Raw genomic sequence first — 57,671 nt, 5'->3', positions numbered from 1 at the left:
ATATCGGACTCTTCAATTCCACGGAAACCTGGAATGGACGAACCATCAAAGGCTACGCCATTAACAAACGTTTCCTCATCCACCTCTTTAGCCGGTAGAGAGATGTGGTGCGCGCGACCGGAAAGGTCTACAAATCGGAAGTCCACCCACTCTATTTGTTTCTCCTCAATAACTTTCAAAAACTGTTGTGCAGACATCGTACTTCCTCCCAATCACGAACATTAACGCATTCCATAGCACTTAACGTTCATACTTTTTATTTTTTCTGTCGTCATTATAATATTTACCTAAACCTTCCGTCAATACTTATGTAAGGTATTTTTATGTGTCATGTTAGGTATTATTACATTTTAAATTCTGATCATACTAGAACAAGCCCATCTGCTGTGCGCAGTGGGCTTGAATAAGCAGCTTTATGTTCAGTTTCTGTTATACCGTAGCAATGGGTGAAGGTGAAGCATTAAATTTCTTGCCAATAATAGGAGCTAACTTCTCCAAATCCTGCAACAAGGAAGCAAACTGATCCGGGAACAAAGACTGAACGCCATCCCCTGTCATAGAGTTATCGGGATCCGTGTGCATTTCAATTATCAAACCATCCGCCCCTGCAGCCACGGAAGCCATTGTCATCGGTACCACAAGCTCACGTCTTCCTGTGCCATGGCTTGGATCTGAAATGACCGGTAAATGACTAAGCTGTTGCAGGACTGGAATGGCCGAGAGGTCTAGCGTATTTCTAGTGTAGGTCTCAAACGTACGGATGCCTCGCTCGCACAGCATAACATCTGGGTTTCCACCAGCTAAAATATATTCCGCCGCGTTCAATAATTCATCATAGGTCGCACTAAAGCCACGCTTGAGCAATACCGGACGTCCGCAGCTACCTAACTTGCGTAACAAATCAAAGTTTTGCATGTTGCGCGTACCAATTTGTAAGATATCTGCATATTCAGCACACACATCTACATATTCCGGAGTCATCACTTCGGTAATTGTAAGCAGTCCATGCTTCTTACCCGCTTCGGCCATCATGACTAAGCCTTCTACTCCGACACCTTGGAAACTATACGGACCTGTGCGCGGCTTGAAAGCCCCTCCGCGTAATACTTGCCCTCCCGCCGCTTTGACCAGGCGAGCAATCTCATCAATTTGTTCTGGAGTTTCGACAGCGCAAGGTCCACCCATTACCACAAGTTCTCCTCCACCAATGGTCACATCACCTAATTTAATTACTGTATTCTCAGGGTGAAAATCACGACTAGCCAGCTTATAGGATTTCGAAATCTTCACGACTTGCTCAACATCCTTCAATTGACGTAGATGTTCAGCTAATAAAGGCTCGATATGACCAATCAAACCAATCACCGTTCGATCATTACCTCGAGATACATGGGTTTGAAGACCTTCTTTTTCAATTACAGCTATAATTTCTTGAACCCGCTCTTCAGGGGTGTGATTTGAAGTTATAACGATCATATATTATCATCCTCTCTTAATAAAAAGCTGCTTCGTACTTAAAAAAATATTTATACAGAATGCTGAAATGTTTGCACAATAACACAACTTATTTACCCACTTGCTTAAACGCTTGTTCGCTTTTAAGCTTTTATTCGCTAAAGTAAATATACAGTACATTTTTGCGTTCGTCAAGCACAGGGAACACCTTCCCAAGAAATTACACTTCTCTCCTAAATAGATGTATAATTATGGAATATTATTCAAATAGATGCGTGAAAGGAGAACCAATGACTATTAAATATTTTGCAGCTCTACTCATAATTATTATGCTCACTGCTTGCGCAAGTCCTGCATCTCCTACTTCACTTCTCGAAGCGCTACATGCAGAAGGACTACAACCCATCCCACTCCATACACAGGCTCAGAATTCACGGGAATCTGATCTTCTAAAGGGCATTTCACCAATCAATTATCAACTGGATAAAGATGAGATTCTTAAGGTATATCACTTCACTTCTGCACAACAACTTGAAAAAGGGCAAGCTGACTTTCAGACTAAGCAGGGACTTCTAAGCTCTCACGCTCCACTTATCTACACTAGTGAAAATGATCTTCTTCTCTATTACAGTGGGAGTAGTAAGTACTCTTACATTCAAACCCCGGCTATAAATGAAACTCAATTCGGTGAATCCTTACAACGTGCTGTACAGGCTTTATCTAATCGATAATGGCACTTAATTTCGACTCCTGTATTTTCATATCATAAATATCATAATAAAAATATAAAAAAACCCTGATTGATGTACCTTGAAGGGTACAGAATCAGGTTTTTTTTATAGTCAACGAGTTCTCATTTAATTCATACTCGTTAAAGCTTCACTTCATTGTCCACTTTTGGACTTTTCACTTTAACAGGCGGAAGGAGCTTCTGCATATTCACAGTACGAACCCTCTCCCATGTCTCTGGACGCTGTGGATCGTATTGTTCTAGGTAGTTAATCACTTCTTTGGTAATGGGTGTAGGTGTTGAAGCACCCGAGGTAACCCCTACCTTCTGTACTCCTTCAAGCCATTCCAATTGGAGCTCAGTGATGTCCGAGATTCGATAAGAAGTTACCCCTGCAATCTCTTCACTTACTTGTGCCAGTCGATTGGAATTATTACTGCGTGGATCTCCTACTACAATTAGCAGATCCGTCTGCCCGGCCTGCTCCGCCACGGCTTCTTGTCGCACTTGAGTAGCCAGACAAATCTCGTTATGAACCTCCGCACCAGGATACTTAGCAATCAGCTTACTAATAATATGCTTGATATCCCACTGACTCATCGTGGTCTGATTGGTAATGATGATTTTATCTGATGATAAATTCAGCTGGTCAATCTCTTCTTCTCTCTCAATGAGATGAACATGATCTGGCGCTATACCGATAGCCCCTTCTGGTTCAGGATGACCTTTTTTGCCAATATAGATGATCTGGTAGCCTTCAGCCGCTTTCTCCTGAATTAGCACATGCGTCTTCGTCACATCTGGACAGGTCGCATCCACGGTAGTAAGACCTTTATCCCGAGCAATTTTGCGAACTTCAGGGGACACGCCATGCGCTGTGAAAATGACGGTTCCCTTCTCCACTTGGCTTAAAATCTCCAGACGATTGGGTCCATCTAATGTAATAATGCCTTCATCTTCAAAAGAGTTCGTGACATGACTGTTATGGACAATCATCCCCAGTATATAAATAGGCCGAGGCAAATCCAGATTTTTGGCTGCTTGACGAGCCAAAACCATGGCATCTACCACCCCGTAACAATATCCACGCGGTGAAATTTTTACGACTTCCATGAGCTAACCCCGCTTTCTTCATTCCCCTTACAAACATCTACATTATACCTTATTGAAGTGGTGTGGGAAAGATGGGGAGCCAGATCACGAACGAAGTCCCTTCATCTTTGCGTGTCATCACTTCAACGGAACCCCCATGTTCATCTATAATCCACTTGGCAATGGAGAGTCCCAGGCCCGTTCCCTGCGTGACGCCTCTAGAAGGATCTGCCCGATAGAAACGTTCGAAGATGTACGGAATGTCCTCTTTATCCATCCCAATTCCCGTATCATGAATTCGAATCCCTACTTGATTTCCGAGCTTCAATGCACTGATCATCACTTTGCCATCCGGCGTATATTTAAATGCATTCTCAATAAAGATAAACAGCATTTGCTGCAGATAATCCTGATTCCCGTCTACATACACTCCATCCAGATCAGACAGGTCCCCTTGCAGCCAAGCTGCATTACGGGGCAAGAACTGCGAACGCCGAATAACATCTTGAACCAAAGGAGGTAAAAAAATCGGCTCTCTGGTAAACGTCTGTCCCGTATCTGCCCGAGCAAGCGATAGCATATCGTTCACAAGTCGGGTCATCCGTTTGGATTCATCCGAAATATCGCTAACTGCTTCGATAGACAGCGTGCGCAGAGTCTCTTCGTCAATTTTAAGTTGACCCTCTGCCTGTTGATTCCAAGCTTTCTTAAGTAAATCTACATTTCCGCGAATGGTCGTAAGTGGCGTTCGCAATTCATGTGAAGCATCGGATACGAACCTGCGCTGCGCTGCATAAGCTTCATCTAGCTCTTTGTAGAAGCTATCCATCCGGGTAAGCATATTATTTACTGTGCCAATCAGCTGACCAATCTCATCATTTGGCCCTTCATAATCTATTCGCACACTCAGATCATTTCCTGTCTGGATTTGATTAGCTGCCTCAATCACTTTACCAATGGGACGCATCGATTTCCGAGCAAGAAATAACCCGAGTGTGGATGCCATGAGAATGGTAATGAAGAATCCCAGCACAAGCATGGTCTTCATTTGATCCAGCAAATGATTCTGCGGGGCCGTATTAACAGCAAGTGTAATCGCACCCACTACCTGATTGTTGGCATCTGGAATCGGCAATTCATATAGTACATAAGAATAACCCTTGGTATCAAGGGACTTAAAGGTCCCTTGCAGATCAAGCTTATTTTGTGCAGGGACCGGTAAAATAATCTGACGTTCAAATAAACTATCGGATCGCTGAATATTGCCCGACAAATAATTGTACAGTTGCCATGAGATCTGTGCATCCCCTAGGCTAATGGTTCGTGTACGATCAAGCCGGAGGGATTGCCCTTGGTTATCAATATATACATCTCGAATGAGTTTGGCTTGCTCTACGATCTTCTTCTTCACTTCCGAATAGATATTATATCTAACCAGACCATAAATGGAAGCACCGAACAAAACCAAGGTCACCGCTAAAATGCAGGTATACCAAACGGTCAGCCGCCACCTTATGGACATATTTAGGAATCCCCTCTCAATATATAACCTGCACCGCGGATGGTCTGAATAATGCGCTTGCCTCCATGCTCTTCTGTCTTTTGCCTAAGCATAGCAATATAGACTTCCAATACATTCGATTCACCACTATAATCATAACCCCAGATCTTGTCCATAATGACATCACGGGTTAAAAGGCGTTTGGGATTCTGCAAAAAGAGATAAAGGAGTTCAAATTCTTTGGCCGTGAGCTCAAGTCTAATTCCACTTCGCAACACTTCTCTAGAATCGTAGTCAAGAACAATATCCTCGAACATTAGACGCTGCGAATCGCCTTCAGATGCCGATTCTTTTCTTCGTAATAAGGCTCTGACTCTTGCCAATAGTTCCTCAAGTGCAAATGGTTTTACCAGATAATCGTCTGCGCCCATATCTAGACCTCTCACCCGGTTCTCCACTTCATCTTTTGCAGTCAGCATCAGTATGGGAACGGTACTTCCCCCTTCACGTAGACGGCGACAAACTTCGAATCCGTCCACCTGAGGCATCATAATATCCAGCACAACTAGATCCGGGTCAGCAGATAACATCATTTGAAGCCCCTCGGCCCCATTATGAGCGGAATATACATCATAACCTTCAAAAGCTAGTCCTCTACGTAACATCGATATTATTTTTTCATCGTCATCTATGATGAGAATTCCTGATCTCATGAACACCGCTCCCTCTTCTTCATAACAAGAAGCGGAAGGGGAGACCCCTGCCGCTTCTGCCACCGCACCCTTATATCGTTCAAATCTACTGCTTACTGAACACTTTTGAAGTCATTTTTGTTGCCTATGGTTACACTTACTTCAATTTTACTGTCATTACGAACCACATTCAATTTGACGGCATCCCCAACTTTATGCGTCTGGATGTATGCAATCAAATCTTCTTTGGTTGCATAGTCCTTCCCATCGGCACCTGTAATAATATCATACGGGCGAAGATCTGCTTTGTAGGCTGGTGATTTGAAGACGATCTCGGAAACGACGGAACCTTCTTTTACATTGGTACCCATTTGTTTGGCTACTTCGTCCGTCAACGTCATGAGAGATGCACCGATAAACGGAACGGCCTTTTGAGGAATCGCTTCATTTTTCTTCAACTTCTCTAGTACTTCTTTGATCGTACTCGTAGGAATCGCAAAGCCAATCCCTTGAGAATTCTCACTAACAGCTACATTGATCCCAATTACTTCACCATTTAGATTAAGTAGAGGTCCCCCTGAGTTACCTGGGTTAATGGAAGCGTCGGTCTGTAACAAATTCTCATACTTTCGATCTTTCTCTCCGTTCTCACCGGCAATCGTAATTTCACGGCCTTTGGAGCTAAGTACCCCTGCCGTAACAGAGTGATCAAAACCTTGTGGGTTACCGATCGCTACAAGCCATTGGCCTACTTTAGTATTATCTGAACTTCCGAGCGAAATCGATGGGAAATTGCTACCTTCTATTTTTAGAACGGCCAAATCCAGATCGTAGCTCGTACCCAGCACCTTGGCTTCATAAGGCTTGTTCGTTCCTTGCACAGTAACCTGAACGACATCTGCATTATGCACTACATGTTCATTCGTAAGAATATAGCCTGTTTTATCAAACACAAATCCTGAACCTAGGCCTGTTGGAACCAACTGATCGGATGATCCTGAACTTCCCGAACCCGAGTTACCTTGGTTATTCTGTCCACCACTACCGTTCCCATAGGTACTACTATCATCTCCACCGAAGAAAAATTGATTAAACGGATCGGTACTATTATTAGTGCTTTGACTTTGTTTGCTTGATTTCACTAACGTCTCAATTTTAACCACAGCTTTTCCTGCGAGATCAACAACGTTACTTACATCATTAGCATTCGTAATCGGAAGAACGGCTTGAGATGTCTTCGAAGATTGATTGGTCTTCTCTGAATCGTTAATCTGCGTGCTAGCTGGAACAGAGCTTACCGCTGCCTGATCAGGTGTGAATAGATTCTCTCGATCTGAGAAAACCATAGCCCCAGTTAGAATGAGCATACCTGCGAGTGCGCCTGCAATCACGGATTTGACCGATGATTTCGGCTTTTTATTATATTGCCAGTTGCCATTACCTTTGTTATTGCCCTGTCCAGAGGAGCCGTTACCATTTCCTTGATCCGCATTAGCGTGCAGCGCGTAAGGAGAGGATAAAGGACGTACAGAGGGCGGAGGTGTAATCTCTACATCCTCGGTGCTTCTATCCGATGAGGGAATTCGGTTCCCTTCTTCATTGTCTTTACCATAAGATTGAAATGGTCCATATGAATAATAATATGATGATCCCGACTCATTGGGTTGCTGCGAATTATTGTCTCGATTGCTATCATCCCCAAAGTTTTGTCCTGGTCTATTCTTTTGATCGTCCATCGTTCATCCTCCTAAATCCCACATCTGTAAGGGATGTATGTTTACTTGTTCTTATTGTGTACTATAAACCTTAAATGTACCTTAAAAACAATTAAAAAGGAGATAAACCTTTGGACAAGCTAGAGTCTATGACATCCAACCTTGGCGATGCGCAAAAATAGCAAGCTGTGTACGGTCCTCCAGCTCACATTTCATTAACAAATTACTTACATGAGTCTTAACGGTCTTGATGCTAATATGTAGTTCTTCACCAATATCTTTATTACTCTTGCCTTCGGCTATGAGCAACAGAACCTCTCTCTCTCGCTCAGTGAGTCCTGAATGGTCTTGTTGTAGTGTTCGTTGACGTAACCCCCGGGTCAGGGCTTGCGAGACATCCGCTGTCATCACCGGCATTCCTCGATAAGCACCTTGTAGAGCATAGATTAACTCTTCTGCGGATACTGTCTTAAGTACATAACTTACGGCACCTGCTTCAATCGCTCTAACCACCAAATCATCTTCTAAAAAACTCGTTAAGATCACAATCTTCATCTGAGGATACTTCAAAAGAACAGCCTCGGAAGCTTCTGCACCATTCATAATAGGCATCATGAGATCCATTAAAATGATGTCCGGCCTGTCACCTTGATCCAAAAGTTCTAACACATGTCTACCATTATGAGCTTCAGCTATGACTTCAAATCTAGAATCAAGCATTAAATAAGTTTTGAGCCCCATCCTCACCATGTCATGATCGTCAGCTATTAATACTTTAATAGTCTCACTGTTCACCTTCGATCTCCCTCTTCTCTTCTTCAAATTTGGGGATATGGACACGAATGGTCGTTCCAGCTCCAAGCTTGCTAATAATTTCGACTTGTCCCCCTAATTTCTCCGCTCTCTCTCGCATTGTGGTTAGTCCATAAGAACCTTGTCGCTGATCCTTAGAAGGATTAAATCCTTGTCCATCATCGCTCACGCTCAATACCACTTGATGCGGATTCTCCCTTAAAGAAAGACTTACCACATTAGCATTCGCATGCTTCACTATATTGGCCATAGCCTCTTGAATCATAAGGAACAATTGGTATTCTTTAGCTTCCGTAAGTTCCCCGTGCAAATCCATCTCCTTGATACCCTTGAGATTATTTTGGCGGCAATAGTCTGGAAACCATGCATCTAAACCCTCAGATAATGTCTTGCCTTCAAGCTCCATCGGCCTTAGCTGAGCAATAAGGGCTCTCATTTGCTTCTGTGCAGCGGTGGACATCTGAATTAGCTGCTGCATAACCTCGTCTGCTCGACTAGGGTTGACTTGAAGCACTTTGGGTAAAGAAGATGCTGCCATGTGAATTGCAAAAAGCTGCTGGCTTACTGTATCATGCAAATCTCTAGCCATGCGGCGCCTTTCTTCAAGCACAACTCGCTCTTCCAACTGGACTTTCTCCGTCACTTCCTGCTCACCTAGCTGCTGAAGAAGTCTCATTTTCTGCTCTACTTCTTCAATCATGTTGTTAAATTCCGAATACACGCCTGCAAATGTCTGATCCGGGGTAGATGGGATACGAACATGGAGGTTGCCTTTGGCTACTTGAAGCATATTAAGATGAAGTAAATCAATCCTTCCCTGGATGCGCTGACCAGTTATATAACCGATAATTACAGTGAACAACACAATGCCTAGTACATAATAGACCCACATGCGTGAGTCCTTCACTTCAATATAACCAGATTCCGATCCAACATAGAGAGCCACTGCAGTCATACTGCCGGTTAGCAAAAAATAAAGAAGCAGCTCCCACTTTGTGTTTTTAAGCAAACGTAATACGACCATTATCAGCCCACCATATTGACACGCACATCACCAATGAAGATACTAACCACCAATTTGACTTTACGGCCAGCTTCATTGTAATTGGGTGTACTCGATTGAACTTTACTTAGGAATCCTCCTTGTTTATCGTTGAGAATTTTCATATCCCCTACAAAAGAATTAGAAGAGACCGTAATCCCGATATCCATGTCTTCCGGCATGAACACTTTCACATCTCCAATGAAAGCAGAGACATGAATCACAGTCTCACCATATGGAATTTGAGCTTTCGTTAGATCAATAATAGTGTCCCCTATAAAATGAGATATGTTAGAGGGTTTAAGCTGAAAATAGTCTTTTCCTAAATGAACATCGCCTATAAAGCCTGCGGTATTCGCCATATCTTGATGATCGAATGTAGCATGCTGCCTGTTAGCAGATGAATACGTAGAAGTCTGGGGCTCTTGTTGTATTGGCTCTTGTTGTATTGGCTCCTGCTGTCTAGACTCTAAGTGACTGAATGCTTCATCAAGTGAAGATGTCATCTCCGGATGGAACATATGTTGTGGTGGATGAGGCGGCGTTGGAGGTTGTATATTTCTTTCTTTTCTTCTAGCCTGGTGCCGTCTACGCGTTCTTCGAGGCTTAAATAATACATAAAGTCCACCTACAATCAAGGCCGCGGGACCAAAAAATCTAAAGAACTCAGAGGGATTCACGTCAATGAAGTCTAAATTTCTTCCAAGGAAATAAAACCCGAGTACAATTAAAACGAGGCCGCCAAAAGAACTGGAACCATATTTCCCCCCAAGCTGTGAACCTCCCGCTAAAATTAGAAAAACAGGCCAATATGTACGAATTAATTCTCCAATACTAACGCTAGCATATCCTAATTGATTCAGAAGAAAGAGGACTCCAAGTCCTATAAGAACAAATCCACCCACATATCTCTTATTAAAATTATTGTTCATTTAAAACTCCTCCAAACGATGTATACTTCCTCTATATGTCCCAAGTGTACACGATTCACAAAAGTAACAACAGCGGCGGAGGATTGAACTCTTCTCGGTCTAGAGATGTACTCTAATTTTGGTAAACAAGGTTTGTACAAAAAACTGCCCCAACTTTAAAAGTTGGGACAGCTTTTAATTGAACTATTTACTTTGGTTATTCGTAGAAGCGTTTGATTTACGGCCACCTTGTGTAGGTTGGCTTTCTTCAGCAAACTCAGCGTTATACTTCTCGTTCGGTGTCTTGTAGTTATCTTGGACTTTTTGTCCTTCTTGATTGTTCTTCGGCATTAGTTCTCACCTCCTTGTGCTTTCTGCGGGGAGGTATCTCGTGCCCCGTGTATAGTATGGATTTCTGCACATTATTTATACATGCAAAAAGAGCTTGTATCCGAAAAGGGGATAGCAAGCTCTTTTATATAGATGATCAAATTGTTTTGTCCCAAACGTCTAGGGGTATTTCCTTATTCACTTGCATGACTTGTCCGAGTTCTTGTAACATCGATTCCGTCAATTTACCTTGACCTCGTTTGACGACTTGCACGGTAACCTTCTTTTTTCCCCACTCTTTATACACTTGCTTAATTGTAGAAAAATAGAGGTCTATTTTTTGTCCCTTGATTGCAGATCCTTTGTCCGCTACGACCCCGTAACCATAGCCTGGAATATACAAAATAGTCCCTAATGGAAACACCTTCAAGTCCGCAGCAATGGTGGATACCGTCTGCTTATCTCTTCGCACCTTCACACCTGAGTAAGTAATTCCGTAAGAAGGATGGTTCTTATTCTTCCCTGTGGATTCATAACCTGCGGTGTAGCCCGTTGCCATAACAGAGACCGCGCGAATAACTCGTGTACGGCTAGGTGCAGTAACATGAGTATTGGGTTTCTCTAATAAATTTTGGTTGAACGGTTTCTTCGGTTGATGCGCACCTGGCTCCCAATAAGCTAGAAGTGGAGACGGAAGTAAAGTCGTGAGTTTTGTTTTAGCTGGTATGGTAACGTGCTGAGGTTTTTTATTAGGGTCTTTAGGATGCTGTTTATTAAACTTATCTGTATATTCATAAGCTCTGTCTATGATCATAGTTAACAATGATGCAGGTCTCTCTTCTAATCCAGCTGCATCTATTGGTGCGGCGGTTAGTCCCAGACTAAGATAGATGAACACTGTAAGTGTAATCGTCCATCGCTGCCAATTATTAAAATAGCGCATATAGAAAACCTCCCCCTTATCCGAAGGTTCTCCACATGCGCCGCATTATATACTAAATGACGTGATTTTTAATTTCATCCTGCAGTAGAGCAATGGTTTCTTGTAGAGATTTGGCTCCCAAGTCGCCTTCAGCACGTTTACGAATAGATACGGAACCGCTACTCTTCTCGTTCTCTCCGATGATGAACATGTAAGGCGATTTCTCCAACTGCGCTTCACGAATTTTATAGCCCAATTTCTCATTGCGGAGATCTGCCTCAACTCGAATGCCCGCAGCTTGCAATTGCTCTACAACTTCTCGAGCATAGTCATCAAATGCCGTAGATACCGGAATTACTTTAGCCTGTACAGGGGACAACCACAGCGGAAGAGATCCTGCAAAATTCTCTAACAGGAATGCTGTCATCCGTTCCATGGTACTGATAATGCCGCGGTGAATGACCACCGGACGGTGTTTTAATCCGTCGTCGCCTACATACTCCAGTTCAAACCGCTCTGGCAAAAGGAAGTCCAGCTGTACGGTAGAAAGTGTCTCTTCTTTTCCAAGGGCAGTCTTGATTTGTACATCCAGCTTTGGTCCGTAGAATGCTGCTTCGCCGTCAGCTTCAAAGAACGGAATGTCCAGCGATTCCACAACTTCACGCAGCATCGTTTGAGACATTTCCCACATCTCATCGTTCTGGAAGTACTTCTCCGTATCTTCTGGGTCGCGATAAGACAGGCGGAAGCGATAGTCACGAATGCCGAAATCTTCATATACATGCTGAATAAGTCGAATAACGCGTGCGAACTCTTCCTTAATCTGATCGGGACGACAGAAAATATGGGCATCATTTAGTGTCATAGCTCGTACACGATGTAGCCCTGTTAAGGCGCCGGACATTTCATAACGATGCATCGTTCCAAGTTCTGCAATACGTATTGGAAGATCCCGGTACGAACGCATATCACTCTTATAGACCATCATATGGTGTGGACAGTTCATCGGACGAAGCACCAATTCTTCATTATCCAGCACCATTTTAGGGAACATATCCTCTTGGTAATGCTCCCAGTGACCGGAAGTCTTATACAATTCTACATTTCCCATAATAGGGGTGTAGACGTGCTGATATCCAAGACGTTCTTCCAGGTCAACAATATAACGCTCCAAAGTACGACGAAGCTTAGCCCCATTTGGAAGCCAAATCGGCAGACCTTGTCCTACAAGGTTAGAGAAGGTGAAGATTTTCAGCTCTTTACCCAGTTTACGGTGATCGCGTTTTTTCGCTTCTTCTAATAGGTGTAGATAATTATCCAGTTCGGCTTTCTTGACAAAAGCTGTACCGTAGATCCGCTGTAGCATTTTGTTCTTACTGTTCCCGCGCCAGTAGGCACCAGCCACACTAAGTAATTTGAATACTTTAATCTTGCCTGTGGAAGGGACATGAGGACCCCGGCAAAGGTCAAAGAATTCCCCTTGATCATATATAGTGATGATGCTATCTTCTGGCAAGTCACGAATTAGTTCCACTTTGTAAGGATCTTCTAACTTCTCAAAAATCTCCAACGCTTCTTGACGGCTCACTTCGCGGCGAGTAATGGGCAAATTCTCCCCAATAATTCGCTCCATCTCCTTTTCAATCTTCTGGAGATCTTCAGGATTCAGTGCATGTTCCAAATCCATATCATAATAGAAACCATCTTCAATGACTGGCCCAATTCCTAGCTTCACTTCTTGATTACCAAAAAGGCGCTTCACAGCTTGAGCAAGTAAATGTGCGGAACTATGGCGCATCATCTCAAGCCCGTCGGCTGAATCGAGGGTTATAATCTCAATTTTAGCCCCTTCTTCAAGCTTCGTACTTAAGTCAACGACCTGTCCGTTTAACTTACCACCCACAGCATTTTTACGAAGTCCACTGCTAATGGACGCTGCAACGTCTTCGAACGTGCTGCCCTCTGCATATTCGCGTACAGAACCATCTGGTAAAGAAATAGATACTGCCATGTAATGTCACACCCCTACTAATTAATTTTGGATACGAATCTAAAACGAACGCAACAAAAAAACACCCATCCCCGGAAAGGGACGAGTGTTATACCCGTGGTTCCACCCTAATTTGACTGTACTTTGCCGAATGTGCAACGTATAGTCCTTCATTAAGCATCTTCTAACGGAGATGTGTCCGGCGGTTCTTACTTACATTAACTAGCCGAATCGACCAGCAGGTTCAGAAACGCAGCTACAAAGGGGTAAATCTAGATTGAATCCGGAGGAAATCTCAGCCATGGTTCCTCTCTCTGAAGCGGTTCATTATCATAAATTGTTATCTTTGTCCGAGCTATTCATTTACATTTGATTTTACTTATTCATTGAACATTAAATCTCTTGCTATTATATCCCTGCCCTACTGCCAGCGTCAAGAAGTGTATAAGAAATTCCCTGATATGAAGTCATTTCTTGCTTCATTGGTGATGACCATGGTTGCGTTCCCCATTCAGATATAATCGACACTCCGGGCAGTAACCACACATTTCGATTTTGTCTCCAAAAATCTGCCTAATCGTTGAAATCATTTGTATATCTGGATCCCGGGTATGAATCACAATTTTTTTCGGAGACAAGGTGATTAAAGAACTGACGATCACATCTTCCAATTCTAAATCGTGGTCTGTCATCCGAGCAATGACCCCTTCTACTCGGGAGGCATCAATAGGTGTACCCATATCATCAATTATTGTGAATTCTCCGCCCCCTTTATGCATAAGGTGGACAATAGGGATCTGAGTCTCTTGAAAATGCACAAAATATTGCAGCAATGTGATAAATTCTTCATACTGCTTGTCGAGAATATATTCTTCAACAGCAAAATCAATAGTCTCACGAATTTTATCTAAATATTCCTTCATCCGAAAAGAGAGGAAGCCCTCGACATGAATTATTGCATATTCTTCAATAAAGTTGCGAAACTGTGAGGCCAATTGTTTCACGCGTCGTTGCCTGTTCTCGGAACCTTCTTCCTCAGAACTTAGCAACCTTATACAGGTGTTCTCAATTGAAGTTCGCTTAATGGTATCCGCTACATCATATTCTTTGGAAATAAGCCGTTTGATTATGTCTACTTCTTTCTCTTCGATGACATACTCCGCCAGAGCATGGGAAACCTTTTCTCGAGTAGCGATAGAACGCTTGGCAAAGCCATAAGAAGTCTCATCCCCCTCGAAGATAACCCGTGCAATCCCTTCCTCACTATTATAGCGAAGCCCAAAACCAGATTTATCTCTATATAAACCCTTCACTTTCCGGCGAATATGGCGATAAAACCGTTCTGCTTCCCCTTTACTGCCAGCGGTTGCCGTAACAATTAAAAAATCCATGCTCTCGCCCCTTTCCCTTTCCTCCTCAAAGTATATGGTGAGAAGGAAAAGGATATACGGGGCGGTTCATGGAAATGATGGGAGTACGCTAATCATACGAAAACTTTAATAGCTGAATATATTACGTCTTTATGTAAGCTACATTATCAGGTCAATCCATAGGATCTGATCTTCAGTTAAACTAGTGTTACTCCTCGGTCTTGTGTTATTCCGGATAATCCGCCAATCTTAGTAAATCTGGTCTTAGCCATTTATTACTTGGTTAGAAGCTCTTTTTTTACCACCTATTCTAGCGGGTACTTGCCAAGCTGTGATCATAGCTAACGCTACAAAAATGATTGTTTTGTTCCCAACAATTTCAGCGAAATTTTCTTTGAAGACGCTAAATGTACTGCTTCTCCATATGTCCGCCATTTCGCCACCAGCCATGAATACGAATGATATGTAAAGTCTCCTTTATTATCACATCGAAAAAACCCTTAAGCTATGAAGTAAGAATTCATAACGTAAGGGCTCCCAAATTTAGATTTTATTATCCGTTTAGTATTATAATTACAGGTCCTAGTTCTGCATCACAAAGTCATTCTCAATTGTATCGTTCGTTCCGTCGAACACGCGTAGTGTCTCATAACGGGTATTCCGCTGTGCAGGAATTTTACCAGCCTCACGAATCAGTTCAAGAATAGAATGGATATTGACTTTGTGGGTAGCGCCAGCAGAAGAGACCACATTTTCTTCAATCATCGTGCTACCAAAGTCATTACAGCCATACTCTAACGACAATTTTCCAACCTCAGGCCCCATCGTTACCCATGAAGATTGGAAATTCTTAATGTTATCAAAGAAGATCCGGCTAATTGCAACGGTCTTTAGATATTCCTCAGGCGTCTGACGATCTAACTTCAAATTTGTATTGTCGGGTTGGAAGGTCCACGGAATAAAGGCCAAAAATCCTTCGGAATCATAGCCGTTCTGAATGCACTCATCCTGTGCCTCTCGTACACGTAACAAGTGAAGGGCACGCTCTTCCATCGTCTCCCCTAAGCCGATAACCATCGTTGCAGTCGTATTCATTCCGATACGATGAGCTGTCTTCATTACATCCATCCAGTCTGTCCATGAACCTTTGAGACGACTGATCTTCCGGCGAGTACGGTCATCTAAAATTTCCGCCCCTCCACCTGGCAAAGAGTCCAGTCCAGCTTCATGAATCTGACGTACAACTTCTTCTAAACTTAGTCCATTGGACACTTCTTTCATCTTCTGAATCTCAGCCGGGGAGAAGGAGTGCATCGTAATCTCTGGGAAACGTTGCTTAATAGCCTTAAGCAGGTCCGTATAGTAGCTGAAAGGAAGGTTAGGATTCGTCCCCCCTTGCATCAAGATTTCCGTACCACTTACATCTATAGTCTCCTGAATTTTCTGGAAAATCGTCTCGTCTGGAAGTACATATCCTTCGTCAGAACCCGGTCTACGGTAAAATGCACAGAAACGGCAATATACGTCACACACATTCGTATAGTTGATGTTCCTTCCTACAACAAACGTCGTAATTGGGTCCGGGTGGAACCTCTTCATGATAATATTCGCCGTATGACCAATTTTCTCTACTTCATTAGATTCAAATAATTGAATGGCATCCTCCAGTGTGAGGCGCTCACCTTGTACTGCTTTATTAAGAATTGAGTCTATCATAGTTAGACCTCCTGCAATGAATAATATGAATCTGTACACTTCACTTCTAGCAAAAGGAAAAGTCGGCGATTAGCTGTATAAACTTTCACAAAGAGAGCTGTAGCGGCTTTTCTCATTTAATCATCGTATCACACTCCGCACATAAAAACAGCACCCGCGTTGAGAAACGGATGCTGTACATTATTTCAAAATAAATTTTAAGTTATCCTAAGATTTACTATGATTCAGTGCTTGCTCTAAATCTGCAATTAAGTCATCGATGTCTTCGAGTCCCACAGAGAATCGGAGTAATCCGTCGGTAATTCCCCGCTCCTGGCGAACTTCCGCAGGCATGGACGCATGCGACATCATCGGAGGGTAAGATAAGATACTTTCTACAGCACCAAGACTCACCGCTACAATCGGGAGTTTCACTTGATTCAGCAGTTTTTTCGCTCGATCTGCGCTTCCTACATCAAAGGATACTACGGCTCCAAAGCCTGTCGATTGTCTTTCTTGAACTTCACGACCCGGATGATTAGATAGCCCTGGATAGTATACGGATGGAACATCTTCACGAGAATCAAGCCATGCGGCTAATTTCCTTGCACTGATCTCGCTATGAGCCATGCGAGCACCGAGTGTCTTCATCCCGCGTATTAGAAGCCAAGAATCCTGTGCGCCTAACACTGTACCCAGTCCGTTTTGCAAATATTTAAGCTGTTGTCCGAGTTCTGTCGTTGCGGCTACCGCTAGGCCTGCTAATACATCACTGTGACCTCCCAAAAACTTCGTCGCACTGTGCAGAACAATATCTACACCCAGCTCAATTGGACGTTGATAGTAGGGCGTCATGAAGGTATTATCCACAATGCTAATAAGTCCATTGTCCTTAGCCCAAGTAGCGATAGCGTAAATGTCGGTGATTTTAAGCGTAGGGTTGGAAGGCGTCTCCATATATACCGCTTTGGTATTCGGCTGAATCGCAGCCTTTACCGCATCAAGCTGGGTCATATCTACAAAGGTTGTCTCAATTTGAAGACGATTTAAAATTGTAGTGAGCAGTCGATAAGTGCCTCCATACACATCTTCTGTCACAATGACATGATCTCCGGAAGACAACAACATGAATGTTGTAGAAATGGCGGCCATTCCCGTGGAAAATGCGAGACCTCTTGCTCCCCCTTCGAGAACAGCAATGTAATCCTCTAAGGCTTGCCGCGTAGGATTACCTGAACGGCTATAGTCATGAACTGGAGGATTGTAAATATCATGATGGTGGAACGTAGAGGCCTGATAGATAGGCACACTCGCTGCTCCCGTATGCGCATCCACTTCTGAGCCAAAATGTATGAGCTTCGTATCTAAAGCATGCTCTCTCTTATTACTCATTAATGCTCTCCTCCTTCGATTTCCACTCTTGCGTTCTCGAGTGCTTGATTCAGGTCGGAAATAAGATCGTCGACATGCTCAATGCCTACTGAGAAACGTAGTAACCGATCATCTACGCCTACAGCTTCCCTGATTTCTAATGGAATATCGGCATGAGTCTGAACGGTCGGATAGGTCATTAAGGATTCCACACCACCTAAGCTCTCTGCAAAAGCAATTAATTTTAAATGACGCAGAATAGGTTCTACAAGACGAGCATCTTTTACTTTGAATGAAAAGATACCGGTGTTCCCGCTAGATTGACGATTCTGAATTTCGTACCCCGGATGATCCGGCAGTCCTGGATGAAATACTTGCGCAATTTGGGCATGCTGCTGTAAGTGCTTAGCGATGGTGATTGAATTGCTTTCATGACGATCCATCCGCAGCGCAAGTGTCTTCATCCCTCTCATGAGCTGATAAGAGTCTGTTGGTCCTAATACAGCCCCGATAGAGTTATGAAGGAAAGCTATCTCTTCCGATAGCTCCTGCCCCTTTGTGATGATTAGTCCTGCTAGTACGTCGTTATGTCCACCCAAGTACTTGGATGCACTATGTACAACAATATCTGCACCTAGTTCCAAAGGTCGCTGGAAATAAGGAGTCAGTAGAGTATTATCTACCACCGTCAAAATGTTATGTGATTTGGCCCATGTACACACAGCCTGAATATCTGTGACCATCATCAACGGATTGGTAGGCGTCTCGATAAGCAGAGCTTTTGTATTAGACTGGCGTACCTGTTCCAAAGCCTCTAAATCGTTCGTATCTACATAGGATGCGGTTACACCATATTTAGAAAGAATCCGTTCAATCAGACGATACGTTCCTCCGTATAGATCAAGCGATACAATTAAATGATCCCCTTGCGAAAATAACGTGAAAACCGTCTGAAGCGCAGCCATACCTGAGCTACAGGCAAACCCCGCATCACCCGACTCCAATACGGCTGCCGCATCTTCTAGTACCTTACGAGTAGGACTCTTTGTACGTGAGTAATCAAACCCTGTACTCTGCCCAAGCCGTGGATGACGAAATGCGGTTGCTTGATAAATCGGGTACGTTACTGCTCCTGTCACTGGCTCCTCAACCGAACCCATCTGTGCAAGCTTGCTCTCTATACGTAGATCTTTGTCTGTCATGATTTGGCCTCCTGATTAAATGTGGTAGATATAATCGGCATGTTCTTCCATATCAAACGGTGTTTCTTGATACACATAGTAATTGAGCCAATTGGAAAATAATAAGTTAGCATGTGCACGCCAAGTGGAAGGTGGGGTTCGCGATGGATCATCTTTAGGGAAATAGTTCACAGGCAAGGCGATATCCATTCCTTTATGCACATCTCGCTCATATTCCCACTTTAAAGAAAGAGGATCATACTCCGAATGACCCGTTACAAATATCTGCTTCCCATCCTGAGTAGCAACAAGATAGACTCCAGAATCCTCAGATTCCGAGAGAATGTCTAATTCTTCATGCACTATAATATCTTCGCGATTCACTGACGTATGGCGGGAGTGCGGAACATAGAAAATTTCATCAAAACCGCGCAGAAGCTTAATATTGGGCACATTAATGGAATGAGGGAACACGCCAAAACATTTTTCAGGCAATGCCACTTTAGGTACACCAAAATGATAATATAGCCCCGCTTGAGATGCCCAACAGATATGTAGTGTCGAGGTTACATGGGTCTTGCTCCATTCGAAAATGTCTTTCAGTTCTTCCCAATAATTCACTTCTTCAAAATCCATTTGTTCCACAGGAGCACCCGTGATGATTAAGCCGTCAAAGCGGTGTCTCTTAATCTCATCAAATGTCTTATAGAACATATCCAGATGCTGCGCGGATGTATTTTTTGAAGTATGAGATCTCGGATGTAATAAGACAATTTCTACTTGCAGAGGCGTATTTCCGAGCAGGCGAAGAATTTGAGACTCGGTCGTCTCCTTCGTAGGCATCAAATTCAGAATGGCGATGCGCAGAGGACGAATATCCTGCTGATAAGCCCGACTCTCATCCATTACAAAAATATTTTCGTTCGCAAGCACTTCTTTGGCAGGTAATGTATCGGGTACTTTAATAGGCATTTGCATTCACTCCTTCAGAATTAGTCTGCAATATTCTAAACGGGATGCTGGAGGCATACAAAACAAAAATGACCCTTCTCCAAATGCATAGAGAAAGGTCATATCAAAGTATATATATGCGCCTCTCTCATCTCTCAGAGACCAAGGAGCTATGGAACACCCCTTCAGTTCTGCAAGAATTAGCACCGTACGGTTATCGCCGGTTGCCGGGTTTCATCGGGCTGGTCCCTCCACCTACTCTTGATAAGAATTTGCGTATGAAATTTATAAGTCGAATTACCAAAATTTTATCTTGAAATTACTGTATAGCAGAAGTAGGTATCTCGTCAAGAGATTTAACTTAAGTTTGTAAGCAAGTTCACTGCACCAACTGCCCTTTATTTCCATATGTTATCCAAGAAGCTTCAAGGAAGTTTTTCCTTGAACAATGTCATCTTACAGCGCTATACTAGACAAGTGTTACAAGCCCAAAAGCGAAGAGGTGAAGTTGAAATGGAAGGCGACCCGAGTCCGCAGAGCAAGTCCCCGGTATTACAACAGCATAGGATGAGTCAGCAGGATAATGACGGGAGTAGGGGACTCTTTCGTTTCAGCCGCTGATTTCTTTTCCTATGCTCTAAAAAGAGCATAGCCTTCAACCTTTGAAGGCGGAGGAGTGGAACAGATGAAAATTCGCCATGTGAACGCCGGCGTCTTTAATCCTATAGAAGAGATCGAGCTGACCTTAACACCACCAGCTGAAGGATTCTACTGGATTGACGCCGACGTGGAAGATCTTGCCGTGTTGCAACCGATCTTTTCATTGCATGATCTTGCAGTGGAAGATTGCTTAACTGAAGAAGAACAACGTCCGAAGATTGAAATATATGATCACCACTATTTTATTGTTGTTAATAGCATTCGTTTTGATGATGAAGAAATATTCCTAAGAGCCCTCAGTGTGTTTTTGGGTAGACATTATATTATAACCGTGACCAAGCAGAAGATTAGTGAACTACGGGCTGTGAAGCCCATTCTATGGGAGCAAGAAGTTAACGAACCGGATCGTTTCCTCTATCTGCTGATTGACCTTGTCGTAGATAATTATTTCCTCGTCGGAGACCGGATTGAAGACAAGATTGAGCGATTGGAAGAAGATATCCTTGTGCACACCAAACGTTCCCATTTGAACGAAATTATTGGTCTACGCAGTGAAATTCTGTGGCTTAAGAAAATGCTAGGACCTCAAAAAGAAGTTATCAATATCCTGAATAAAAAGGATCTGCGTCTAATTGATGACCAGCTCCAGAAATATTTTAGTGATATCTATGAGAATGCTGTTAAAATCTCTGAGAACTTTGATACCTTCCGAGAACTTATGGGCAACTTACGAGAAGCTTATCAATCCAGTATCGCGAACCGCGCCAACGAGATTATGCGCGTATTTACAGCCATCACAACCATTTTCATTCCGCTTACCCTAATTACAGGAATTTATGGAATGAACTTTGATAATATGCCAGAGTTGCATGGACGATATAGCTACTTCATTGTCATTGGCATTATGATTACTTTAGGTGCAGGGATGTTCTATATCTTCCGCAAGAAGGATTGGATTTGAACGTACCGTAATTCCTCAATATTATAGGTAAGGACGATATCCCTTAACATAGATATCGTCCTTTTTGCTATATCACCTTTCTATAAATAGAAAAGCCCTTTGGAGATCTGTCTGCTAAGATGCCATATTAGACTTTTATCCTGCACTAGTCATGATGACATGTCTCCGGCGATATCGAATGCGAATGAGACGTAATTGCTCATACATTTTCTCTACATCTGCACCTTCCTCTAGATCCATGCCGTATACACGTTGCAAAATAGGCTTAAGGTATGTATCTCCAAGTTCCTCGTAGGCTTTCCACACCTCAGATTGTTCTTCCTCAGACATATGCTGTAGTTCTCCATCTAAAATAAGATCAACTTCATAGCCTTCCTTATCAAGCTCTTCGATCATTTCTATAACTTCACGTCGACTAAGGCCCGTATGTACACATATCTCTTCTATACCTAATCCTTCGGACATGAGGGATTGGAGCTGTCTTCGGAGTCCGAATCTCTCCATCTCTACGCGGTACTTCATTTCCTTCTGCTTATATACCCAAGAACGAGATTCCTCAGGATCTAGGGCCTGCTCTACCCATACTAAAGGGAAGTCATGGGCGCGATCGTCAGTCTGGAGCAGTGCGATTAGCTCAGCACCATACTCAGCCGATTTAGATTCACCAACTCCTGGTAGCTGCATCAACTCCGCAATCGTCTGTGGTTGATAGGTACTAATTAGACGCAGTAACCGGTTACTAGCAATAAGATACGGAGCTTTGCGCTCTGTCTGTGCTCGTCTTCTCCGCCAAGCGCTTAGTTCTGCGAATAAGGCATCGTTCGTGTGGAGTTCACTGTAACAAATTAACTTCTGGGCTTGAGTTGGGCGGCTGCGAGTCTCCGGTTGGTCATGGAACACCCCTTCAATCGATGGGCGAAATCCCTCGCTAAGTTTGCTTGCTAGACGGTGACGGTAGACATGCAGCATCTCAGACCAAGATGTGTCTTCATACCATAACGTCTCTTTTCCTGTGGAAAGCTCCTTCCAACCCATACGCCAAATTCCTTCCTCTTCCCCAATCCACACTTGAGCCCCTTGTAGATGCAAGCCTTCTTCATCACGCTTCTCCATACTGTTCAAAAAAACAATACGCATCCTATCACCTCCTAAATTCAGTACACAACGCAAAAAGCACCCCTTTTGTCCATGGACAAAAGGGGTGCTTCCCCAAAAGTATACTGTTATTCCATATCATACCTTATTCTAAATTAAAGTCAATCTATACTTGCTCGAAAAAATTGTAGCATACCTGTTATAATCATATTACCCGAACATACTTAGGAGGCTATACCTTATGACATTTTCTGATCCGGAACTTGATTTCCTCTCCGATATGAATGAACAGTCTTCGTCTAGATTTGTAACTTTCATTGGACATTCTATGAAGCGCTTTGATCTCGTTATTACAACGACGAACCGCTTCTATGGTAAAAAACTTGTCACCGACTTGCAAGCCGGCCGTACGGCCATTCTCGGTTCCGACGATTTGGAAGAAGAAGGTTATCTAGAACGTATTTTCAGTCTTGAAGAGGAAGAAGGCGAGGAACTTCGTACCTTCTTGTACCAAGTGCTAGGAGAGCCTTATTTTACTGATTAATGCATTACACTCCATACTCGCATCACAAAAAGGCTAACCCTAAGGGCTAGCCTCTTTGTATTCTACTTTTAAATACTCAACGTTTCTCTATTCTACTTCAGCCCGAGATCGGGTACACCATAATAGTATAAACGAGATTAGCACCATAGATCCCGCCCAGATCCAAGCTTGCTTCATATCGTTAGCATCGACCGCCATATAAATGGCTGTAGGTAAAGTCTGCGTGCGACCTGGAATGTTGCCTGCTAACATAAGCGTCGCTCCAAACTCTCCCAAAGCACGTGCACAAGCCAACACGAACCCCGTTACAAGTGAACGATAGGCTAGCGGAATCATGACATACCTTAACAACTGGAATTCCGATGCCCCGAGTGATCTACCTGCTGCTATTAGGTCTTTGTCAATGGAGGAAAATCCATTTTTGATGGTCTGAAATGCCAATGGAAAGGCCACGACCGATGCTGCAATGACGCCCGCTCCCCAGGTAAATACAATAGGCAGGCCAAATAATTTCTCGAACATTTCGCCAACCCAGCTTCGTCTTCCTAGCAGCACCAAAAGTAGAAAACCAACCACGGTAGGAGGCAGGACCAGAGGTAACATGAAGAGCGTCTCTAACAGAGTACGTCCCTTAAACCTTCGTCCATGTATGCCCCAACCAATGAGGATGGCCAGTAAAAAAGACAGGAACCCAGCTAAGAGTGATACTTTTATAGAAAGGAAGATCGGCTGCCAAAATGCGGGTGCCCACACCTCATCCATGGGTAGAAGAAGCAGCCTCCGGCAAGCTGAATCCATTCTTCAAAAAGATTTCCGAAGCCGTTTTGCTTTGCATGAATTCAATGAAAGCTTGCGCCTCTGCTTTATGTTTGGTATCTGACACCAAGCCAGCTGGATACACGATATCGCTGTGAGATTTGGGTTCGAGCGTCAAGGCAGTATCCGTCTTCGTGGATAAGAGTGCATCACTTTTGTACACAAATCCTGCCGCAGCATTCCCTGTCTCCACATAAGTCAGCACTTGGCGGACATCCTTGGCATACACAAATTTGGACTGAAGTGAATTCCATAACCCAGCTTTCGTCAAAGATTCCTTGGCATATGCTCCCGCCGGTACGGAAGCGGGCTCACCCACTGCTATGTGCTGCCCTTCTAATCTGCTTAAATCTTCAAGCGTCTTAGGAGCTTGACTAGCTCCCTTTGGAGTCACCATGACTAACTCATTTCGTAAAATATTGTGAACCGAAGACTTATCTACGCGTTTTTCATTAATTAGCGTGTCCATCTGCTTCTTTCCGGCTGAGAAAAAGACATCGGCAGGAGCTCCCTGCTCAATTTGCTTTTGAAGGGAACCTGAGGCGCCAAAATTAAATGTTACATGAATTTCGGGATGGTCTTTTTGATACAGGGTCTGAAGTTCTGTGAGACTTGTCTTTAGACTTGCGGCCGCCGAGATCAATATCTCTACTTGGGTAGGTTGTCCTGAATTTCCCTCCTGAGCCTTATTCCCCATATCTGCACTTGGACCTGTAGCCTTTCCGCTACTGCATCCTGCAATCCATAGCACCAGCAAAAGCATGCTATACACCTTCACAAGTGGAGTCCTTTTCATCTGATTCCTCATCCCCATTTTCTCTCTACTTGACTGCTTGTATGTTGATTTCATATCTGGCGTTCATGAACTGGATAATACATAATTCCTTCTTGAGACTGCTCTTTCCATGCTCTTCCCTGACGCACCAGTTCGATCAGATGTGCAAGGGCCTCAGACATGGCGAACCGCATCTGATGAATGCCCAGTTTCGTGCCAAATAGAGCTGTACAGACCTCAAATCCGTTATGTGGGCGCTCTTGAAGTAGACGCTCTATGAAGCTTAGTCGCTCTTCGTGATGAAGCAGTAGAGACTCTAACCGTTCCCTGAAATAATCAAAAGGATGCCGATGGCCTGGATAGGCCTTGACTACCGGATAGCCCGCTAACTTCAGCATCCCATCTGTAAAAGACTGTAGCGGCTGTGGATCACTGCCTGGCAAATAACTTACATTTGGCGAGATCTGGGGTAATACAGCATCTCCGCAAAGAATGGTACATGTCTCTTTATCATAAAATGATAAATGTCCGGGTGCGTGTCCACCTGTCTCGATCGGAATCCATGAAACTCCGCCCATCATAAAGGGTTTCCCTTCATCTAGGTAAGATACTCTCGGTTCTGGAAGCACTTGAGATACAAATCCCTCCAAGTGTGCGGGAAGCTGTAGCGTCCATTCGAGAGGCATTCCGTTTTTTTGATAGATACGCGGTAGATCTTGATTGACATGACTGCCACTTCCCCACATCAATTTGGTCTCAGCATGCGCTCGTCTTGACATCCACACTTGTGCTCCCGTAATCGACTGTATATATCCTGCAAGTCCAACATGATCCGGATGATGGTGAGTCACGACTACAGCATGTACCTCATCTGGCTTGAACCCAAGTTGCTTCCAAGCTTCCGACCATTCGGCTATACTCGTCTCTGTTCGGGGTCCTGGATCAATGATTGTAATTCCTTCCTCACCTCGAAGAATATAACTATTCACCCATCGCAGTGGCGGAGCCATCGAAATTTTGACCTGTATAATTCCGTCTTCCCATTCTTTAATCTCAGGCATGATTGTTCATCCTCAGCTTCCTACTTTATAAAAGCCCTTAATAAGCACCTTCATTTCATTCCTATAAAACGCCATGCTTATAGTATGTACTTCCTGCTCTATTCTAACTTCTTTCTCTATGAAACTCAAAAATAAATATAAAAAAACAGCCCATTTTAGAGAGATCCAAAGGGGCTGTTTCGTCCATGTCAATTATTGATTCGTCGTAGTTGCTGCTGCATCCGTAGTTGTCTTTTTAGATACGTTATTCACAATTTTCGCATTCTTCGTTAACTCTTCCATGTACGCAGCTTGAAGCTGAGACACTTGTTGTGAAGCTAGCCCATCTTTAATTTGATCTTTACGTGCTTCGTAAGTTGCTGGTACAGCAGCTTTAGTATCGATCAATTTCACGATTTTGAAGCCTGTTTCTGTCTTGATTACCGGGCTAAGATCACCCTTCTTCAGCTTCGCCACCTCTGTCTGAATGGTAGCTTCCAGCTGAGCCTTCGCTACAAAACCAAGATCTCCACCTTTGTCCTTAGACGCGGTATCAACGGATTTCTCTTTGGCAAGCTTAGCAAAGTCCGCTCCGCCTTTCAGCTGCTTAAGCACAGCATCTGCTTCAGCTTGTGTTGCTACAGTAATGCCAGACAATTTGAATTTCTCAGGAGTATCTAAGGAAGCTTTATTCTGATCAAAATATTCTTTAACTTGTGCATCGGTAACGGTAATTTTGTTGCTTAACAATTTGCGAAGTCTAAGCTGGTTAATTACTAATCCCTTTAGATCATCACGAGTTAGACTACTTTGCGTAAGGGCAGCATCTAATGATTCTTTGGAACCGTACTGATCTTCCAGGTAGCCTACTTCTTTGTTGATCTCTGCATCTGAAACCGTGACCTTTGCTTTGTCTGCAGCTTGACGAACCAATTCATCATTAATCATGCTATCTAAAATTTGTGAGGAGTTGGCATCCTTTTTTAAAATCTCTTTGTATAATTGGTTCTCCGTAATTTTCTCACCATTGACCGTAGCCGCAACATTTTTAGATGTGCCGCCTCCTGCTAAAGGCTTGACCAACATCACGACAAGCACAACGGCTAGCACCAAAGATACAGCCATCCAGATGAGGCTTTGGCGTTTCGCTGCAGTTACTGCTGGATTTCCTCCTGCCGCTTGTTCTGTTAAGTAACTACCTGGTTCTGGCGCCGATGCATTGCGTGCTGCCGCTTCTTCAGAACTTGTAGCCTTCTCATGCACTGTGGTAGCTTCAGTAGCTACGGGCACTTCCGAAGGGGTTACCGGTTCAGAAATATGCTCTGTTTCGTTCTCATTCTTGTGTAGGTCGGAATGTCCCTCTAAAGGTTCATTCAGATTTTTCGGATCTTTATCTTCCATAACTAATTGTTGACTCCCCTCTATTTGCCTTGATTTAATTTCACTTTACCAGATACAAACTAACAAAACCTTAACTTTTCATAAAAAAAACGCATATTTCTTTAAGGAAGCTTTAATCTTTGGCACTTTCATTTTCGATTCAGCTTCAAAAGGTGTACACTATTTCTATACCAGTCTTTAGGAGGAAACCACCATGACCGTAAATTACAAAACTTATTTTGACTCCTTGAAAGAGCAGCATTTGGATGAACTCAAGGAATTGTTGACTATTCCAAGTATCTCCGCTCTTTCGGTACATAAACCAGATATTGCAAAAGCCGCTTCCTGGATTGCAGATGCTTTGACGCGAGCTGGACTTGAACATGTAAAGATCCACCAAACGGAAGGTCATCCAATTATCTATGCGGACCATCTCCATGCGCCAGGACAGCCTACTGTTTTAATCTATGGCCACTATGATGTTCAGCCTGTTGATCCGCTGAACTTATGGGACACACCACCTTTTGAACCCTCAATTCGTGATGGCAAGCTATATGCACGCGGAGCTACGGATGACAAAGGACAAATGTTCCTTCATATCAAGGCGATTGAAGCGATCTTAAAAGAAGAAGGCACACTTCCTGTAAATGTGAAATTCGTCATTGAAGGCGAAGAAGAAATTTCAAGCCCTCATCTGCCAGGCTTCCTTGACCAACATCAAGAAGAGCTCAGTACAGATGTGATCTTAATCTCCGATACTTCTTTATTTGAAAAAGGACGCCCTGCGATTAGTACAGGACTTCGGGGTCTTTGTTCGCTGGAAGTGTCGGTCCATACAGCTAACACGGATCTTCACTCCGGTACGTTCGGCGGGGGAGTACCCAATGCCCTGCATGCCATCGTAAGCTTGCTTGCTTCGCTACATGATGACCAAGGCCGCATAGCCGTGGAAGGATTCTACAAAGGTGTGCCTGACCTAACTCAAGAAATGCATGAAGAATTTGAGAAACAACAATTCAACGAAGAATCACTTCGACAAGACCTTAGCCTTGACTCCCTATATGGAGAAGAAGGATATTCTTTCGTTGAACGCACAGGTGCACGACCTACCCTCGAACTGAACGGTGTATATGGTGGTTTCCAAGGAGAAGGCTCTAAGACGGTCATTCCTAAAGAAGCCCATGCCAAAATTACATGCCGCTTAGTAGGCCACCAAGATCCTCAAGATATGCTTGATAAAATTGAGGCCCATCTTTGTGCTCATCTTCAGGCGGGAGCGAAGCTTGAAGTGAAGCAAATGGAACGGGCTAATGCGTTTATCATTGATCCCTCCAATCCTTATTTGCAAAAAGCAGCCGATGCCTATGAGACCGTGTACGGTACTCGTGCACTCTTCACCAAAGACGGCGGCTCTATCCCGATTGTGGAGACCTTTACTCGCGTTCTATCCGCCCCCGTGGTCATGATGGGCTTTGGTCTTCCCGATGAGAATCTTCATGCTCCCAATGAGCACTTTAACTTAGAGAACTTTGATTTAGGCTTGCTGACCATTGTAGAATACTTGAAATCACTTTAGTAATCTATCGGATACACCTTGCCAAGATACGTATAATGATTACAAAAAAACCTCTCTACTCTTCTATTCCAGAAGATATATGGAGAGGTTTTTTTATATTAAGATCATTACGATGCGGTATTAATCAATTCGAATCACGAGCAAGCAGGCCAACATGAATCTTTATGACCGCCTTCTTGATTTTGCCTGACTCCCCCATACTGGGTCTATGTAGATCATGCGGGAAAAAGACAGCGAACATGCCCGGGTGGAGCGTCAGTAACACTTCATTTTTAGCAGGAGTATAAAGGGCATATTCGCCCTCTGCATCATAAGGTTGAAGAGGCTCCATATCTGCTACAAGCGGAGCCCAACCCAGGATCTCTTCGCCTTCAATTAAATAATGCACATCGATATAAGATTCGTGCTTCTCTGCTACTTGTTCATCAAGCGACTTGGCATCTATTTCCATAATGGATACGTAGATGTCATCCCCTTGAATATCCGTACGTCCAACTTCGGGCTGCTGCTGCAAAAGCCGTTCCAATTCCTCAATTGCCTGCGTAATCACAGGGTGCTCGAACCGAGCATGAGTACTCCAACAATGACGTGAACCTAGAATCATGTCTACTCTCCTTACAGCAGCTTCACGCTTACAGACTGAGAAGTGCTTTCTTTATTAGTAATCGATTCTTGTTTCGTTCTTTTGAAATATTCTACATAGAGTACATCCAGTAGATATAACTGCGAGATCTTAGCAGACAGTGATCCCCCTTGAAGGGGCCCTTCATTTACTCCGCACAGTAACGTAATATCCGAATAAGAAGTTAGCGGAGATTTCTCAAACCGCGTAATTGATATAACGGTAGCTCCGCGCTCTTTCGCCTTCTGCGCGACCTCAATACTATCTTTCGTTGAACCCGAGTAGGAGATGATTACAGCAACATCTTGCGGAGTCATAAGTGCAGCCGACATCATTTGAATGTGTGAATCCATGGAACATTCCGTCTTATTGGTAATCCGCATAAATTTAATTTTGGCTTCCATTGCAGTTACTAAAGAAGATCCTACGCCGAAAAATAAAATCCGTTCTGCATGGATGAGATGCGTAATCGCTTTATCTATCGTGTCTATGTTAATAAGATTAAAGGTTTCATTGAGGGCGATAATGTTCGTAGATAATACCTTTGATGCGACTTGATCCAATGAATCATCCATAAGAATCTGATCTGTAAGCTGTGGGACTTCATTCTCTACAGCAATGCTATGGGCCAGCGCAATCTTAAAATCCTGATACCCCTTGTAACTGAGCGATTTACAAAAACGAAAAATACTTGACTCCCCTACACCACAAGCATCAGCTAGATCAGTAATGGACATATAGACTACTTTTTTAGTGTTATCCAAGACATAGTCTGCTACCTTTTTCTCGGTATTGGTTAGGTTGTTATACTTCGAATGAATCGTTGAAAAAATACTGATGGCTCGCATGATATCCCTCCTTCCCCTTGTCAATTCTTAACGTAAAAATAATGAGGCAGCACCTAGTAATCCCGCTTGATTTCCTAGGGAAGCTTTGACTATACGTACGTTCCTAAAGCTTTCCATAACTAAGGATTTCGTACGCTCTTCCACCCGATGCACTAACGTATCTTGTTCCATAACACCGCCACCTACTATGATTGCCGCAGGGTTAAAGATATGAATGAGGGAGGCAAGTCCAACCGATACTTCATCAATCCAATCATGCAGGACCTGTTGGAGTTCTTCATGTCCCTGATGAATGGCATCAAATAAGATCTTTCCATTCGTGCACGTCCCGTCAATCTTTTGAGCGTTTTTTACGAGCGCAGTGGTGGAGGCAAAAGTCTCATAAAAGGAACTTCTTATCCCTTCATTTTCGATATGAGACAAGGGGTGCGTGAACATATGTCCAAATTCGGCGGCTACCCCGCTCGCCCCTTTGTAGATTTGACGATTAATAATAATCGAACCGCCCACTCCAGTACCAAAAGTAAGGCACAGAAAATCATTGAAATTCTGAGCAGCCCCAAAATGGGCCTCACCTAACGCCGCAGCATTTACATCATTCTCTATTCTAACAGGTTTGTTGAATGTTTCGGATACCATATCTCGAACTCGCATACCTGTATAAAAAGGAATGTTTTCATTAGCATACACGATAAATCCTTCTTCAGCATTGACTTGCCCCGCTGTACTAATAGCAATCGCATCATACTGAGTATCGTCATATTCATAGATCATGCTAAGTAGTCTAAGAATGACATGAGGACCGCCTTTATCACTTTCGGTAGGATACTCTCTGAACTGCTCCACGTTACCAAGTTCGTCTGTAATGCCCATTTTCGTGTTCGTACCGCCGAGGTCAGCTGCTAGAATTTTCATACTCGAATGTCTCCGATCTATCTCATTTCACCTACTTATTTTACGGATTGCATGAATCTCTGAGTAATCTCCATCGGTCTTGTAATGGCGGAACCTACCACTGCGGAATGTACCCCAAGATCATACATTTTCTTCAGCTCTTCCGGGGTAGAAATGCCACCTTCCGCGATTACCGGAATCGTTAGACTATGGACCATTTTCTCTGCCATTTCAAAATCAGGCAAAGCTCTACCCTTTGTAGCTTCGGTATAACCGCTTAGCGTAGTTCCAATACAGTCAAAACCCAGTTCCACAGCTCGTGCTGCTTCTTCATAGGTAGAGCAATCGGCCATGAACAATTGGTCTTTGTATTTCTCTCTAAGTACAGGGAATAGTTCTGAAATGGTGGATCCATCCGGTCTAATCCGATCGGTAGCATCCATCGCTATAATATCCACGCCTTCTTGATATAACTCGTCAACTTCTTTTTGTGTAGGGGTAATGAATACGGGACAATTCCCGTAAACCTGCTTAATAATTCCGATAATAGGTAGATCCACGTGTTGTTTGATTTCTTGGATGTCTGCAACGCTGTTCGCCCGAATTCCAGATGCTCCGCCTAGACTTGCAGCGTAAGCCATTCTTCCCATAATAAATGGACTATGGAGAGGTTCTTCCGGTAATGCCTGACAAGAAACGACGAGTTTACTCTGGATTTTCTCCAGCATACTATTTTTATTATTCATCCGTCACAGCTCCACGTTTATTATTTATTCTTTGACAGCTCCGGCCGTCATGCCTGAAGTGAAATAGCGTTGGAATAGTAAAAAAATGACTAACATCGGAATGGCCGCAACCGTAGCACCCGCCATTTTATATGCAAAATTCGGATTCAAATCCTGCATGAGCGTCGCTGTACCTACCATTAACGTCTTCATATTTTTCTCTTGACCTACAACCAACTGCCATAAGTAGTCGTTCCATACTTGAACAAAGTTCAAAATGAAGAGTGCTCCTATGCCGGGCTTCACAATCGGAAGCATGATGCGGGTGAAGATTTTCCATTCTCCAGCGCCATCAATTCTTGCGGCTTCTCTAAGCGCATCTGGTGTTGTATCAAAAAATCCTTTCAGCAGGAACACCCCAAAGGCTGCAGCCACGTTTGGCCAAATCATCCCACTGTAGCTATTCACCATACCGAAGTCTTGAATGATCCGGAACAAAGGAACGATCATAATCTCTTTTGGAATCATCAGACTCGACACAAAAATGATGTAAATGATATTTCTACCTTTAAAATGAATTTTAGAAAAGGCATATGCAGCCATAGCCCCTAGGATGATCACTAGAATGGTAGAAATGCCTGAGACGTACAAGCTGTTGAACGCCCAGCGCAGTGCAGGTTGATCTCTAAAAATATCAACGTAGTTCGAGAAAGTTACGGTGGAGGGCCACCAGTCTGGAGGCATCTTTACCACATCTGAACTATTCTTCAGGGAACTCGTGAATAACCAATATAAAGGAAACAAATTCAATACTGCGAAGAGGACAATGATCGCATTCGAAGCAATATCAAACGTTTCCATTCTTTTCTTGTTTTTCATGTTCGCCATGGTGTTGTTCCTCCTCACTTCGCTTTAAGCATGGTTCTCAACTGAGGCACTGACAATAATAATGTGATAATGAACATAATTACGCCTACGGCAGAAGCCGTACCAAGCTGATTGTATTTGAACGCATTGTTGTAGAGATAATACATCAAGGTTACCGATGAGTTATTCGGCCCGCCGCCGGTTAAAAGCTGGATGACCACGAATATTTTCAGCACAGCAATGATGTTAATGATGGTGATATAGACGGTCGAAGGTTGAACGGATGGGATTAATATTTTGCGAATGACTTGCCACCGGTTCGCTCCATCGATCTCAGCCGCTTCGAACAGATCTTTTGGCACACCAATCATAGCAGCAATATACAAGATAATAGCTTGGCCGACATTCGTAGCAAAGGTAACAAAGATGATGATAGGAAGTACAGTCTTCGTATTGCCTAGGAGATTAATATTCCCGAGTCCTGAATCCCTTGCTAGAAAGGAGATTAGGCCGTTGGCAGGGTTGAGCAAAAAGCTCCATACCATACTCATAACCACCATGGAGACCATGACTGGAATATAGTAACTTCCTCTAATAAAGGATACATATTTGGCATTCTTATCGAATACGGCGGAAGCTACGAATAGTGCGAATCCAACCGTTAAAATCACGATAAAGATTACGAATATAACCGTATTGAACAAGGCTTTAAAAAATACAGGATCGTGAAACAGGGTCATGTAGTTATCCAAACCTACAAACTTCTCATTTTGATAATTGATTCGGTAGAGACTGAGCCTCATCCCCTCAAGAATGGGATACACAAGAAAGGCCAAGAAAACAATCATCTGAGGCAGAATGAACAAGTACCCGGTGATATTTTCTTTGACGGTGTTATTACGCAGCATTCTCATATCTGTTCACCTTTCTAATTAGCAGCCCTGTCTCCACTTGGGATTCAGGGCTATTAATCGTGTATTCTTTATTCGCTAGGTATTAAGGATTGAAAATGACGGAATTCTTTTTATTGTCTTCAATAACTTTGTTACCGTTAGTCTGATAATCTTTCACCACTTGCTCCGGTGTCTTAGCGCCTGTATAGAGTGCTTGAAGTTCTGGATATAGCACTTCTCTCAATTGGCTGTATCCTGGTACATTTCCAGTAAAGTTGAACATGTACTTCGCATCAGCGTCATAAGCTGCGAACAATGGATTCTCACCTTTAAGAGCGTCTACCACGGAACTTCTTACAGGAATACCATTCTTGGAAGATTTCACGAGTTCAGGATCACTAGAGAAGAATTTAACAAAATCTTTTGCTACTTCTACTTTCTTCGGATCCTTAGATTGGAATACGCTTGCTCCTACAACATAAGTGAATGCTAGCGGATCGCCACTTTCTGAAGGAATGTTAGCAAGGCGCATATCAAATTTCGGTGATGTGCCCTTGTCCATGTTTACTTTAGAGTTAGTGAACAATACTGGATTTGTGAAGCTTATCCCTAACTGCTGATTCTGGAACATGGCATTCGCATCATTCGAAGATACGGATTCCGCACCCGGGTTCGTATATCCGCCATCATAGAGTTTTTTGAGCCATGAAGCCGCTTTGACGCCATTCGCATCATCAAGAATGATGTTTCCTTTATCATCAAAGAACTTGTTGCCGAACGTTCTGAGGTAAGCCAAGTTCCAAGTATCCCCTTGATTGTTCACGCCATATAACGCCATCGGGTAAGCATTTGGATATTTATCTTTTGGCAGTTTGTTCTTCAAACCGTCTAGAATTTCCTGATATTCAGCCCATGTCCACGTTTTGATCTCGTTTGCTCCGCCAAGATATTTCTCTAGACCTGCAGCCTTGAACATATCCGCGTTATACACAAGTGTGCCTGGGTTATGCTGGAACGGATAGAAGTAGACTTTATCACCGAATGTTGCGGCATCCCAGTAACTTTTGGCGATATCGGTTTTGGATTTGTCATCGACGATATCATCCAAAGGAACTAGCGCACCACGGTGAACATAATCGCCCATCGGGAATATACTTTCAAAGAATACATCCGGAGGTGTACCACCGCTTAAGTTAACGTTAAGCAGTTGATCCCGCTGATCAGCAGCAATCACTTCAACTTTTACATTAGTTTTATACTTGGTATATTGCGCAGTGAACTTCTCAGCCGCTTTCTTGAAGAAGCTATCATAATCTGCACCTTGTTCCGAGGCATTAAGCACGCCTTTCCACTGTGGAGTTAACCATACTGTGATATCAACCTTATCTCCACTGGATGTAGATTCGTTACCAGAGCTTGCATTATCCTTACTTCCGCAGGCCGATAGGACAGACATTGTCAAAGCAAGTACAGCAACCATAGATATTAAGCGCTTTCTTTTCATGGGTAAGCCTCCCTTATGTGAGTAAATTATGCTTGTGAATATGTTGATGAATACATTGTGCCATCCTTCGATGTCCATCTTCGTCCAAGTGCATATAGTCGATCTCATTCATGATTACGTGACCTTTCGCATCGGCAAAATGAATGCCCGTTCCTTGAAGCAGCGCGGCCAGATGCTGTGACAGCTCCTCTGATTTCTCACTACACCCCTTACCCATCGCTTGTCCAATGGGCGTATGCACGTAGGAATCCCGAATGGGAGGAGGAGCAATGACTAGAACTTCAGGTGATTGTCCTGCATGGCCTGAGTTGGTTGCTTTCGCTTTCACAGCAAGCCTAACGATTCCCTGAGCGATATTGTAAGCCGTTAATCCGAATCGCTCTTTCGTATCATTCGTCCCAAGCATGATGATAACTAGATTCAATGGAGCATGGGACATAAGGCAAGGGTGGATATAAGATAAACCAGACAAGCCCTCAAACAAGGGATCTTCATGAACGCTGGTTCTCCCACTTAGTCCTTCTTCTAACACTTGAACAGATTTACCTAATGCAGTTCCTAGCAACCTCGTCCATCTGGTAGAGGTATCGAAACGTTGATTCGTTGCCGCATCATATCCCCATGTGTTGGAGTCTCCAAAACATAAAATGGTATGCATATTGTTAATCATCTACAAAATTGTTCGATCGCCTGATCAATCGTCTTCACGATTGCGTCAATGCTTACGGTGTCTGCCTCACTGATGCCTTCAAGGGGGGCACGTACACTCCCAATATTCACGCCTCTTCTATTCAGCACTTCCTTAATTACGGCATACATCGAACCATTCATTGAGCACAGCCCAATAATGATGTCATTAATCTTACTTTGAATCTCCGTAGCTTGTTGGAAGTTACCATTCTTCACAAATTCATTCGCTTTCAAGAAAAGTTCAGGCATAGCGGCATACGTTCCGCCGATTCCTGCATCTGCGCCCATAATGCGCCCTGCAACAAATTGTTCATCTGGACCATTGAAGATAACGACATCTTTGCCACCCACTTTTTTGAAACGCTCAATATCCATGGTAGGCATGGAGGAATTTTTCACACCGATGACTTTTTTATTCGTAAGAAGTTTCTCGAACAAAGCAGGAGTCAGAGTATATCCTGTAGTCTGCGGTATGTTATAAATGATGAATTCTAATGGAGTTGCTTCAATAATGTCGCTCCAATATTTATAGACTGCGCTGTCAGGTAATCTGAAGTAGATCGGCGGAATAGCCGACAAAGCATCATAGCCAAGCTCTGCCGCATGTTTCGCTAACACGATGCTATCTCTAGTAGATGGAGCCCCGACATGAGCAATCAATGTCATTTTTCCTTTTAAATACTTTGCAACAAAAGTAAGTACGTCTTTACGCTCGTCCAGACTCTGATAGATGCACTCTCCGGAACTTCCTCCGACATAGACTCCTTGAACGCCTTTTTCTAATAGATAGTCACACAACGCTTGAGTCCGAGACTCTGAAATATTCCCTTCATTATCGTAGCAGGCATAAAAGGCAGGTATAATTCCGTGAAATTTGTCTAATGTCATATGTGCTTCCCCCTTAGTGGTCGATAACGCTTACATGTATTAAGGTATCACGATCTTTTGTATTTGTAAATTATTTTCTTCTTTATTTATAAAATAAAAGAATTTTCCACCAATTATAAAATGAAGGTTCCAAATTCATTATCTAAGAAGGGTACATGCTTATATTTATCCTTTCAATACGATGATAAAAAGCCCTTCCGATTGTCATCTACCAATCGGAAAAGCTCTTTTTACCTACCTCAAATCTTAAGTTCCCCAAGCTTGATCAGCTCGACAACGGCTTGCGCACGGCCTTTAACGTTAAGTTTCTGCATGACATTCGAAATATGGTTTCGAACTGTTTTCTCGCTGATAAACAGCTGCCCTGCAATATCTCTTGTCGTCTTATCCTGCACAAGCAGTTCGAAAACTTCCCGCTCACGATGTGTTAATAAAAATTTACTGTTGCGATCGCTGCCCTTCAAAATGTGTCACCCCTCCTTGCTCGGGTTTTGTGGTTTAACAAGTAAGGGATACAGTCAAGACATATTATGAGAAGGCTAAGGCAATGGTGCGGTACTTCAATAAAATTGGGCGCCAGGCCCTCATTAGAAAGATTGATCAATTTAGTATTGACGCTTCCCTCAGGTGCGCTTATGATATGAAAGTGATAATGATTATCATTAACAGGTAGAATTGGATAGAATTTAACTTTTTTAATATAATTGAACAGGAGTGTCCTATATGAAATTCCGTTATGCCGCACCAACTATGGCTTTGATGACTACTTTGCTGCTATCCGCTTGCAGTTCTGGTGAAGAGAAGGCTGCAGATATGCCTAAGGCGAGTACGCCTGCAGTATCTACAGAGACCACTACACCCGTCGATCCAAGTGAAACCTTCAAAGACGCTGTCAGTCAGTATCGTACGTATGTCATTCAAGAATGTGATGCCTTTGTTACGGAGACGGATAAATTCGTGAAGGCTGTGAACAGCGGGGATATTGACTTGGCGAAGCAACTATACGCACCGGCTCGTACACACTATGAACGTATCGAACCTATAGCAGAAGCCTTAGGTGATCTCGACCCGAACATCGATGCCCGCGAAGGAGATGTTGCGGCTGCCGACTTCCGTGGTTTCCACCGCATTGAGAAAGCCCTTTGGAAAGATAAGTCCGTCAAAGACCAGAAGGAGTTTGCAGATCGTCTCCTGAGTGATGCCAAACTGCTTCGTGCGAAAGTAGAAACGGTTGATATTCAGCCTTCTCTACTCGTAACGGGTGCTGTGGAACTTCTGAACGAAGTCTCCACTTCCAAAGTATCTGGAGAGGAAGAGCGCTACTCTCGTACAGACTTATATGATTTTGCAGCAAATCTTGAAGGTGCGGACAAAATCTATGAACTTTTGAAGACTCACTTGGCTAGCAAAGATGCGGACTTAGAGAAACAAATCGGAGATCGATTTGCAACGCTTAAGGCAGAGCTGGATAAATATAAAAAAGGTACAGGTTATGTATCTTATGATCAATTGAAGCAAGAGGAAGTTCGCAAACTTAGCCAGAACCTCGATGCTCTGGCAGAACCATTGTCTAATATGGGCAAATTGTTGGGAGTGTAGTTGAAATGAGTACACATACACCTGAAGAATCAGAGTCTAGAGAATCCGATTCTTTTCTAAAAAAACCCGTTAGTCGCCGGAGTCTACTTAAAATGGTTGGAGTGGGTGGGATTGGACTCCTATTAGGTGGAGGCGGAATTGGTATGATCGCTGCCAAAGCTCGCACCTCAACGAACAACGGCGTATCCACCCTAACTACAGGAGATACGATTCCCTTCTATGGCAAGCATCAAGCGGGTATTACTACGCCAGGGCAGAACTTTCTGTCCTTTGCTTCATTTGATTTAACTACAACCTCCCTAGCGGAGGTTCGTTTGCTATTCAAAGCATGGACGCAGGCAGCGGCAGTAATGACAGCAGGCCAACTATTAGGTAGCGACAACAACAATCAAAATCTCCCCCCTTCCGATACCGGAGAAGCTGCCGGTCTTTCTCCTTGCAAAATGACAATTACTTTTGGTGTGGGACCTTCATTTTTTGATGCACGCTTCGGTCTAGCGGGGAAAAGGCCAGCTGCCTTCCCTGATTTACCTGCTTTTCAGGCTGATGCCCTTCAACCCGAATGGTGTGGCGGCGATATTGGCGTACAAGTGTGTGCAGATGATCTTCAAGTCGCCTTCCATGCGATTCGTAACCTAGCCCGAATTGGCCGCGGCAAGGCTGTATTAAGATGGACGCAAGATGGCTTTCAGCGTACAAGTACGGCCGATCCCAAGAGCGGCACCCCTCGTAATCTGATGGGATTTAAGGATGGCACGGGAAATCCTCATGTAGATGATGATGCATCAATGAATGAGATCGTATGGGCCCAATCGGGTGCAGATTCATGGATGGCTGGCGGAAGCTACATGGTAGCCCGGCGCATACGAATGAGGATCGAGATTTGGGATCGGTCTTCGCTCAGTGACCAAGAAAGCACGTTCGGACGTCACCGAGATACAGGCGCGCCCCTCGGCTCCAAAGATGAGTTCGATCCACTAGATCTTAAAGCTACAGATGCGAGTGGTAAACCTCAGTTACCGCCAACTTCCCATGCAAGGCTAGCCCATATGGACGGTAAGATTAAGATTTTACGTCGTGCCTATTCTTACACAGGTGGAATCGACGCCAAGACAGGACAACTTGATGCTGGCTTATTCTTCATTTGCTATCAACGAGACCTCAGCAAGCAATTCATACCGATGCAGCAAACGCTTGCTGCCAGCGATAAATTGAACGAATACACCGTCCATATCGGAAGCGCCACGTTTGCTTGTTTTCCAGGTGTGCGTGAAGGTGGATACATCGGCGAAACGCTGTTCTAAGGAAGGATGATTCAACTCATGTCGACGATAACCCACGCTTCTTACTTCGGGACAAAACTTAGCAAGTGTGTAGTCTTTATAATCACAAGTGTACTTATACTTACGTTATCTTTGTCGTTTACGAGTCACACTCATGCCGATCCAGCTTCGGATACCAAATCACTAGATGCCTTGTTACCTTTAGTAGGTGGTTCGCTAGTTGAATCCGGTCGATCTAACTGGACAGAAGCAACGGCTGAATTGAATCAATTCGAAGGGCAATGGAAGATGATTCGCAAAGATACTACAGAAGCCAAAGCTATTGATAAAGGGTTGTCTGATGCCAAAGCTGCCCTCCAGCATCAGGATGCAGCTCTTTCAAATTCAACATTATCCTCTTTAGCTAAGCAAGTTAATACCTATGTAGATCAACAGCAACAAGCAGGTTCTTCGCGAGAACATGCCGTCACTTCTGCCAAAACCTTATTGAAATTAGTTCAACAAACCTCTACGGATCTCACTGAGCATAAATCAGAGCAGGCCTTAAATAGCTACAAGCTGTTAACAGGTCGCTGGAAAACCGTAGAGAGTCCGATACGTCAAGATAATTTCAGTGTGTATAGTCAACTGGAGAACAAGCTAAGTGTTATTCGGATCTCCCTTCAGGCTGAACCTGCAAGATTAGATCAAGCAAGCAAAAACTTAGCAGAACTTTCAACTCTTCTTCAGGACTATATCTCAGGCAAGCTGTCCTCCAATGTGACGCCTGATACAAATACGACTGGACGCAAGCTGTCTGATGCCTTAGTAATTCTGAAAAAAGTGCAGTCTTCCATTGCAGCTGGACAAGCTGCTACTGCCTCAGATACTATGGCTGAATTCATTACGCTTTGGCCCTCTGTGGAAGGAGAAGTATCTATTTCTTCGCCTACGCTGTATAACTCCACAGAGAATCAGATGGCGGAAGTACAAGGATATCTGATCTCTTCTCCACCAAACTTGAAGCAAGCTAATGAAGTGATTGGTGGGATGATTCAGTCCCTTGCACCCTTGACAGCTACAACCAGTTATACTGCATGGGATGCAGCGCTTGTCCTGCTTCGTGAGGGGTTGGAGGCAATTCTTGTCTTGGCTGCCTTACTCGCTTTCGTGAAGCGTTCCGACAACAAGCGAGCTCGTGGTTATGTCTGGGCTGGAGCCAGTACCGGTCTAGTGCTAAGCGGCGTACTTGCACTCATACTTACTTATACAATCTCTCAAGCGGCTTCTGGAAGTGCACGAGAGCTTATTGAAGGAATCACTGGAATTGTAGCCGTTATCATGATGCTTACCATAGGTCACTGGCTTCATTCCAAAGCAAATACTAAAGCCTGGAACCAATATATTTCAGATCAAGTCGGGGGCGCCATTGCGCGTGGAAGTCATTGGTCTCTCTTCGCACTTGCAGGCATTGCGATTCTGCGAGAAGGCTCCGAAACGGCAATTTTTTATATTGGAATGGCACCTGCTATCGACCCCGTGCAATTCGCAATTGGTATTATTGGAGCGTTAGCAGCTCTAATTGTGCTTGCGTTCTTCATTATTTATTTCAGTGCTCGTCTGCCGTTACGTCCTTTCTTCCTAACCGCTACAATTTTAATTTATTATTTAGTCCTTCGATTCATAGGAGAGAGTATCCATTCGCTTCAAATCGCAGGCAAAATTTCCGCTCACAGTGAATCGTGGCTGCCTGCCATTCGTTCCTTAGGCGCTTATCCCACGCTAGAGACGTATGCCGCACAAATCATCGTCCTTCTCTTCATTGTGTGGACGCTTACGCGTAAAAAGCCCACTTCACAGTCAGCAACGGCCTAAATTTCATTAAAAACCTCACATAAAAAGGCTGTTCTCAAAAATCGGATTCGATTTTTGAGAACAGCCTTTTTCATTCATATAAATGCATTATTGTTTATTTCGTAACCGTTTTTTTCTATAGTTAAAGCGAATAACTCTCCCCTACTCCACATGGAGATTAGGCCGCTGTCCTATTCGCAGTCAAACGTCATTCCCCTCGGGAGTTTTGGTAGTCTTCGAACTCACAACGGGTCTCTCCATAGCATCAAATTTCTCGAAAATTTGGGTCAACGATTTCACTTCGTGTTCTTCAAGCTGCTCTAGATACCATTTCATAATTTCTCTAGAACGTGAACTTGCTTCCTTATATACTTCTTCTCCAAGTGGCGTGACCGATACCAGCACTGCTCTGCGATCTTGCTTGTCATGCCGACGTTCCACATAACCGCTCTGTACGAGACGATCAATCATGACAGTGATGGCGCTTGGTTTCACATCTATTTTATCAGCTAAAAAAGAAATGTTGCATGACTTCTCTGCATTGATCATAGCTAGCATGTGATATTGTGGACCCGTCAGTCCTAGATCCTTGTGATGTAAAATGATGGATTGAATTTTGCGAACTGTACTTTTCCAAGACGTCTCAATCCGGTCAATATAATCATCATACTCCAAGACCGTCATCCCTTTCCAACCCTTGCATTATTTTAAATAAGTAACTAATGAAACATATTACACAACTAGTCCGATGTCAATATGCGATATGGTTGATTCTGAGTAACATTTAAGCTATGATGAAATCGAAATAATTTTCATGTTTATTTGGATAATTACAAAAATAATTTTCGGTGGTGATTCCATGCTGTCTCCGATTCTTCATGTGCTGGAACAGCGGTTGCCGTCACTTTCTGCACAAGAAAGACGATTAGCTGAGCATATTATTCAGGCTCCGCAGTCGGTCATTCATCTAGGTATTACGGAATTAGCGGAATTATGTGGCATTAGTCCATCCACGGTCACACGCTTTTGCAAGACGTTCCACTTTAAAGGTTTCCCTGACTTGAAAATGAAACTTGCGGGGGAGCTCGCTCAAAAGCCAAATGACAATGCTTACCAAGATGTAATAGCTGGCAATGCTCTTTCCAAAATTGTAGAGGCTATTGAAGCCAATCACATTGCATCCATAACGGATACAACTAGGCTCCTTGATGTTAGTCAAATGGAGCAAGCGATCTCAGCACTTTGCAGAGCCGCACGAGTCGACTTGTATGGTGCAGCTACTTCATCGATTGTAGCTCAGGATTTTTATCAGAAGCTAATACGTATTGGCAAAAATTGCACTGCTTTTCCCGATAGTCATATGCAGATTACCTCTTCCTCTAGCTTAGGACTAGGGGACGTAGCCTTAGCCATCTCCTATTCGGGGGAGACGTCCGAGACGATTAGTGCACTGCGCTGTGCGAAAGATAGTGGGGCATTCACCATTTCCATTACGCAATACGGGAACAGCACATTAGCAGGACTTGCGGATATTGCTTTATTTTCTTCCTCTTTAGAGGAAGGCATGCGCCGAGGGGATATGGCTTCGCGTATTGCTCAGTTACATATTATCGATATTTTGTTCACGGGTATGGTCAGTCAGGAATTTGAAGATTACATTCCTCGTCTAGAAAGCTCGTATCAAAATGTCCGAAAATACAGATAATTTCATGAGGAGGAATTCCATAACTATGCTAAACATTATTCGCGTAACTAGTGACGAACAATTCAATGAGGTGGGCGCTTCTATTATCGCTAGCCTGCTACAGACCAATCCACGTGCCAATCTAGGTCTTGCTACCGGAAGTACACCCGTAGGTGTCTACAACAAGCTGGTTGAATTGTACAAAGAAGGCTCGGTAAGCTTCGCTCAAGCACATAGCTACAATCTTGACGAATACATTGGTCTGCCTTCCGACCATCCTGAGAGCTACCGCCGTTTTATGAATGATAAATTGTTCAATCACGTTGACATTAATCTGGAGAATACACACGTACCTAGTGGCTCTAAGGAACATCCCGAACAAGCCGCGAAAGAGTATAATCAACTGCTCGATGCAGCAGGTCAGATTGATCTTCAAATTCTTGGTTTGGGTCACAATGGTCACATTGGATTCAACGAACCGGCAACTGAACTTCACGCTGCTACGCACGTAGTTGAACTTGAAGAGGATACACGTCAAGCAAATGCTCGCTTCTTCGATCATATCGATCAGGTTCCTACGCATGCGGTTACGATGGGGATGGGATCGATCCTGAAATCCAAACAGATCGTATTGCTTGCTAAAGGAGAGAGTAAAGCAGAAATTCTGGCTCGCGCATTGATGGGGCCCCTAACTACACAATGCCCAGCTTCTATGCTTCAGACGCATCCTAATGTGGTAGTGATTGTTGACCAAGCTGCAGGGGAGTTGCTCAAATGAGTACATCGAGTTTTCAAATTGTTCATGGACGTGTAGTTACGCCTACAGGCATCATTGAAGATGGCGCAGTTACTGTTGAGGATGGCATCATTGCCTACGTAGGGTCTACGGAAGGCATGCCAAGCCACTCCGCTGCATCCATACGGACGATTCAAGCTCATGATGCCTTTATTCTGCCCGGATTCATCGATGTCCATGTCCACGGCGGAATGCAGGAAGATTTCACAGATTCTACGCAAGAATCACTAGATACCATTACCAAGTTCCATAGCAGCCAAGGAACAACAGCCATGTTAGCTACAACGATGACCACGCCTAAGGACGTCATTGATCATGTGCTTGCAGAAGTAAGTACGTACACTTCCAAAGCTATGCCGTATGCTCAAATAGAAGGCGTACATTTGGAAGGCCCTTTCATCAGCCCTAAATGGCCGGGTGCTCAGAATCCAGAACATATTGTTCCCCCGAACAAAGATTGGGTTGAAGCTTGGGAGAATACTTACCCGGGTCTGATTAAGCAAGTTACTTTTGCCCCAGAACGTGAGGGTTCGCATGAACTCATTCGGTATCTTCGCAAAAAAGGGATCGTTGCTACTGCTGGGCATACGGATGCTACTTATGAAGAAATTATTGCAGCTACTGAAGTGGGTCTGCATCATTCCGTGCATATGTTCAACGCCATGACACCTTTACATCACCGCAAACCGGGAACTGCAGGAGCCATTTTAAGTTCACCGAAGATGAGCGCCGAGATCATTGCCGATGGGATTCATGTGCATCCAGCAGCGATTCAGCTCCTTGCACATGCGAAGAACGATCAAAATTTAGTGCTGATTACAGATGCCATGTCCGCAGCAGGTCTAGGCGATGGAGAATACATGCTTGGCGATCTTCCGGTAATTGTAAAAGATAATGTATGTACACTTAAAGAAAGTGAAGGCACCTTAGCCGGAAGTACACTCACAATGATTCGCGGCTTCCGATTCCTCGTGGAGAAAGTCGGACTTTCTATAGAACGTGCTTCCGAAGCTGCCAGCGGTAATCCTGCTAAATTGCTTCGCATTGCCCATCGTACAGGAAGCATTGAGACAGGCAAGCAAGCAGATTTGCTCCTTGTGAATGCCGAGGATCTTGATCTTCAACATGTATGGATTAAGGGTCATCAAACTCACTAATTCACAATCAACTAAGGCAATGGCATAGCTTAGCTACGCTATCCATAAAAAAGATCCCTCCCTGCTAACGAGTTGGCAGGGAGGGATCTTCATTTATCTTTTAACGCGTAACGCTTCCACGGTAACCTTGGTCCATTGTATCATTCGTCATATTCATGTTGGTATTCGTTCTAGAATTGTTCTGTGGCGTTACGTTTAATCCACTCGGTCCTGTCATCGTTCCGTTTCGCGATGGAAAAATACGCTGAATCAGCGTGCTGAAATCATTTTCCACCCCTTGCAGAGCTTGACCCCCGATGGATTGTGTAGCATATCCATTCACTCTAGATACAAACTCTGGGTGAGCAGAGATATATACATTTTGAATGTGAGGAGCTGTCATCTTGATCTTACGCTCAATCTCACTTTTCAGTGCTTGCGGCACGTAATCCATAGTTCCTGTACTGTTCGTTCCGTAGCTCCCGTTCGTTCCTCTATTCCCCCGAATGCTGTTCGTATCGTAATTTCCCCGTGTATTGCTATAACTTCCATAAGTTCCACTGTTATTTCCTGTACCATAAGTTTTATTTGATCCGTGGATTCCCATATTGCTACTACCCGTTCCACTCATCCCTGTACCGCTCATGCCGGAGTTCCCCATGCCATTTATCGGTCCAGAGCCTGTACCGTTTCCCAAGCCTGTACTGTTCATAATGTTGCTGTTAGAACCTGTGCTATTTGTTCCGTAGCTTCCCATTCCGGTTCCATATCCTGATCCCATACCTGCGTTAGATCTTGCTCCCGTTCCACCGCCGTATGAATAATAGGAATTCCCCGAAACGCCTCCGTTCATTCCTCCATAATATCCGGTGCCCATATTTGTACCTGAGCCTGTGCCTGTTGCACCATAATTCCCCGTTGTGCGTGTGCCACCCGTACCATTCGCACCGTATGTTCCACCACGGATAGCATCGTACATTGTACCTGCAAGACCTGAACGTCCTGCACCATGCCCGAGGCCCTTCATTCCAATACGTGTATCCGTTCCTCCAGAATTCGTACTTTTCGCCCCATAGCCTGTGCTCCCCGTGTTCTGTCCATGCAGGGAGACCGCTACATACGCATCACGGTCCGTTACCAAGACTTGACCACTGCGCACTTGAGCTAATTCCGTTACTTTGTTGCTGAGTACCTTACTGTATTTGAGGCCCATAATGCGATTACTTTTCATGGATTTGATGTCGTACTTATTGCCGGGTGTATTTTGAGTTTTGAGCGTATTGACCTTGCCATTGCCACAGCCTACCATGCCCACCATGCTTACAAGTAGTGCTGCGGATAAGGATACCTTAAAAATATTAGATCCACGCATGAATTCATCCCCCTAATAAGTAAAATAACTGACAAGAGTTAGAATGCACGTGTAGCCCGGCAGGTATCCAGTTAAGATTTAGGTAAGTATAGAACATTCACGGCAAAGACCCACACCGTGAACTCCGGGCGGACATACCATGTAAGTAGTGAGTATACAACGGTTAGGATGGTGACCGGTTTGAGAATTCTATTTACTTTCTACATCCCCAGTGGAGGTGTAGAGACCCTAAATCGTATAAGGTGCCACACCCTTCGACAATATGGTGTAGAAGGTCATCTTCTATATACAGCTGCAGGCTCAGGACTACAAAATATTACGGATATCCCAACGTACGTCATGCATACAGATGAAGAAATTGCATATCTTTTATCCATTCAGCATTTTGACGCAATTATCGTTACCTCGGATTTCCCTATGACGAAGCGACTCCGACAACTGGGCTATCCCGGTCCCATTTTATTTGAAGCTCAAGGGTTTGGTACTCTGGAAGATGCGCAAGTTATTATTTTGGACGCAGCAAAGGATCTTCAAGCCTACACTCAGGGGGTTGTTCTCCCACCTACTACACATCTATTGCATTTATTTAGCCAGATTTGTCCATGGCTTCAGCAGTTTGTGATTATGAATATGCTCGATACCTCTATGTTCTATCATCGTTCCGTAGAAGTACCTAATCACCCCGTTGTCGCATGGGTAGGACGTATTGAAGCCAATAAGAATTGGAACGAATTCCTCCTTATTGGAAAAAGACTTCAGCAGCTTAGACCCAATGTGGAGCTAAGAATGTATACGGACGCTACTTTGGCTCAGCCCAAAGAACATCAACGATTTCAAGAACAATTAGATGTACTTGATCTGAGTAACACGATTACCATGATTTCCAATGTGCCACATACTCACATGCCTCATCAATACTCGGTTATTGCAGATTCTGGTGGGTTCTTACTTTCCACTTCCATTATAGAAGGATTCGGATATGCTGTAGGAGAAGCGATGGCCTGCCGTTGTCCCGTTCTTAGCACAGACTCCGATGGAGTAAGGGCTTTCATTACCCATGACCAGACAGGGAAATTCTATGACATAGGTAATATCGAGCAAGCCGCGCATTTAGGCCTTGAGCTTATCGATAATATTCCTCTGCGTAATCACATCTGTGCGCAAGGGGAACAACGAATTCAGGAATCCTTTTCCCCGCATCAGTATGCAATCCAATTCATCAAGATGATGCATGCCTTAAGTGTAGGCTAGATGTTAAGAATAGATGATGATAGCTTACTATAAATGGTTAAAGAGCAGGAAATCCATCGATTTCCTGCTCTTTTTGTCCTCTTAGTCGAAGTTACTCTTCGTATCGTCCAATCCTTCTCTCAATGCTTTCATATATTAATAGAGTACCAACTATTGAAGTAATTAAAGAGGAGAGCTGAGAATTATGGCAACTGTCGTCGATTTTGGTAAAAGTGTTCTGGCATCAACAAGTGGTTCGATTGGAATTTCTATACTTCCGTCCCCACAGCAGACTTTATTGTGTCAGTTCGGATTGTTTGTTCCGTCTTCAGGTCAAGCACAAATTCAAGGAACTCTGGGTATTCAATCGACCCAAGGTTCTCCCAATGTGCAAGTCACTCTGGTTCGTAATAACACTCAAATTTTCACCGTAGACACGAGTTTAGCAGCTTTGAACGCCTATGATGATACCAACTTCTCTTATGTAGATTCTAATGTTGCTCAAGGTTACTATTCCTATGCGTTACTTGTTACCGTGCTAGGGACACCTGGTGCGAATACGGCTAGTGTAATTGGCCCAGTAAGCTTCTCTGGTATCTCCTTTATGTAACCCTCTACCTTGAAAGAGACAGGCCTCTCCTGTCTCTTAATTACATAACTTATGCATTTGATGCTCGCTAATAACGCCAAGCGTTGTCCCTTCTGTATCTCGGAAGTATAGACGGATTTCGCAATGATAAGGTAAGAGGCGGTTGGTTATAATCTTAAGGTTTAATAACTCCTCATTAACCGAAATATCCTGAATCGATCTTCTCCCGAATTCACTATCTACAGCCCCAAGATGATATAAAAATTTAAAAGCTACTCTTCGATCTTGCTCACCCTCAATATAGACTTCAAAGGGCTCTGTTCCTGAATTTGCGACCACCAAATCGATCATATGCACCTTCCCATAGGGAAGTATATTTCGGTGGAGAGTGAAGACATAATACGCCAAGCTGGTTCCCCCTTTTCTTCTCCATACTATATGTTGCTGCACTGCGTACCGTCTTGCACAAGAGCGGAAATTAAGCTTCTGCTTACGTTCCTTCATGCCCAATTTATTGACAACCCATGCGTATATCCCCTCGCTACATACACTATAGAAAGACTCATGCGTAAAGGTGGGTATACCTTGAGAATACTGCTTGTAACCTACTGGTCCTTATCCACGATAGGGGGAATACGAACCTATATGTGTCAGCTTGCTGCCTCCCTAAGAAAGGAAGGACATCAGGTCGATATGATGGGGACCGACTTAGCCGATCACTCGGTGTATGTAGAAGGAAGAACGCAACGTTTTCATAAAAGCAAGATTCTTCCCCTGATTCGTAACAATCTATTTGTCGCTCCTCTTCCCACCTTACATGCATCACCTGAGGCTATGACGATTGAAAGTGACCGCTATGCATTTGAGATGGGAGCCGCCTTTCTGGGCTTAGATCAATACGATCTGATCCATGCGCAAGATCCCATTGCCGCGGTATGCATTCGCAGAGTGCTAACCCAATCTACCCCTTTACTAGTTAGCTTCCATGGGTCGTTAGCACGCGAAGGGTATTTGGATACCCGCTCGGTCAGAACGGAGCTGCGATGGGATGATTTTCGGAACACTACTTACGGCAAACATTATCAAGCTCTGGAGTACTGGGGCGCAGTATCCGCAGATCATATACTGGTGAGTTCAAAATGGATTGGAGAACTCATTACTTCAACTGGAATACCTGAGACGAAGCTTACCCGTATTCCTTATGGGGTAGACATTTCGACCTTTTTTAACCGCGCTTTGGTTCCATTTCCAATGCCCAAACCTCGGGGGAAGAAACTAATCATGTATACAGGCCGTTTGGAATATGTCAAAGGGGTTCAAGTCTTAATTGAGGCTCTTGGATTTCTTCATAACAAACGTCAGGACTTTGAATGCTGGATTGTGGGTGAAGGGACCTTGCAAGCGACTCTAGAGCATAGATGCCGAGTGTTAGGCATTGATCACATCGTGAAATTTATCGGAAACGTAACGAATGTTCCCTCCATTTTGCAAAAGGCTGACCTCTACGTGCAGCCTAGTCTGCAAGATACACAGCCGTTCTCTTTAACTGAAGCCCAGTTAGCAGGAATTCCTTGTATTGGGTCTAATGTTACGGGAATTCCTGAAATGATTAAGGAGGGAGTCACGGGGCTACTATTTGAATCGGATCAACCAGCCTCTCTCTCCCAGCACATACACCTCCTTTTTAATGAGCCCAAGCTCGCCAAAGAAATAGGGGAACAGGCTAGACAATGGGTACTTCAGCACCGTAGATTAGAGCATATGTATCATGATACGCATGCACTGTATACTCAAATGATTGGAGGAACCCGGGTTGGAGCTCAAAGCACCCAGTGATTTGTACAATGCATGGTTTACTTATCCAGAAGGCTCATGTGGGCAAGAGGTGGATTACTTATTTATGAATAGGCTCAAAGAAGCCCTACCGCAAGATTACATCATTCCCGATCCACGAATTATGGAAGCCCTTGTCCAAGATCAAAACTAAAAAAGACAAACAAAAAGCTCCCTTTAGGAAGCTTTTTTTGTTGAAGTAATATGACGTGATATCTTTTGAATCCCGGTTCCTTTTAAATAAATTAACAAAAATATTTGATACAAAAAAAGCCCCTGAGGGCTTTACCGATGTAATGGAGATCTAGCTAAGATCAACTGCACTGCACGTTCGAATGCCTCTATGCTCTTCTCCCATACATAATGGTAAGAAGCTTTCTCTCCCGCTGCACTGAGGCGAAGACGAAGTTCTTCTTCCTCAATGAGTCGATTCACATCATCTGCAAGACGATTCTCATAACGATAAGACATTAGACAGTTCCGCTCATGACGTCCATATTCCCGGTTGCCCCCAGAATATACCGTAGCCAGTGCCGCACCGCAGCGCATGGCTTCAAGACCTGGCAGTGAGCCCGCATCATAGGTCCCTGAGCTAACAAAGATATCCGTATGATTATAATGATATCTCAGCTCAACATCATCAGCTGGGGTCAACACTCTATATTTTCCCGTATCTCTTAAATTCTGTAACCACTGCGATTCTGCAAATTCATTCGGTGGGCATATCAAATTGATAATAATGTCTGGATGTTTATCCAGCACGCGATCCATCTCAGCGACCAGATAATGCTGCTCTCGGTGCCAGGAGAAATTATTCTCAATTCTTCTTAAGATCGCGGTGATCTGTAAGGGTCCCTCAAAGTGCGATCTAATATTCATATTATAAAAGAATGGAGATACGCCAATCGGTACAATTTCACCTTTCACTCCATGCAATAATTGAATGAGATCCTGCTGCCAATCCGATAACACCAGTAGATTTTGGGTTAGATGATAACTTGGGAATGATGACTGATTATCATCTAAGAAAGGAGGCTCATAGCATAACGCTAATCGAATATGCAGTCCCTTTCCTTGTTCGCTAGCTTCTTGGACGGGTTGAACTGTAGTATAGAAGTTGGAGACTAGAATATCGGCCTCGGGAAAATGATGGGCTAATAAATCCAGCCCTGGCACTCGTACAACATGCGACCGGATTTCGTACTCAATGACGCCTTGCTCCGGCATCACAATAGTAACCTCGTGCCCTCGATCGGATAACCCATTCGTGATCTCAGCTAACATCCGCTGTGCTCCTCCATGGCATAGGGTGACAATGGCAAACATAAATTTCATGGACTCTCCCCCTCTTTAAGAATGAGTCTATTCAGGATATTTCCATGTTTTTGTTGTATCACTTGCATATCTTGCATAATCTCGTCCCAGTGTGTTAGTGTCCCCATGGTTCCGTGCACCCTATATTCCAATAGAAGCTCATCCAAATATTCAAATGTGTAGATCTCCAGCACCCGAACCCAGAGATCATAGTCATGCGTGTAGAGGCGCTCTTCATCAAACACACCTACTTGCTTGAACACATTCATATGAAGCATGACCGAACAACCGTTAATTGGACAACCTTTTAACAGTACTTCGTAGAACTCTTGGCGTGTCTTGAAGATATTATGGACCTCGCCTGTTCTACTCCCCGTATCATCAATATAATAATAAGCTGTAAAACTAGCGGCAGCTCCCTTCTTATACATGAAGCCAAGTTGTTGCTCTAATTTGTTAGGAAGAAATCTATCATCTGAACTCAGCCAAGCAAAGTATTGTCCCGTCGCATGTGCAATGCCATAATTCAGCGCACTTGCTGTGCCACCATTAGGTTTGTAGAGGTAACGAATACGGTGTTTGTAAGGCTCGATTAATTCCTGATTACTCGTCGAACCATCATCCACTACAATAATCTCTACATGAGGATAGGTCTGTTGTAAGACACTTTCGATCGCCTGATTCACATATTTGCAATTATAAAACGGAATAATTACGGATACTTTTGGAAAAACACTCAATTATACTCACCACTTTCCCTTGACCCTCAGCCTATTTCTTTCCAAGCAAAAATTGCATCTACAGGGGGGTGATCCCTACCAAAGGCCTCTACAAAAGAGACATTATCTCTATTATGAAAGCATCGGATTACATAGACATGATAGCCTAGTTCTAGCAATTCTTCGGGCTCCCACCCACTGTAATGCGTCTGATATTTCTCTCCGTTCAAATTATAATTATCCACACCAATCTGTGGAAAAAATCCCCGCGGTGTAAAGACGATTACCTGATCTTTGGCAATTTGTTCGGCATAGGCCAGTACCTTTAGGCCATCTTCTTTGACGAAATGCTCCAGTGAATCAATCAAGGTGACTGCAGAGAAGGAATTCGGCATGAACAACTTTCCTATCCGTGTTGCATCTGTATGAATCGGTATCGCTCTTCTTGTAGTTCGTACCAAATGTTCCAAATAAGGTCTGTGAATATCAACACCAATAATCACGGGAGCATCATAATAATCCCACATAGCTCCAATCCCGCATCCTACGTCAAGAATACTATCCGTAAAGCGCAGACGCTCTCTCAAAATAGGAATGAAATCGGCTCCTTCTAGTTCTACATACATAGACTTCCCCCTTATCCATTCCCCTAAGAAGGAGACGGATTCTCCGGCCCTTACCCTGGTGTGATCGACACAAGCTGTTGCATCGCTCCTGCATATTTGGAACGAACCTGCTCAATTTCTTGAGTAATCACAGCGCTATGCCGTACGGAACCCATACCTGGATGCCAGCGGTAGGCCGTCAAATTCTTTTCTAAATAGGGAAAATACAAACCAGAAAGCGCAGCCCGCATCCAAAAATCATAGTCATGGGTGTACGGCAGGCTCTCATCAAAACCTCCAATATGTTGAAATACATCTTTACGTATCATCACCGTGCATCCATTGACTGGATTACCTGTAAGGAAACTCTCATACAACTGCCTTGGACTTCGTGTAGCTCCGCATACTCCCCGGGAAGTTATAGCTCCGCTGCTATTGATATAATTAAAATTTGTATAAGAGATGGGGGCTTCACGCTCTATCATGAAACCCACCTGATGCAGTATTTTATTTCGGTAAAATAGATCATCTGAACTCAGCCACGCAATGTAATCTCCCGAAGCATAATGAATGCCATGGTTCAGAGCCGTTGCTGTACCACCATTCGCTTTGCCCAAGTAATGTATACGATGGCGAAAAGGATTAATTAATCTTGCATACTTCGTCGAGCCGTCATCTATTACGATAATCTCAACATTGCTGTACGTCTGCCTAAGCGCACTTTGAATCGCCAAGGCAACGAAGCGACAATTATAGAAAGGAATGATGATTGTTACACGGGGATTCATGACGACGCTCTCCCTTCTTCACGGAAGTACTCCAGAATCGCCTCCAACGAGGATGCCCATGCATACGCTGGCTCCCAACCTAGCGACCTAAGATGGTGCGGCTGAATAGGCAGAGCGGTAGATACATTCTTCGAGGTACCTTGATCAAAAGGGATAGACTGATTCGATAAGGTTATCATCTCATGTGCTACTTCCCCGAGCGTATGCTCAATACCTGAACACACCGGCGTAATACTTCCCGTCTCACCTTGTGCTAGCAACCTCTCATAGGCAAGAACCGCGTCTCTAACATCTAGGAAATCCCTTCGCTCATCGGGAGAAGATAATCTGAACACGGGTGGATTCTTACCTTGTTCCACTTGCACAATATATTTAGCAAATAAAGAACAAATACCCGTGGATGGTCCGGGCCCCATCAGGTTACCCGGCTCAGCTATCAGAACGTCCTGCCCGAAAAGATCCCCCCAAGAAAGCGCGGCGATCTCTTGCATGGATTTACTGAGTGCATAAGGATGAGTCGGAGATAAGGGGACGGTGAGATCGAACTTTAATCTTGATCCAGCGACAAGGATGCGGCATTCGGGCTGGATTCGCAGAGCTTCAAGCAAATGCAGTGTACCCATCACATTAGACTGCATATATAGCAAAGGATGATGCAGCGATTCCGGAACGGAATTCTTCCCTCCCAAATGAAGCACCCACATAGGTTTCACCTGTTCCACGACCTCTTTCACCTGTATGGCGTCTGTAAGATCACAGGCCATGTAGTTCACGTCAGGCACACGTGCATGTATGCCTAACGTTCGAACCGTTCCTGTTACCTCATAGCCTTTAGAGGCAAAATGTGTACAAGCATGCATCCCCGTGAAGCCCGAAGCTCCCGTAATCAGAATACTAGGAGACTTCATGGTGAATCATCCATTCGGCTAGTTCCTCCAACATGATGGAATAAGGAGGTAATGAGAACTGTACATCAGATCTTGTAGAACGAAGCGTACGGTCTAGAACGGGTCCATCCTCTTTGACAATCGTCACATCCGATTTGTGCCAAGTCTTCTGAAATAGCTCTAATAACTCATATTTACTGACCATATCAGGATGAGCCAAATGAATAAGTCCAGACAAGTTCGAATCTAATGAAGCTTCAATGACTTTGGCCAATTCTAACGTAGTCACGCCATTCCAAAGAACGTGCGTATATCCATGTACTATGCCTTCTTGATTCAAGAACCACTGCAGCAATCCAATCCCACTCGTTCTTACCTCAGGACCAATAATAGAAGTGCGAATCGTCAGATGCCCCGGGTCCCGGATCTCGCCAAGCGCTTTGCTTACTGCATAGGAGGAAGTTCCGTCCGGTTCTTCCTCTTCACTGTAATGACCTTTAAGACCTAAAAATACGCAATCCGTACTAATATGGATGAGCCTTGCCCCTATCGCATCGGCAGCACGCCGAAGCCGATGAGGAAGGAATCCATTCACGTGAAAAGCTCCGATTTTGTCCGCTTCCGCAAACTGATTAAGCACACCTACTGCATTAATAATTACATCAGGCCGAACGATCTCGACCGTACGTTCTACCAGTGCAGGATCGTTCACATCGACGATTAGACCTTCTGGGTCTTCTGTGTTGCGGGTCGTATAGAACACATGATGCGTACCCTTCTCCTGAAAATAACGGACCAGCAGATGCCCCGCCATACCGCTTCCCCCGAAGATTAGAAGCTTCATGATAGGAAGCCTCCCCGAATGAGGATGTCTCGAATCTCCTCTTTGGACATCAGATTCGTCTCCGAACTAAAGCTGGAGAACGATACGTGCGGAGCATGCTGGTAAAATTCTTTTAGATTAGGTATGTTCAGCGTAGGTAGGATAACTAAATATTCTTCATCATAGACCACGGTAGTAAGACTCTCGAAATCACTCATGAGGATTTCATGGATTTTCTCGCCAGGACGAATTCCCGTCTCAATGACACGCACGTCTTCCTTCCCTGATGCCTCAATAAGCACATCCGCTAAATCCACAATTTTGCACGTGGGCATGGTCATGACAAAGATTTCCCCACCTAGACTCTCAACCGAAGCTTTGAACAACAATTTGATTGCATCTGGTAAGGTTAAAAAGAACCGAGTCATGTTGAAATCAGTAATCTTCACTTGGCCCTTCTGTTCAATCTGGTTCATGAATAAGTGAACGACACTGCCATTTGTGCCGAGTACATTGCCTCCCCGCACGCAGACAAATTTCGTCCGAGTAGGCAATAAATTGGCATACACGATTAATTTTTCACCGATGGCTTTGGTCATTCCATAAAAGTTAGATGGATTCGCTGCCTTATCGGTCGAAATGTAAATGACTTTCTTCACATCGTTCTCAATGGCCGCATCGATGACATTCTGGGTTCCGATGACATTCGTCTTAAGCGCTTCATAAGGCTGATCTTCACAGACTGGAACGTGCTTCAGTGCTGCTAAGTGAAATACATAATCGACGTGCTTGCAGGCCGCAATCATGGCTTCCTTATCCCGAATATCGCCGATGCGGAAGGTCAAACGATCATCTTCAAAGGCACGGCTCATCGCCACTTGAGTAGCCTCACTCCGCGAATAGATAATGATCTCTTTAGGCTGCTGTGGTAAAAGTTGCTTAATGAGCTCATATCCCCACGAACCTGTACCGCCTGTGACCAAGATGACTTGATTATTGAACATTCCTTTTCCCTCCAAGCACAAATTTAACTACTTTTTCCGATACATGCTCTGCCAAGTATCCATCCGGGCAGTTCCAGTTCCGATCCATATCCATCATCAGTTTGACAGAGGAAGCGATATGATCTGCATGCAGACCCGATATAATATTGCTGCCACAATCCACGGTCTCTGGCCGTTCTGTAGTCCGGCGTAGTGTGACGGTCGGCACATGCATAATGCAGCACTCCTCTTGAACCGTCCCACTGTCTGTTAAGGCACACAGAGCGTCACGTTCAAGCTTCACGAAATCGAAGAATCCAAATGGTTGATGGAACTCAACGAGTGGATGCATACGCTGATGATCGGCTTCCGTCATTTTGGATGCTGTCCGAGGATGCAGACTGCATATCAATCGTTTGCCATGGGCTTCGGCCACTTGATTCAGTCCTTGCAGAATCTGACTAAGGTGCTCAGGTTGGTCCACATTCTCCGCGCGATGCACTGTAACCAGGAAATATTCCTTGGGCTGAAGATTTAGCTTATTGCGGATAGTGCTGGCTTCAATCTGTGGCTCATAATAGGTCATCACTTCATAAATAGGGTTGCCCGTGAGGACAATGCGCTGGCTAGGAAATCCCTCTTGAATCAGGTGCTTCTTGCTTTGCTCGGTATAAGGCATATTAATGGAGGATATGGCATCAATCACTTTGCGATTTTTCTCTTCCGGTACATTCAGATCGTAACAGCGGTTCCCCGCTTCCATATGCACCACAGGAAAACCTAAGCGTTCAGCAAGTAAGGCACATAGAGCACTATTGGTATCCCCAAGTAGCAGCACTTTGTCGGGTTGCTCTTGCTCAAGCAAAGCCTCTACTTGAAGGAACATCGTAGAGAGCTGCCCCCCTAAAGTGGCTTGTTGATCTTGGAGAATATGGTCTGGTGCACGAAGTCCAAGCTCTGAGAAAAAGATCCCGCTAAGACTCTGCGTGAAATTTTGTCCCGTATGGACCAAAATGTGCTTCTCGGCATAGTTGTCGAGTAAGGGAATAATTAGACTAAGGCGAATGATCTCAGGTCGAGTACCCAAAATGGTCATGATTCTCATCGATAGACTCTCCTTTCGAATGCAATGGTCATGATTTCATTGTGCGTGCCTTACGCCTTGCCCCTCTATGCTTGGATGCACGGCGTGATGCAGAAGAAGAGCGTGGATAAAGTTTAATTTTTCTTCTTCGAGTTGTTGGGATTTTGCGCTTCCTAGGCCTCAAATTCCTTGACCTAATTGATGTTCTTGAAGCATTCCGTTTGCGACGACGAGTACGTGGATGGTGCAGCGGGAGGATTGGGGAAGACTGCTCCAAAGGAGCTGTTGGGGTTGAAATGGATAATATATGGGGGCGATGACTTACTGCGACGATTCTACCCTCGTCTTCGGCAAGCTGAAGCAGATCGGGCCTATATGCGACCCAGCTCTCTACAGTGCGCTTCAAGCGCTGTTCATAAGCGGTTGTTCCAAAAATTTCATGCACACGAATTCTATTTCGTCTACCAATATCAGCCAAGGACTGTGGATCTGTAAGCTGGGCCTTAATTTTTGCAGTTAAATCCTTATAGTCTCTGGGCTCAGCTAACATCTCTGTGGAACCGACCGCTTCAAG

The 57,671-nt window shown here is 44.0% G+C and carries 60 protein-coding genes and 1 riboswitch (2 of these 61 running past the window's edge); of the genes, 15 read left to right on the top strand and 45 right to left on the bottom strand.

All coding sequences use genetic code 11. The annotated features are described in order from the left end of the window. Together glnA and aroF are read right to left on the bottom strand one after the other, a co-directional pair. Positions 1 to 197 carry the beginning of a type I glutamate--ammonia ligase gene (gene glnA, locus J2Z69_RS15925; RefSeq protein WP_209864806.1) on the bottom strand. The gene continues 1,228 nt to the left of window position 1, outside the view, so 197 of the gene's 1,425 nt are visible here — the first part of the coding sequence; its start codon is at positions 195 to 197; its stop codon lies beyond the left edge, outside the window. 232 nt (positions 198 to 429) lie between these two features. Further along, on the bottom strand, positions 430 to 1,476 hold the full coding sequence (gene aroF / locus J2Z69_RS15920) for a 3-deoxy-7-phosphoheptulonate synthase (RefSeq protein WP_209864804.1): 1,047 nt from the start codon (positions 1,474 to 1,476) through the stop codon (positions 430 to 432). A 269-nt stretch (positions 1,477 to 1,745) separates the two neighbouring features. On the opposite strand from aroF, the gene J2Z69_RS15915 reads away from it, so the two are divergent. Continuing rightward, positions 1,746 to 2,186, top strand: coding sequence for a hypothetical protein (locus J2Z69_RS15915; RefSeq protein WP_209864801.1), 441 nt, complete (start codon positions 1,746 to 1,748; stop codon positions 2,184 to 2,186). 140 nt (positions 2,187 to 2,326) lie between these two features. Here J2Z69_RS15915 and J2Z69_RS15910 read toward each other — a convergent pair whose 3' ends face one another. The 16 genes from J2Z69_RS15910 to metA form a co-directional block, all read right to left on the bottom strand. Further along, positions 2,327 to 3,298: a 4-hydroxy-3-methylbut-2-enyl diphosphate reductase gene (locus tag J2Z69_RS15910; RefSeq protein WP_209864798.1), complete on the bottom strand. Its 972-nt coding sequence runs from the start codon at positions 3,296 to 3,298 to the stop codon at positions 2,327 to 2,329. Between the two features lie 49 nt (positions 3,299 to 3,347). Beyond that, positions 3,348 to 4,799, bottom strand: coding sequence for a HAMP domain-containing sensor histidine kinase (locus tag J2Z69_RS15905; protein ID WP_209864795.1), 1,452 nt, complete (start codon positions 4,797 to 4,799; stop codon positions 3,348 to 3,350). Between the two features lie 2 nt (positions 4,800 to 4,801). Beyond that, positions 4,802 to 5,491 carry a response regulator transcription factor gene (locus J2Z69_RS15900; protein WP_209864792.1) on the bottom strand — a complete coding sequence of 230 codons (690 nt, stop codon included), beginning with the start codon at positions 5,489 to 5,491 and terminating at the stop codon, positions 4,802 to 4,804. A gap of 92 nt (positions 5,492 to 5,583) precedes the next feature. Further along, positions 5,584 to 7,206: a S1C family serine protease gene (locus J2Z69_RS15895; protein ID WP_209864790.1), complete on the bottom strand. Its 1,623-nt coding sequence runs from the start codon at positions 7,204 to 7,206 to the stop codon at positions 5,584 to 5,586. A gap of 126 nt (positions 7,207 to 7,332) precedes the next feature. Then, positions 7,333 to 7,980 (bottom strand): response regulator, encoded by a 648-nt coding sequence (locus J2Z69_RS15890; RefSeq protein WP_425355018.1) that lies wholly within the window; start codon positions 7,978 to 7,980, stop codon positions 7,333 to 7,335. Next, entirely contained in the window at positions 7,970 to 9,022 is a 1,053-nt protein-coding gene (locus J2Z69_RS15885) for a sensor histidine kinase (RefSeq protein WP_209864788.1), read from the bottom strand. The genes J2Z69_RS15890 and J2Z69_RS15885 overlap by 11 nt, the downstream gene beginning before the upstream one ends. A 2-nt stretch (positions 9,023 to 9,024) precedes the next feature. Then, positions 9,025 to 9,972 carry a cell wall-active antibiotics response protein LiaF gene (gene liaF, locus J2Z69_RS15880; protein ID WP_209864785.1) on the bottom strand — a complete coding sequence of 316 codons (948 nt, stop codon included), beginning with the start codon at positions 9,970 to 9,972 and terminating at the stop codon, positions 9,025 to 9,027. Positions 9,973 to 10,155: 183 nt separating this feature from the next. Then, positions 10,156 to 10,302: a hypothetical protein gene (locus tag J2Z69_RS15875; protein WP_209864782.1), complete on the bottom strand. Its 147-nt coding sequence runs from the start codon at positions 10,300 to 10,302 to the stop codon at positions 10,156 to 10,158. 136 nt (positions 10,303 to 10,438) lie between these two features. Next, on the bottom strand, positions 10,439 to 11,008 hold the full coding sequence (locus J2Z69_RS19330) for a 3D domain-containing protein (RefSeq protein ID WP_425355021.1): 570 nt from the start codon (positions 11,006 to 11,008) through the stop codon (positions 10,439 to 10,441). Positions 11,009 to 11,276: 268 nt separating this feature from the next. Next, positions 11,277 to 13,214, bottom strand: coding sequence for a threonine--tRNA ligase (thrS, locus tag J2Z69_RS15865; RefSeq protein WP_209864779.1), 1,938 nt, complete (start codon positions 13,212 to 13,214; stop codon positions 11,277 to 11,279). Positions 13,215 to 13,672: 458 nt separating this feature from the next. Then, positions 13,673 to 14,584, bottom strand: a complete 912-nt coding sequence (gene ytxC, locus J2Z69_RS15860) for a putative sporulation protein YtxC (RefSeq protein WP_209864776.1) — start codon at positions 14,582 to 14,584, stop codon at positions 13,673 to 13,675. A 243-nt stretch (positions 14,585 to 14,827) separates the two neighbouring features. After that, complete coding sequence (locus J2Z69_RS15855) at positions 14,828 to 15,013, bottom strand: hypothetical protein (protein ID WP_209864773.1); 186 nt, start codon at positions 15,011 to 15,013, stop codon at positions 14,828 to 14,830. 132 nt (positions 15,014 to 15,145) lie between these two features. Beyond that, the gene (gene mqnC / locus J2Z69_RS15850; RefSeq protein WP_209864771.1) at positions 15,146 to 16,279 is read right to left on the bottom strand and encodes a cyclic dehypoxanthinyl futalosine synthase; all 1,134 of its coding nucleotides are present in this window, start codon (positions 16,277 to 16,279) and stop codon (positions 15,146 to 15,148) included. A gap of 207 nt (positions 16,280 to 16,486) precedes the next feature. Further along, positions 16,487 to 17,650: an aminotransferase class V-fold PLP-dependent enzyme gene (locus J2Z69_RS15845; protein ID WP_209864768.1), complete on the bottom strand. Its 1,164-nt coding sequence runs from the start codon at positions 17,648 to 17,650 to the stop codon at positions 16,487 to 16,489. Next, positions 17,650 to 18,831, bottom strand: a complete 1,182-nt coding sequence (locus tag J2Z69_RS15840; RefSeq protein ID WP_209864765.1) for an aminotransferase class I/II-fold pyridoxal phosphate-dependent enzyme — start codon at positions 18,829 to 18,831, stop codon at positions 17,650 to 17,652. Before J2Z69_RS15840 ends, J2Z69_RS15845 begins: the two co-directional genes overlap by 1 nt. 15 nt (positions 18,832 to 18,846) lie before the next feature. Beyond that, on the bottom strand, positions 18,847 to 19,782 hold the full coding sequence (gene metA / locus J2Z69_RS15835) for a homoserine O-acetyltransferase MetA (RefSeq protein ID WP_209864761.1): 936 nt from the start codon (positions 19,780 to 19,782) through the stop codon (positions 18,847 to 18,849). Positions 19,783 to 19,906: 124 nt separating this feature from the next. After that, positions 19,907 to 20,032, bottom strand: a riboswitch (SAM riboswitch). Between the two features lie 170 nt (positions 20,033 to 20,202). On the opposite strand from metA, the gene J2Z69_RS15830 reads away from it, so the two are divergent. Beyond that, complete coding sequence (locus J2Z69_RS15830; protein WP_209864758.1) at positions 20,203 to 20,382, top strand: hypothetical protein; 180 nt, start codon at positions 20,203 to 20,205, stop codon at positions 20,380 to 20,382. Positions 20,383 to 20,446: 64 nt separating this feature from the next. Then, a complete protein-coding gene (corA, locus tag J2Z69_RS15825) occupies positions 20,447 to 21,382 on the top strand; it encodes a magnesium/cobalt transporter CorA (protein WP_209864755.1) in 936 nt (311 codons plus the stop codon). A gap of 135 nt (positions 21,383 to 21,517) precedes the next feature. On the opposite strand, the gene J2Z69_RS15820 is transcribed toward corA, so the two are convergent. After that, positions 21,518 to 22,519, bottom strand: coding sequence for an HRDC domain-containing protein (locus tag J2Z69_RS15820; RefSeq protein WP_209864752.1), 1,002 nt, complete (start codon positions 22,517 to 22,519; stop codon positions 21,518 to 21,520). Between the two features lie 199 nt (positions 22,520 to 22,718). Here J2Z69_RS15820 and J2Z69_RS15815 point away from each other — a divergent pair, with 199 nt between their 5' ends. Continuing rightward, entirely contained in the window at positions 22,719 to 23,021 is a 303-nt protein-coding gene (locus tag J2Z69_RS15815) for a DUF3055 domain-containing protein (RefSeq protein WP_209864749.1), read from the top strand. 87 nt (positions 23,022 to 23,108) lie between these two features. Here the strand turns inward: J2Z69_RS15815 and modB are convergent, their stop codons facing one another. The 4 genes from modB to J2Z69_RS15795 form a co-directional block, all read right to left on the bottom strand. Then, a complete protein-coding gene (modB, locus tag J2Z69_RS15810; protein ID WP_209864747.1) occupies positions 23,109 to 23,783 on the bottom strand; it encodes a molybdate ABC transporter permease subunit in 675 nt (224 codons plus the stop codon). After that, on the bottom strand, positions 23,776 to 24,633 hold the full coding sequence (gene modA, locus J2Z69_RS15805; RefSeq protein ID WP_209864744.1) for a molybdate ABC transporter substrate-binding protein: 858 nt from the start codon (positions 24,631 to 24,633) through the stop codon (positions 23,776 to 23,778). Before modA ends, modB begins: the two co-directional genes overlap by 8 nt. Positions 24,634 to 24,683: 50 nt before the next feature. Then, positions 24,684 to 25,673, bottom strand: a complete 990-nt coding sequence (locus tag J2Z69_RS15800; RefSeq protein ID WP_209864742.1) for an MBL fold metallo-hydrolase — start codon at positions 25,671 to 25,673, stop codon at positions 24,684 to 24,686. Positions 25,674 to 25,865: 192 nt separating this feature from the next. Then, positions 25,866 to 27,053, bottom strand: a complete 1,188-nt coding sequence (locus J2Z69_RS15795; protein ID WP_209864739.1) for a peptidyl-prolyl cis-trans isomerase — start codon at positions 27,051 to 27,053, stop codon at positions 25,866 to 25,868. Positions 27,054 to 27,246: 193 nt separating this feature from the next. Here J2Z69_RS15795 and J2Z69_RS15790 point away from each other — a divergent pair, with 193 nt between their 5' ends. After that, positions 27,247 to 28,608 carry a dipeptidase gene (locus tag J2Z69_RS15790; RefSeq protein WP_209864736.1) on the top strand — a complete coding sequence of 454 codons (1,362 nt, stop codon included), beginning with the start codon at positions 27,247 to 27,249 and terminating at the stop codon, positions 28,606 to 28,608. 124 nt (positions 28,609 to 28,732) lie between these two features. Here the strand turns inward: J2Z69_RS15790 and J2Z69_RS15785 are convergent, their stop codons facing one another. The 10 genes from J2Z69_RS15785 to J2Z69_RS15740 form a co-directional block, all read right to left on the bottom strand. Next, entirely contained in the window at positions 28,733 to 29,212 is a 480-nt protein-coding gene (locus J2Z69_RS15785) for a NanQ anomerase/TabA/YiaL family protein (RefSeq protein ID WP_209864733.1), read from the bottom strand. 11 nt (positions 29,213 to 29,223) lie between these two features. Further along, entirely contained in the window at positions 29,224 to 30,078 is an 855-nt protein-coding gene (locus J2Z69_RS15780) for a MurR/RpiR family transcriptional regulator (RefSeq protein WP_209864730.1), read from the bottom strand. A 27-nt stretch (positions 30,079 to 30,105) separates the two neighbouring features. Next, positions 30,106 to 30,993 carry an ROK family protein gene (locus J2Z69_RS15775; protein ID WP_209864727.1) on the bottom strand — a complete coding sequence of 296 codons (888 nt, stop codon included), beginning with the start codon at positions 30,991 to 30,993 and terminating at the stop codon, positions 30,106 to 30,108. 35 nt (positions 30,994 to 31,028) lie between these two features. Beyond that, positions 31,029 to 31,718, bottom strand: a complete 690-nt coding sequence (locus tag J2Z69_RS15770) for an N-acetylmannosamine-6-phosphate 2-epimerase (RefSeq protein WP_209864725.1) — start codon at positions 31,716 to 31,718, stop codon at positions 31,029 to 31,031. Positions 31,719 to 31,742: 24 nt separating this feature from the next. Then, on the bottom strand, positions 31,743 to 32,585 hold the full coding sequence (locus tag J2Z69_RS15765; protein WP_209864722.1) for a carbohydrate ABC transporter permease: 843 nt from the start codon (positions 32,583 to 32,585) through the stop codon (positions 31,743 to 31,745). A 14-nt stretch (positions 32,586 to 32,599) separates the two neighbouring features. Beyond that, positions 32,600 to 33,478, bottom strand: coding sequence for a carbohydrate ABC transporter permease (locus tag J2Z69_RS15760; RefSeq protein WP_209864719.1), 879 nt, complete (start codon positions 33,476 to 33,478; stop codon positions 32,600 to 32,602). 82 nt (positions 33,479 to 33,560) lie between these two features. After that, complete coding sequence (locus J2Z69_RS15755; RefSeq protein ID WP_209864716.1) at positions 33,561 to 34,961, bottom strand: ABC transporter substrate-binding protein; 1,401 nt, start codon at positions 34,959 to 34,961, stop codon at positions 33,561 to 33,563. A gap of 13 nt (positions 34,962 to 34,974) precedes the next feature. Then, complete coding sequence (locus J2Z69_RS15750) at positions 34,975 to 35,619, bottom strand: SGNH/GDSL hydrolase family protein (protein ID WP_209864713.1); 645 nt, start codon at positions 35,617 to 35,619, stop codon at positions 34,975 to 34,977. Positions 35,620 to 35,627: 8 nt separating this feature from the next. Then, on the bottom strand, positions 35,628 to 36,539 hold the full coding sequence (locus tag J2Z69_RS15745) for a dihydrodipicolinate synthase family protein (RefSeq protein ID WP_209864709.1): 912 nt from the start codon (positions 36,537 to 36,539) through the stop codon (positions 35,628 to 35,630). A 239-nt stretch (positions 36,540 to 36,778) separates the two neighbouring features. Next, positions 36,779 to 37,003 carry a helix-turn-helix domain-containing protein gene (locus tag J2Z69_RS15740; protein WP_068620025.1) on the bottom strand — a complete coding sequence of 75 codons (225 nt, stop codon included), beginning with the start codon at positions 37,001 to 37,003 and terminating at the stop codon, positions 36,779 to 36,781. A gap of 259 nt (positions 37,004 to 37,262) precedes the next feature. Here J2Z69_RS15740 and efeO point away from each other — a divergent pair, with 259 nt between their 5' ends. From efeO to J2Z69_RS15725, 3 genes are read left to right on the top strand one after another with little or no spacing between them, the layout of a single operon-like run. Next, a complete protein-coding gene (efeO, locus tag J2Z69_RS15735) occupies positions 37,263 to 38,138 on the top strand; it encodes an iron uptake system protein EfeO (protein ID WP_209864706.1) in 876 nt (291 codons plus the stop codon). A gap of 5 nt (positions 38,139 to 38,143) precedes the next feature. Beyond that, positions 38,144 to 39,442, top strand: a complete 1,299-nt coding sequence (gene efeB / locus J2Z69_RS15730) for an iron uptake transporter deferrochelatase/peroxidase subunit (RefSeq protein WP_209864703.1) — start codon at positions 38,144 to 38,146, stop codon at positions 39,440 to 39,442. Positions 39,443 to 39,460: 18 nt separating this feature from the next. Next, positions 39,461 to 41,275 (top strand): FTR1 family iron permease, encoded by a 1,815-nt coding sequence (locus J2Z69_RS15725; RefSeq protein ID WP_209864700.1) that lies wholly within the window; start codon positions 39,461 to 39,463, stop codon positions 41,273 to 41,275. A 180-nt stretch (positions 41,276 to 41,455) separates the two neighbouring features. On the opposite strand, the gene J2Z69_RS15720 is transcribed toward J2Z69_RS15725, so the two are convergent. After that, a complete protein-coding gene (locus J2Z69_RS15720) occupies positions 41,456 to 41,938 on the bottom strand; it encodes a MarR family winged helix-turn-helix transcriptional regulator (protein WP_209864697.1) in 483 nt (160 codons plus the stop codon). A 178-nt stretch (positions 41,939 to 42,116) separates the two neighbouring features. On the opposite strand from J2Z69_RS15720, the gene J2Z69_RS15715 reads away from it, so the two are divergent. The 3 genes from J2Z69_RS15715 to nagA are packed head-to-tail and all read left to right on the top strand — an operon-like array spanning position 42,117 to position 44,891. Then, on the top strand, positions 42,117 to 42,959 hold the full coding sequence (locus tag J2Z69_RS15715; protein ID WP_209864854.1) for a MurR/RpiR family transcriptional regulator: 843 nt from the start codon (positions 42,117 to 42,119) through the stop codon (positions 42,957 to 42,959). A gap of 25 nt (positions 42,960 to 42,984) precedes the next feature. Next, positions 42,985 to 43,716 (top strand): glucosamine-6-phosphate deaminase, encoded by a 732-nt coding sequence (nagB, locus tag J2Z69_RS15710; RefSeq protein WP_209864694.1) that lies wholly within the window; start codon positions 42,985 to 42,987, stop codon positions 43,714 to 43,716. Then, complete coding sequence (nagA, locus tag J2Z69_RS15705; RefSeq protein ID WP_209864692.1) at positions 43,713 to 44,891, top strand: N-acetylglucosamine-6-phosphate deacetylase; 1,179 nt, start codon at positions 43,713 to 43,715, stop codon at positions 44,889 to 44,891. The genes nagB and nagA overlap by 4 nt, the downstream gene beginning before the upstream one ends. A 100-nt stretch (positions 44,892 to 44,991) precedes the next feature. On the opposite strand, the gene J2Z69_RS15700 is transcribed toward nagA, so the two are convergent. Further along, the gene (locus tag J2Z69_RS15700) at positions 44,992 to 46,242 is read right to left on the bottom strand and encodes a YhcN/YlaJ family sporulation lipoprotein (protein WP_209864689.1); all 1,251 of its coding nucleotides are present in this window, start codon (positions 46,240 to 46,242) and stop codon (positions 44,992 to 44,994) included. Between the two features lie 171 nt (positions 46,243 to 46,413). On the opposite strand from J2Z69_RS15700, the gene J2Z69_RS15695 reads away from it, so the two are divergent. Together J2Z69_RS15695 and J2Z69_RS15690 are read left to right on the top strand one after the other, a co-directional pair. After that, positions 46,414 to 47,493: a glycosyltransferase family 4 protein gene (locus J2Z69_RS15695; protein WP_425355020.1), complete on the top strand. Its 1,080-nt coding sequence runs from the start codon at positions 46,414 to 46,416 to the stop codon at positions 47,491 to 47,493. Positions 47,494 to 47,677: 184 nt separating this feature from the next. Further along, a complete protein-coding gene (locus J2Z69_RS15690) occupies positions 47,678 to 48,082 on the top strand; it encodes a hypothetical protein (RefSeq protein WP_209864683.1) in 405 nt (134 codons plus the stop codon). A gap of 36 nt (positions 48,083 to 48,118) precedes the next feature. On the opposite strand, the gene J2Z69_RS15685 is transcribed toward J2Z69_RS15690, so the two are convergent. Then, positions 48,119 to 48,565, bottom strand: a complete 447-nt coding sequence (locus tag J2Z69_RS15685) for a hypothetical protein (RefSeq protein WP_209864680.1) — start codon at positions 48,563 to 48,565, stop codon at positions 48,119 to 48,121. Between the two features lie 81 nt (positions 48,566 to 48,646). On the opposite strand from J2Z69_RS15685, the gene J2Z69_RS15680 reads away from it, so the two are divergent. Then, positions 48,647 to 49,897, top strand: a complete 1,251-nt coding sequence (locus tag J2Z69_RS15680) for a glycosyltransferase family 4 protein (RefSeq protein ID WP_209864677.1) — start codon at positions 48,647 to 48,649, stop codon at positions 49,895 to 49,897. Further along, positions 49,875 to 50,048: a hypothetical protein gene (locus J2Z69_RS15675; RefSeq protein WP_209864675.1), complete on the top strand. Its 174-nt coding sequence runs from the start codon at positions 49,875 to 49,877 to the stop codon at positions 50,046 to 50,048. The genes J2Z69_RS15680 and J2Z69_RS15675 overlap by 23 nt, the downstream gene beginning before the upstream one ends. Before the next feature lie 131 nt (positions 50,049 to 50,179). On the opposite strand, the gene J2Z69_RS15670 is transcribed toward J2Z69_RS15675, so the two are convergent. The 9 genes in view from J2Z69_RS15670 to J2Z69_RS15630 are tightly spaced (at most 50 nt apart) and all read right to left on the bottom strand, a layout consistent with a single transcriptional unit that may run on beyond the window. Then, entirely contained in the window at positions 50,180 to 51,229 is a 1,050-nt protein-coding gene (locus J2Z69_RS15670; protein WP_209864672.1) for a glycosyltransferase family 4 protein, read from the bottom strand. Further along, the gene (locus tag J2Z69_RS15665) at positions 51,226 to 51,948 is read right to left on the bottom strand and encodes a glycosyltransferase (RefSeq protein WP_209864669.1); all 723 of its coding nucleotides are present in this window, start codon (positions 51,946 to 51,948) and stop codon (positions 51,226 to 51,228) included. Before J2Z69_RS15665 ends, J2Z69_RS15670 begins: the two co-directional genes overlap by 4 nt. Positions 51,949 to 51,974: 26 nt before the next feature. Beyond that, the gene (locus tag J2Z69_RS15660; protein WP_209864668.1) at positions 51,975 to 52,553 is read right to left on the bottom strand and encodes a class I SAM-dependent methyltransferase; all 579 of its coding nucleotides are present in this window, start codon (positions 52,551 to 52,553) and stop codon (positions 51,975 to 51,977) included. Positions 52,554 to 52,603: 50 nt separating this feature from the next. Continuing rightward, entirely contained in the window at positions 52,604 to 53,320 is a 717-nt protein-coding gene (locus tag J2Z69_RS15655) for a glycosyltransferase (protein WP_209864665.1), read from the bottom strand. Next, positions 53,317 to 54,228, bottom strand: a complete 912-nt coding sequence (locus J2Z69_RS15650; RefSeq protein ID WP_209864662.1) for an NAD-dependent epimerase/dehydratase family protein — start codon at positions 54,226 to 54,228, stop codon at positions 53,317 to 53,319. The genes J2Z69_RS15655 and J2Z69_RS15650 overlap by 4 nt, the downstream gene beginning before the upstream one ends. Next, a complete protein-coding gene (locus tag J2Z69_RS15645; RefSeq protein ID WP_209864660.1) occupies positions 54,215 to 55,051 on the bottom strand; it encodes a dTDP-4-dehydrorhamnose reductase family protein in 837 nt (278 codons plus the stop codon). The genes J2Z69_RS15650 and J2Z69_RS15645 overlap by 14 nt, the downstream gene beginning before the upstream one ends. Further along, entirely contained in the window at positions 55,048 to 56,034 is a 987-nt protein-coding gene (locus J2Z69_RS15640; RefSeq protein WP_209864657.1) for a polysaccharide biosynthesis protein, read from the bottom strand. Before J2Z69_RS15640 ends, J2Z69_RS15645 begins: the two co-directional genes overlap by 4 nt. Then, the gene (gene wecB / locus J2Z69_RS15635) at positions 56,024 to 57,118 is read right to left on the bottom strand and encodes a non-hydrolyzing UDP-N-acetylglucosamine 2-epimerase (protein ID WP_209864654.1); all 1,095 of its coding nucleotides are present in this window, start codon (positions 57,116 to 57,118) and stop codon (positions 56,024 to 56,026) included. Before wecB ends, J2Z69_RS15640 begins: the two co-directional genes overlap by 11 nt. Positions 57,119 to 57,146: 28 nt before the next feature. Continuing rightward, positions 57,147 to 57,671, bottom strand: partial view of a glycosyltransferase gene (locus J2Z69_RS15630; protein ID WP_209864651.1) — the 3' portion only. The gene runs 978 nt beyond the window's last position; the window shows 525 of its 1,503 coding nt (coding positions 979–1,503); its start codon lies off the right edge, out of view; it ends in the stop codon at positions 57,147 to 57,149.

This window comes from Paenibacillus shirakamiensis (assembly GCF_017874255.1).
Taxonomy (GTDB): Bacteria; Bacillota; Bacilli; order Paenibacillales; family Paenibacillaceae; genus Fontibacillus; species Fontibacillus shirakamiensis.
Note: the sequence above shows the minus strand (reverse complement) of the source record. Positions and strands in the feature narration are given on the sequence as shown.

Bases quoted from the DNA above. Each gene is read 5' to 3' on its own strand.
- corA (WP_209864755.1), top strand. From the start codon at position 20,447: ATGAAAATTCGCCATGTGAACGCCGGCGTCTTTAATCCTATAGAAGAG.
- J2Z69_RS15855 (WP_209864773.1), bottom strand. From the start codon at position 15,013: ATGGCTGGTGGCGAAATGGCGGACATATGGAGAAGCAGTACATTTAGC.
- J2Z69_RS15875 (WP_209864782.1), bottom strand. From the start codon at position 10,302: ATGCCGAAGAACAATCAAGAAGGACAAAAAGTCCAAGATAACTACAAG.
- J2Z69_RS15755 (WP_209864716.1), bottom strand. From the start codon at position 34,961: ATGAAAAGAAAGCGCTTAATATCTATGGTTGCTGTACTTGCTTTGACA.
- J2Z69_RS15915 (WP_209864801.1), top strand. From the start codon at position 1,746: ATGACTATTAAATATTTTGCAGCTCTACTCATAATTATTATGCTCACT.
- J2Z69_RS15690 (WP_209864683.1), top strand. From the start codon at position 47,678: ATGGCAACTGTCGTCGATTTTGGTAAAAGTGTTCTGGCATCAACAAGT.
- J2Z69_RS15750 (WP_209864713.1), bottom strand. From the start codon at position 35,619: ATGCATACCATTTTATGTTTTGGAGACTCCAACACATGGGGATATGAT.
- metA (WP_209864761.1), bottom strand. From the start codon at position 19,782: ATGCCTATTAAAGTACCCGATACATTACCTGCCAAAGAAGTGCTTGCG.
- J2Z69_RS15910 (WP_209864798.1), bottom strand. From the start codon at position 3,298: ATGGAAGTCGTAAAAATTTCACCGCGTGGATATTGTTACGGGGTGGTA.
- J2Z69_RS15745 (WP_209864709.1), bottom strand. From the start codon at position 36,539: ATGACATTAGACAAATTTCACGGAATTATACCTGCCTTTTATGCCTGC.
- modA (WP_209864744.1), bottom strand. From the start codon at position 24,633: ATGAAAAGGACTCCACTTGTGAAGGTGTATAGCATGCTTTTGCTGGTG.
- J2Z69_RS15885 (WP_209864788.1), bottom strand. From the start codon at position 9,022: ATGGTCGTATTACGTTTGCTTAAAAACACAAAGTGGGAGCTGCTTCTT.
- J2Z69_RS15905 (WP_209864795.1), bottom strand. From the start codon at position 4,799: ATGTCCATAAGGTGGCGGCTGACCGTTTGGTATACCTGCATTTTAGCG.
- J2Z69_RS15650 (WP_209864662.1), bottom strand. From the start codon at position 54,228: ATGAAGTCTCCTAGTATTCTGATTACGGGAGCTTCGGGCTTCACGGGG.
- J2Z69_RS15790 (WP_209864736.1), top strand. From the start codon at position 27,247: ATGACCGTAAATTACAAAACTTATTTTGACTCCTTGAAAGAGCAGCAT.
- J2Z69_RS15820 (WP_209864752.1), bottom strand. From the start codon at position 22,519: ATGCGTATTGTTTTTTTGAACAGTATGGAGAAGCGTGATGAAGAAGGC.
- J2Z69_RS15780 (WP_209864730.1), bottom strand. From the start codon at position 30,078: ATGCGAGCCATCAGTATTTTTTCAACGATTCATTCGAAGTATAACAAC.
- J2Z69_RS15765 (WP_209864722.1), bottom strand. From the start codon at position 32,585: ATGGCGAACATGAAAAACAAGAAAAGAATGGAAACGTTTGATATTGCT.
- J2Z69_RS15640 (WP_209864657.1), bottom strand. From the start codon at position 56,034: ATGTTCAATAATCAAGTCATCTTGGTCACAGGCGGTACAGGTTCGTGG.
- J2Z69_RS15775 (WP_209864727.1), bottom strand. From the start codon at position 30,993: ATGAAAATTCTAGCAGCTGACCTCGGCGGTACGAACACGAAAATGGGC.
- J2Z69_RS15895 (WP_209864790.1), bottom strand. From the start codon at position 7,206: ATGGACGATCAAAAGAATAGACCAGGACAAAACTTTGGGGATGATAGC.
- mqnC (WP_209864771.1), bottom strand. From the start codon at position 16,279: ATGATAGACTCAATTCTTAATAAAGCAGTACAAGGTGAGCGCCTCACA.
- J2Z69_RS15655 (WP_209864665.1), bottom strand. From the start codon at position 53,320: ATGAATCCCCGTGTAACAATCATCATTCCTTTCTATAATTGTCGCTTC.
- modB (WP_209864747.1), bottom strand. From the start codon at position 23,783: ATGGATGAGGTGTGGGCACCCGCATTTTGGCAGCCGATCTTCCTTTCT.
- nagB (WP_209864694.1), top strand. From the start codon at position 42,985: ATGCTAAACATTATTCGCGTAACTAGTGACGAACAATTCAATGAGGTG.
- J2Z69_RS15645 (WP_209864660.1), bottom strand. From the start codon at position 55,051: ATGAAGCTTCTAATCTTCGGGGGAAGCGGTATGGCGGGGCATCTGCTG.
- J2Z69_RS15815 (WP_209864749.1), top strand. From the start codon at position 22,719: ATGACATTTTCTGATCCGGAACTTGATTTCCTCTCCGATATGAATGAA.
- J2Z69_RS15800 (WP_209864742.1), bottom strand. From the start codon at position 25,673: ATGCCTGAGATTAAAGAATGGGAAGACGGAATTATACAGGTCAAAATT.
- efeB (WP_209864703.1), top strand. From the start codon at position 38,144: ATGAGTACACATACACCTGAAGAATCAGAGTCTAGAGAATCCGATTCT.
- J2Z69_RS15660 (WP_209864668.1), bottom strand. From the start codon at position 52,553: ATGTATGTAGAACTAGAAGGAGCCGATTTCATTCCTATTTTGAGAGAG.
- J2Z69_RS15900 (WP_209864792.1), bottom strand. From the start codon at position 5,491: ATGAGATCAGGAATTCTCATCATAGATGACGATGAAAAAATAATATCG.
- J2Z69_RS15670 (WP_209864672.1), bottom strand. From the start codon at position 51,229: ATGAAATTTATGTTTGCCATTGTCACCCTATGCCATGGAGGAGCACAG.
- J2Z69_RS15685 (WP_209864680.1), bottom strand. From the start codon at position 48,565: ATGAAGGAACGTAAGCAGAAGCTTAATTTCCGCTCTTGTGCAAGACGG.
- efeO (WP_209864706.1), top strand. From the start codon at position 37,263: ATGAAATTCCGTTATGCCGCACCAACTATGGCTTTGATGACTACTTTG.
- liaF (WP_209864785.1), bottom strand. From the start codon at position 9,972: ATGAACAATAATTTTAATAAGAGATATGTGGGTGGATTTGTTCTTATA.
- ytxC (WP_209864776.1), bottom strand. From the start codon at position 14,584: ATGGATTTTTTAATTGTTACGGCAACCGCTGGCAGTAAAGGGGAAGCA.
- nagA (WP_209864692.1), top strand. From the start codon at position 43,713: ATGAGTACATCGAGTTTTCAAATTGTTCATGGACGTGTAGTTACGCCT.
- J2Z69_RS15795 (WP_209864739.1), bottom strand. From the start codon at position 27,053: ATGGAAGATAAAGATCCGAAAAATCTGAATGAACCTTTAGAGGGACAT.
- J2Z69_RS15700 (WP_209864689.1), bottom strand. From the start codon at position 46,242: ATGCGTGGATCTAATATTTTTAAGGTATCCTTATCCGCAGCACTACTT.
- J2Z69_RS15725 (WP_209864700.1), top strand. From the start codon at position 39,461: ATGTCGACGATAACCCACGCTTCTTACTTCGGGACAAAACTTAGCAAG.
- wecB (WP_209864654.1), bottom strand. From the start codon at position 57,118: ATGAGAATCATGACCATTTTGGGTACTCGACCTGAGATCATTCGCCTT.
- J2Z69_RS15760 (WP_209864719.1), bottom strand. From the start codon at position 33,478: ATGAGAATGCTGCGTAATAACACCGTCAAAGAAAATATCACCGGGTAC.
- J2Z69_RS15770 (WP_209864725.1), bottom strand. From the start codon at position 31,718: ATGAATAATAAAAATAGTATGCTGGAGAAAATCCAGAGTAAACTCGTC.
- J2Z69_RS15720 (WP_209864697.1), bottom strand. From the start codon at position 41,938: ATGACGGTCTTGGAGTATGATGATTATATTGACCGGATTGAGACGTCT.
- J2Z69_RS15845 (WP_209864768.1), bottom strand. From the start codon at position 17,650: ATGAGTAATAAGAGAGAGCATGCTTTAGATACGAAGCTCATACATTTT.
- J2Z69_RS15840 (WP_209864765.1), bottom strand. From the start codon at position 18,831: ATGACAGACAAAGATCTACGTATAGAGAGCAAGCTTGCACAGATGGGT.
- thrS (WP_209864779.1), bottom strand. From the start codon at position 13,214: ATGGCAGTATCTATTTCTTTACCAGATGGTTCTGTACGCGAATATGCA.
- J2Z69_RS15785 (WP_209864733.1), bottom strand. From the start codon at position 29,212: ATGATTCTAGGTTCACGTCATTGTTGGAGTACTCATGCTCGGTTCGAG.
- aroF (WP_209864804.1), bottom strand. From the start codon at position 1,476: ATGATCGTTATAACTTCAAATCACACCCCTGAAGAGCGGGTTCAAGAA.